52 protein-coding genes are annotated in these 43,139 nt (G+C 28.6%); 27 read left to right on the top strand and 25 right to left on the bottom strand.

Annotation, left to right across the window (positions count from 1 at the left end; genetic code table 11):
- A partial coding sequence (locus tag ACTF45_RS07040; RefSeq protein WP_438949651.1) for a PhnD/SsuA/transferrin family substrate-binding protein occupies positions 1-406 on the bottom strand: 406 nt, incomplete at its 3' end.
- 195 nt (positions 407-601) lie between these two features.
- Between ACTF45_RS07040 and ACTF45_RS07045 the strand changes: the two genes are divergently transcribed.
- Complete coding sequence (locus tag ACTF45_RS07045) at positions 602-1,138, top strand: helix-turn-helix domain-containing protein (RefSeq protein ID WP_438949652.1); 537 nt, start codon at positions 602-604, stop codon at positions 1,136-1,138.
- A gap of 7 nt (positions 1,139-1,145) precedes the next feature.
- On the opposite strand, the gene ACTF45_RS07050 is transcribed toward ACTF45_RS07045, so the two are convergent.
- Complete coding sequence (locus ACTF45_RS07050) at positions 1,146-1,346, bottom strand: hypothetical protein (protein ID WP_438949653.1); 201 nt, start codon at positions 1,344-1,346, stop codon at positions 1,146-1,148.
- Between the two features lie 162 nt (positions 1,347-1,508).
- Entirely contained in the window at positions 1,509-1,763 is a 255-nt protein-coding gene (locus tag ACTF45_RS07055) for a poly-A polymerase (protein ID WP_288347837.1), read from the bottom strand.
- Between the two features lie 374 nt (positions 1,764-2,137).
- On the opposite strand from ACTF45_RS07055, the gene ACTF45_RS07060 reads away from it, so the two are divergent.
- Positions 2,138-2,476, top strand: coding sequence for a hypothetical protein (locus ACTF45_RS07060; protein ID WP_288347835.1), 339 nt, complete (start codon positions 2,138-2,140; stop codon positions 2,474-2,476).
- Between the two features lie 17 nt (positions 2,477-2,493).
- On the opposite strand, the gene ACTF45_RS07065 is transcribed toward ACTF45_RS07060, so the two are convergent.
- Entirely contained in the window at positions 2,494-2,727 is a 234-nt protein-coding gene (locus ACTF45_RS07065) for a hypothetical protein (RefSeq protein WP_288347833.1), read from the bottom strand.
- 275 nt (positions 2,728-3,002) lie between these two features.
- Between ACTF45_RS07065 and pstC the strand changes: the two genes are divergently transcribed.
- The 4 genes from pstC (at position 3,003) to ACTF45_RS07085 (ending at position 6,202) form a co-directional block, all read left to right on the top strand.
- Complete coding sequence (pstC, locus tag ACTF45_RS07070; protein WP_288347832.1) at positions 3,003-3,950, top strand: phosphate ABC transporter permease subunit PstC; 948 nt, start codon at positions 3,003-3,005, stop codon at positions 3,948-3,950.
- 6 nt (positions 3,951-3,956) lie between these two features.
- Entirely contained in the window at positions 3,957-4,850 is an 894-nt protein-coding gene (gene pstA, locus ACTF45_RS07075) for a phosphate ABC transporter permease PstA (RefSeq protein WP_288347830.1), read from the top strand.
- Position 4,851: 1 nt separating this feature from the next.
- Positions 4,852-5,661 (top strand): phosphate ABC transporter ATP-binding protein PstB, encoded by an 810-nt coding sequence (gene pstB / locus ACTF45_RS07080; RefSeq protein WP_288347829.1) that lies wholly within the window; start codon positions 4,852-4,854, stop codon positions 5,659-5,661.
- A gap of 391 nt (positions 5,662-6,052) precedes the next feature.
- Positions 6,053-6,202: a hypothetical protein gene (locus tag ACTF45_RS07085; protein ID WP_011820175.1), complete on the top strand. Its 150-nt coding sequence runs from the start codon at positions 6,053-6,055 to the stop codon at positions 6,200-6,202.
- Positions 6,203-6,389: 187 nt separating this feature from the next.
- On the opposite strand, the gene ACTF45_RS07090 is transcribed toward ACTF45_RS07085, so the two are convergent.
- From ACTF45_RS07090 to ACTF45_RS07130, 9 genes are all read right to left on the bottom strand, one after another.
- On the bottom strand, positions 6,390-6,698 hold the full coding sequence (locus ACTF45_RS07090; RefSeq protein WP_288347820.1) for a hypothetical protein: 309 nt from the start codon (positions 6,696-6,698) through the stop codon (positions 6,390-6,392).
- A gap of 216 nt (positions 6,699-6,914) precedes the next feature.
- Positions 6,915-7,559: a ligase-associated DNA damage response endonuclease PdeM gene (gene pdeM, locus ACTF45_RS07095; RefSeq protein ID WP_438949654.1), complete on the bottom strand. Its 645-nt coding sequence runs from the start codon at positions 7,557-7,559 to the stop codon at positions 6,915-6,917.
- Positions 7,560-10,037 carry a ligase-associated DNA damage response DEXH box helicase gene (locus tag ACTF45_RS07100; protein WP_438949655.1) on the bottom strand — a complete coding sequence of 826 codons (2,478 nt, stop codon included), beginning with the start codon at positions 10,035-10,037 and terminating at the stop codon, positions 7,560-7,562.
- Positions 10,037-11,674 carry an ATP-dependent DNA ligase gene (locus ACTF45_RS07105; RefSeq protein WP_438949656.1) on the bottom strand — a complete coding sequence of 546 codons (1,638 nt, stop codon included), beginning with the start codon at positions 11,672-11,674 and terminating at the stop codon, positions 10,037-10,039. The genes ACTF45_RS07100 and ACTF45_RS07105 overlap by 1 nt, the downstream gene beginning before the upstream one ends.
- The gene (locus tag ACTF45_RS07110; RefSeq protein ID WP_288347814.1) at positions 11,671-12,663 is read right to left on the bottom strand and encodes a ligase-associated DNA damage response exonuclease; all 993 of its coding nucleotides are present in this window, start codon (positions 12,661-12,663) and stop codon (positions 11,671-11,673) included. The genes ACTF45_RS07105 and ACTF45_RS07110 overlap by 4 nt, the downstream gene beginning before the upstream one ends.
- A 36-nt stretch (positions 12,664-12,699) precedes the next feature.
- A complete protein-coding gene (locus tag ACTF45_RS07115) occupies positions 12,700-13,113 on the bottom strand; it encodes a competence protein ComC (protein ID WP_288347813.1) in 414 nt (137 codons plus the stop codon).
- Positions 13,114-13,197: 84 nt separating this feature from the next.
- The gene (locus ACTF45_RS07120) at positions 13,198-13,485 is read right to left on the bottom strand and encodes a translation initiation factor IF-2 N-terminal domain-containing protein (RefSeq protein ID WP_438949694.1); all 288 of its coding nucleotides are present in this window, start codon (positions 13,483-13,485) and stop codon (positions 13,198-13,200) included.
- A 95-nt stretch (positions 13,486-13,580) separates the two neighbouring features.
- Positions 13,581-14,897: a DUF2130 domain-containing protein gene (locus tag ACTF45_RS07125; RefSeq protein ID WP_438949657.1), complete on the bottom strand. Its 1,317-nt coding sequence runs from the start codon at positions 14,895-14,897 to the stop codon at positions 13,581-13,583.
- Between the two features lie 143 nt (positions 14,898-15,040).
- On the bottom strand, positions 15,041-15,406 hold the full coding sequence (locus tag ACTF45_RS07130) for a CopG family transcriptional regulator (RefSeq protein ID WP_288347810.1): 366 nt from the start codon (positions 15,404-15,406) through the stop codon (positions 15,041-15,043).
- A 236-nt stretch (positions 15,407-15,642) separates the two neighbouring features.
- On the opposite strand from ACTF45_RS07130, the gene ACTF45_RS07135 reads away from it, so the two are divergent.
- On the top strand, positions 15,643-15,846 hold the full coding sequence (locus ACTF45_RS07135) for a hypothetical protein (RefSeq protein WP_438949658.1): 204 nt from the start codon (positions 15,643-15,645) through the stop codon (positions 15,844-15,846).
- A 64-nt stretch (positions 15,847-15,910) separates the two neighbouring features.
- Here ACTF45_RS07135 and ACTF45_RS07140 read toward each other — a convergent pair whose 3' ends face one another.
- Entirely contained in the window at positions 15,911-16,087 is a 177-nt protein-coding gene (locus ACTF45_RS07140) for a hypothetical protein (RefSeq protein WP_288347808.1), read from the bottom strand.
- Positions 16,088-16,223: 136 nt separating this feature from the next.
- On the opposite strand from ACTF45_RS07140, the gene ACTF45_RS07145 reads away from it, so the two are divergent.
- Complete coding sequence (locus ACTF45_RS07145) at positions 16,224-16,430, top strand: hypothetical protein (RefSeq protein ID WP_036930795.1); 207 nt, start codon at positions 16,224-16,226, stop codon at positions 16,428-16,430.
- Between the two features lie 29 nt (positions 16,431-16,459).
- Here the strand turns inward: ACTF45_RS07145 and ACTF45_RS07150 are convergent, their stop codons facing one another.
- Positions 16,460-16,645 (bottom strand): hypothetical protein, encoded by a 186-nt coding sequence (locus tag ACTF45_RS07150; RefSeq protein ID WP_438949659.1) that lies wholly within the window; start codon positions 16,643-16,645, stop codon positions 16,460-16,462.
- Positions 16,646-16,786: 141 nt separating this feature from the next.
- On the opposite strand from ACTF45_RS07150, the gene ACTF45_RS07155 reads away from it, so the two are divergent.
- Positions 16,787-16,972 (top strand): hypothetical protein, encoded by a 186-nt coding sequence (locus ACTF45_RS07155; protein WP_438949660.1) that lies wholly within the window; start codon positions 16,787-16,789, stop codon positions 16,970-16,972.
- Positions 16,973-17,298: 326 nt separating this feature from the next.
- Here ACTF45_RS07155 and ACTF45_RS07160 read toward each other — a convergent pair whose 3' ends face one another.
- The 3 genes from ACTF45_RS07160 to ACTF45_RS07170 form a co-directional block, all read right to left on the bottom strand.
- On the bottom strand, positions 17,299-17,649 hold the full coding sequence (locus tag ACTF45_RS07160; RefSeq protein ID WP_288346818.1) for an alpha-2-macroglobulin: 351 nt from the start codon (positions 17,647-17,649) through the stop codon (positions 17,299-17,301).
- A gap of 48 nt (positions 17,650-17,697) precedes the next feature.
- Positions 17,698-17,874 carry a hypothetical protein gene (locus ACTF45_RS07165; protein WP_288346816.1) on the bottom strand — a complete coding sequence of 59 codons (177 nt, stop codon included), beginning with the start codon at positions 17,872-17,874 and terminating at the stop codon, positions 17,698-17,700.
- Positions 17,875-17,962: 88 nt separating this feature from the next.
- Positions 17,963-18,400, bottom strand: a complete 438-nt coding sequence (locus ACTF45_RS07170) for a hypothetical protein (RefSeq protein WP_288346814.1) — start codon at positions 18,398-18,400, stop codon at positions 17,963-17,965.
- Positions 18,401-18,535: 135 nt separating this feature from the next.
- Between ACTF45_RS07170 and ACTF45_RS07175 the strand changes: the two genes are divergently transcribed.
- A complete protein-coding gene (locus ACTF45_RS07175) occupies positions 18,536-18,805 on the top strand; it encodes a hypothetical protein (protein WP_288346812.1) in 270 nt (89 codons plus the stop codon).
- 258 nt (positions 18,806-19,063) lie between these two features.
- Here ACTF45_RS07175 and ACTF45_RS07180 read toward each other — a convergent pair whose 3' ends face one another.
- Complete coding sequence (locus ACTF45_RS07180; protein WP_011132373.1) at positions 19,064-19,342, bottom strand: DUF2103 domain-containing protein; 279 nt, start codon at positions 19,340-19,342, stop codon at positions 19,064-19,066.
- A 133-nt stretch (positions 19,343-19,475) separates the two neighbouring features.
- Between ACTF45_RS07180 and petN the strand changes: the two genes are divergently transcribed.
- Positions 19,476-19,577, top strand: coding sequence for a cytochrome b6-f complex subunit PetN (petN, locus tag ACTF45_RS07185; protein WP_011376303.1), 102 nt, complete (start codon positions 19,476-19,478; stop codon positions 19,575-19,577).
- Between the two features lie 154 nt (positions 19,578-19,731).
- Here petN and psb29 read toward each other — a convergent pair whose 3' ends face one another.
- The gene (gene psb29 / locus ACTF45_RS07190) at positions 19,732-20,385 is read right to left on the bottom strand and encodes a photosystem II biogenesis protein Psp29 (RefSeq protein ID WP_438949661.1); all 654 of its coding nucleotides are present in this window, start codon (positions 20,383-20,385) and stop codon (positions 19,732-19,734) included.
- A gap of 32 nt (positions 20,386-20,417) precedes the next feature.
- Here psb29 and clpP point away from each other — a divergent pair, with 32 nt between their 5' ends.
- Positions 20,418-21,011, top strand: a complete 594-nt coding sequence (gene clpP / locus ACTF45_RS07195) for an ATP-dependent Clp endopeptidase proteolytic subunit ClpP (protein ID WP_288346827.1) — start codon at positions 20,418-20,420, stop codon at positions 21,009-21,011.
- Here clpP and ftsH read toward each other — a convergent pair.
- Positions 21,008-22,921, bottom strand: a complete 1,914-nt coding sequence (gene ftsH / locus ACTF45_RS07200) for an ATP-dependent zinc metalloprotease FtsH (RefSeq protein ID WP_288346809.1) — start codon at positions 22,919-22,921, stop codon at positions 21,008-21,010. The genes clpP and ftsH overlap by 4 nt on opposite strands.
- 110 nt (positions 22,922-23,031) lie before the next feature.
- Here ftsH and ACTF45_RS07205 point away from each other — a divergent pair, with 110 nt between their 5' ends.
- Entirely contained in the window at positions 23,032-23,247 is a 216-nt protein-coding gene (locus ACTF45_RS07205) for an NAD(P)H dehydrogenase assembly family protein (protein ID WP_288346807.1), read from the top strand.
- Here the strand turns inward: ACTF45_RS07205 and ACTF45_RS07210 are convergent.
- A complete protein-coding gene (locus ACTF45_RS07210) occupies positions 23,244-24,473 on the bottom strand; it encodes a M16 family metallopeptidase (protein WP_288346806.1) in 1,230 nt (409 codons plus the stop codon). The two genes, ACTF45_RS07205 and ACTF45_RS07210, sit on opposite strands and share 4 nt — an antisense overlap.
- Positions 24,473-25,720: a M16 family metallopeptidase gene (locus ACTF45_RS07215; protein ID WP_438949662.1), complete on the bottom strand. Its 1,248-nt coding sequence runs from the start codon at positions 25,718-25,720 to the stop codon at positions 24,473-24,475. The genes ACTF45_RS07210 and ACTF45_RS07215 overlap by 1 nt, the downstream gene beginning before the upstream one ends.
- A 40-nt stretch (positions 25,721-25,760) precedes the next feature.
- On the opposite strand from ACTF45_RS07215, the gene ACTF45_RS07220 reads away from it, so the two are divergent.
- The 11 genes from ACTF45_RS07220 to ACTF45_RS07270 all read left to right on the top strand — a co-directional run bounded on the left by ACTF45_RS07220 (position 25,761) and on the right by ACTF45_RS07270 (position 36,322).
- Positions 25,761-26,486, top strand: a complete 726-nt coding sequence (locus ACTF45_RS07220; RefSeq protein WP_288346803.1) for a phycocyanobilin:ferredoxin oxidoreductase — start codon at positions 25,761-25,763, stop codon at positions 26,484-26,486.
- A complete protein-coding gene (locus ACTF45_RS07225; RefSeq protein ID WP_288346825.1) occupies positions 26,486-27,400 on the top strand; it encodes an efflux RND transporter periplasmic adaptor subunit in 915 nt (304 codons plus the stop codon). The genes ACTF45_RS07220 and ACTF45_RS07225 overlap by 1 nt, the downstream gene beginning before the upstream one ends.
- Positions 27,400-28,572, top strand: coding sequence for an ABC transporter permease DevC (gene devC / locus ACTF45_RS07230; RefSeq protein ID WP_288346824.1), 1,173 nt, complete (start codon positions 27,400-27,402; stop codon positions 28,570-28,572). Before ACTF45_RS07225 ends, devC begins: the two co-directional genes overlap by 1 nt.
- A 14-nt stretch (positions 28,573-28,586) precedes the next feature.
- Positions 28,587-29,309 (top strand): DevA family ABC transporter ATP-binding protein, encoded by a 723-nt coding sequence (locus tag ACTF45_RS07235; protein WP_288346801.1) that lies wholly within the window; start codon positions 28,587-28,589, stop codon positions 29,307-29,309.
- 22 nt (positions 29,310-29,331) lie between these two features.
- Entirely contained in the window at positions 29,332-29,481 is a 150-nt protein-coding gene (locus tag ACTF45_RS07240) for a hypothetical protein (protein WP_011132385.1), read from the top strand.
- A gap of 62 nt (positions 29,482-29,543) precedes the next feature.
- The gene (locus ACTF45_RS07245; RefSeq protein WP_288346799.1) at positions 29,544-30,455 is read left to right on the top strand and encodes a glycosyltransferase family 2 protein; all 912 of its coding nucleotides are present in this window, start codon (positions 29,544-29,546) and stop codon (positions 30,453-30,455) included.
- Positions 30,456-30,606: 151 nt separating this feature from the next.
- Positions 30,607-31,311 carry a 30S ribosomal protein S2 gene (rpsB, locus tag ACTF45_RS07250; RefSeq protein ID WP_288346798.1) on the top strand — a complete coding sequence of 235 codons (705 nt, stop codon included), beginning with the start codon at positions 30,607-30,609 and terminating at the stop codon, positions 31,309-31,311.
- A gap of 44 nt (positions 31,312-31,355) precedes the next feature.
- Positions 31,356-32,012: a translation elongation factor Ts gene (gene tsf, locus ACTF45_RS07255; protein WP_288346796.1), complete on the top strand. Its 657-nt coding sequence runs from the start codon at positions 31,356-31,358 to the stop codon at positions 32,010-32,012.
- A 5-nt stretch (positions 32,013-32,017) separates the two neighbouring features.
- Positions 32,018-33,091 (top strand): adenylate cyclase, encoded by a 1,074-nt coding sequence (locus tag ACTF45_RS07260; RefSeq protein WP_288346794.1) that lies wholly within the window; start codon positions 32,018-32,020, stop codon positions 33,089-33,091.
- Between the two features lie 29 nt (positions 33,092-33,120).
- A complete protein-coding gene (gene recG / locus ACTF45_RS07265) occupies positions 33,121-35,577 on the top strand; it encodes an ATP-dependent DNA helicase RecG (RefSeq protein ID WP_438949663.1) in 2,457 nt (818 codons plus the stop codon).
- Positions 35,578-35,635: 58 nt separating this feature from the next.
- The gene (locus tag ACTF45_RS07270) at positions 35,636-36,322 is read left to right on the top strand and encodes a M15 family metallopeptidase (protein ID WP_288346791.1); all 687 of its coding nucleotides are present in this window, start codon (positions 35,636-35,638) and stop codon (positions 36,320-36,322) included.
- A 3-nt stretch (positions 36,323-36,325) separates the two neighbouring features.
- On the opposite strand, the gene ACTF45_RS07275 is transcribed toward ACTF45_RS07270, so the two are convergent.
- A complete protein-coding gene (locus tag ACTF45_RS07275; protein WP_438949664.1) occupies positions 36,326-38,116 on the bottom strand; it encodes an NADPH-dependent assimilatory sulfite reductase hemoprotein subunit in 1,791 nt (596 codons plus the stop codon).
- Positions 38,117-38,203: 87 nt separating this feature from the next.
- Between ACTF45_RS07275 and glyS the strand changes: the two genes are divergently transcribed.
- Complete coding sequence (gene glyS, locus ACTF45_RS07280) at positions 38,204-40,366, top strand: glycine--tRNA ligase subunit beta (RefSeq protein ID WP_438949665.1); 2,163 nt, start codon at positions 38,204-38,206, stop codon at positions 40,364-40,366.
- On the opposite strand, the gene chlP is transcribed toward glyS, so the two are convergent.
- Positions 40,356-41,687 (bottom strand): geranylgeranyl reductase, encoded by a 1,332-nt coding sequence (gene chlP, locus ACTF45_RS07285; protein ID WP_288346787.1) that lies wholly within the window; start codon positions 41,685-41,687, stop codon positions 40,356-40,358. The two genes, glyS and chlP, sit on opposite strands and share 11 nt — an antisense overlap.
- Positions 41,688-41,797: 110 nt before the next feature.
- On the opposite strand from chlP, the gene ACTF45_RS07290 reads away from it, so the two are divergent.
- Complete coding sequence (locus ACTF45_RS07290) at positions 41,798-42,529, top strand: M15 family metallopeptidase (protein ID WP_438949666.1); 732 nt, start codon at positions 41,798-41,800, stop codon at positions 42,527-42,529.
- 113 nt (positions 42,530-42,642) lie between these two features.
- The coding region (locus ACTF45_RS07295) for a GTP-binding protein (protein WP_438949667.1) at positions 42,643-43,139 on the top strand (497 nt) is incomplete at its 3' end.

Below are 43,139 nucleotides of genomic sequence, written 5' to 3' on the forward strand. Positions count from 1 at the left end.
CTACAGTATTACTTCCAGTATTAATTCCTGCTACGTGAAGACGTCCAGACCTCATAGCTTCAACCTGAGCAGCATAAGATTGAACTGGTAAGAAAGTAACTTTTTTACCAGTTACCTTTGACATATGGTTTACAAAATCTTCCCAAACTTTTGCATAAACCGATGGATCTTCAACTGGAGTATATGAGAACACAATGGTTTCTGGATCTATCCACTCATCTTCGGAAAGGGGTAGATCTGCTAGATAATCGCCATCTCTATCGCAATATTTTTTATCAACAGTATTATTTGGATTACAATCAGATAAATCTAAATCTGCAATGTATTCATTTGATTTATTTCCGCAGCTTGAAATACTTGCACTGATGATTGATAATCCTAAAACTATCTTTAAAACATTCTTCATTGAAATAATTTATGTTTTCAATATTCACCATGTTTGATAAAGATTAATTTAAAAACAAAAGTAGTTTAAGGTCTGTTTATTAATTATTTAACTTTTAGATTCTCAAGTTTTAATCAAATATGCCTAGCTCATTAAATATTCTTTAATTTATTTTTAACTTTAGAAATTTATGGTAAATATTTACTTTAAAAAAATATGATAATTCCTGAAAAACAAAATATTGATCTTGAAGAAAATACTATTCTGGCAGTTAAATCAGGAATATTAATTCTGGAAGCTAAAATTAGAAAAAAGAAATTTATAGTTGGGATAATAAAAGAAGAGTGTGTAATAAATTTGGCATTTAGTAATTTTAAAAATATTAAATTAATTGCTTTAACAAATTGCGAAATTAATACTATTGAAAAAGGGGTATATTTTTCATCTAAAGATTTATTAATAAAAAGCTTAGAAAGAATTGATCAATTGGAAAAACTTTTGACAATAAGAGAAATTAACAAATCAGAAGAAAAGCTCAAAGAATTTCTTTTATATTTATCTTCAATAATTGGCTTAAAAAAAGATAATCATATTTATCTAAATTTAAAAAAATATAATTTTACTCAGAAACTCATAGGCTATTCAATTTCTACAACAAGAGTAACTATTACAAGAGGTTTAAAAAATCTAGAAAAAAATGGTTGGCTTAAATTAGAAAAAAAAGGGATTTTAATTCCTTTTAAAGATAATTAACCAAATCTTAATTAAACAGACTTATTTCTAACTTCTCCGCCTTCCTCAGTATTTGATTCTTCAAAAAAACAAGCGCGTCTAATTTTTCTTCTTTTTCTTCTTTTTCTTCAATATTTACAAATTTCATTTCTGCAATTTCATTAATTGCTTTATTAAAAATTTTAAGCTGTTTCTTAATAATTCTTTTTGGGATTTTAATAGATTCCATTGGAATTAATAATTTCTTTATATTCCCTTTTTTTCTTAAAATGCAAGTCCATCACTCCAAAAAAATCTTTTAATTATTTAATTTATATTTTTTTTATTGAATCTTGCGGTTCTTTATTAGGAAAATAATTAAATATTTTCCGTTTTTTGTCAGTATTTAATCTTAAATAGAAATTTTATCTAATGGCAAAATTTCTTGAGCTTTAATCGATTCTGAATGAATGTCATTCTCTAATGTTTTATATAGTCTTCTTGATTGAGGTGATTTGAGCGCATTATTATAATTTTCAATAAATTCCGAGTCATTCAAAAAAGATTTTTGTTCACTTTTAAAATTTTCTTTATAAGAAAAATTAACAGATTTGGTCTTTATTTCTTGATTATCACTATATGGGGAAGATGAATTTTTAAAAATCATTTTTTATTTGTACAGCTACTGTTTTCAATATTTAAGGCGTCAAAATAAATATCACATGATTATTTTATTTTCCTTAGATTAAGAAGTAATTAAGCAAAAAATAAATTTGTTTAAAAATATTTTTTAAATTTCTAAATGGAATATTTTTTTATCGGTAATAGCTTATTTAATCAAAATTTAATTAAGGGTTAACAATAGAGACCTATAAAATAAAAATGAGTAAAAACAACTTATTGACTTTATTACTTTTTTACTTCTTGAAAGTAAAAAATTTGAAGATAGATTGTACAGAAAAGAAATTCAGAGTTATCTTACCCAACTTAATAAAAGACACTTAAAAGCAATTACAAGAGGATTTATCCTCTAAAAAAACTATGAAAAAGCTATTAATTCTTACTATCCTTTTAATTTCTTCTTGTAGTACTAAAGAGGAACTATCCATTACTGATGAAAATACATTATTTTCTGTAACTAAAGAAACTGCAGTTCTTGTTTGTGGAGGTAAATCAAGATTAATTGAAAGTAAGAATGAAGAAATAATCAAAGTAGAAATCAAGGATTATTCGAGTACTGAAAAAGAAAAATTTGTTCAATTTACTCTCGTTGAAACTGATAGAAAAGGGGGCAAATATAGAATTGTTAATTGTTATCCAAATAAAGATCCAAAAAAATCGATAGTTAAAACAATCAAGACTAATTACAAGTTAAATTAGTTTTAAGCGATATAACGCTAACCACCAGTACAGAAACGAACCGCATCAGCTGTTGGCGAACCAGTCTCTTTCATTTCTTCAACACATTCATTAAAGAATTTTGATTCTTTTTTTAATGGGCAAAAGCTAATTGCAATAGCTACTAAGGCAACAGCTGATACAACTGCTGATCCTAGTTGTATCACACCGTAAGCAAGCATATCTTTATTATTTTTAAAATCTTGTTTTGTATCTTTCTTTTTATCAGACATTTTTTTTAAATTCTAAGCTTATTATATTCTACTAATTAACTAGACTCCACATACAGAAAAGGAAAGTTATGAACTTAAATGATAAATGTATATTGTTATCCCCTCAGTTTCCATTTTTGAGATTATATTCATGCATGGTTAAGTAAAATTATTGAAAATTTTCTTTAAAAAATAAATATAAAGATGTTTTCTTTTCATAACTTTTATATACCTTTAACCCTTCTTAAAGTCTTTTGCAAAATTTAATAGTAAGTTTGTAAAAATACCGTTATTTAATGGAAGAGAAATTAATTCTTTTCAAGAATCGTAAAAGATACGGGATTGAAAAAAATATAGATATCATATTTAAAAATACAACCCTAGCCATGTCTAGTCTTGTATCAATAGTACTATTTGGAATTATTTTAGTAGTCTTTATTCAGTCATTTGAATCATTCTCAAGGTATGGCCTGAATTTTCTTGTAACTTCTGAATGGAATCCAGTAAGAGATGAATATGGAGCTTTTACTGCAATATATGGGACATTAGTTACTTCTCTTCTTTCATTATTGATTACTATCCCTTTAGGCATTGGAACTGCGATATTTATTACAGAGGATTTTGTTCCGAAATTTGTCAGAGAAATAGTAGGTTCATTTGTTGAATTACTAGCAGCTATACCATCTGTTGTCTTGGGATTATGGGCAATATTTGTTATGGAACCTTTCCTTAGAGACTTTTTTGCCTTTTTACATAATTTCTTTGGTTGGATTCCTTTATTCAGTTCGGAGCCTGCAGGTCGGAATTCACTTCTAGCGATAATAATTTTAGTGGTAATGCTTTTGCCAATAGTGACATCTATTGCAAGAGATTCTCTTAATCAAGTTCCCAAAAAGCTTAGGAATGCAGCCTATGGAATTGGTGCAAGTAGATGGAAAACTATATTTTCGGTAATTTTGCCTGCTGCATTATCAGGAATTATGGCAGGTATTCTTTTGGCTTTAGGCAGAGCTATGGGAGAAACTATGGCTGTCACAATGATTATTGGAAATTCCAATTCATTTAGTTGGTCACTATTATCACCTGGATATACCATCTCCTCTATGCTTGCAAATCAATTTGGAGAAGCAGATGGAAGTCAGGTCTCATCACTTTTTTATGCAGCTTTTGTACTTATGATACTTTCTTTAGTGGTCAATATTTTTGCTCAATGGTTAGTTAAGAAGTTTAGTCTTAAATATTAGATAATTATGAATTCTCTTTATTACGAAAAAAAACTATCAAGAAATGTAGGAGATAAATTCTTCACTTCTTTATCAGTTTTTTGCGCACTCATTGCAATACTTCCTTTGATTTTTGTAGTTACTTATATTTTTATTAAAGGGGGAGCTCAGATAAATTTTGATCTATTTACTTTAGAACCAAATCCTCCTGGAGATGATTTAGATGCAGGGGGAATTAATCCTGCATTAATTGGGACACTAATAATTACAACTATTGCTTCAATTATCGCCATACCAGTAGGGGTAGGCGGAGGTATTTATCTAGCTGAATATTCAAAAGGGGGGGCTTTTTCAAAATTTATTCGATTCGGAGTTAATGTTTTAGCTGGTGTTCCTTCAATAATTGCAGGTGTATTTATTTATGCCTTAATCGTTTCAACAAAAATTTTATTTGGCAGTATGTACAGTGGTTTAGCAGGTGGTATGGCTCTTTCAATATTGATGTTGCCTACAGTTATAAAAACTACTGATGAAGGTTTAAAGTTAGTACCAAATGAATTAAGGTATGCTTCTCTAGGCATAGGAGCAAGTATGTATACAACAATATTAAAAATAACTTTACCTTCAGCATTTAGATCTATTGCTACTGGTGTTGTGCTTGGAATCGCAAGAGCAGCAGGCGAAACGGCACCATTAATTTTTACTGCTTTATTCTCTTATTACTACATAACGGGATTTGGAGATTTGTTCTATGAAATGGGCTCTTTAGCGGTGCTGATATACAATTTTGCCCTTGAACCTTATGATGCGCAGAATAAACTAGCTTGGGCAGCTTCTTTTATTCTTGTTATAACAATACTGTCAGTGAATATATTCTCACGGATATTGGCCGCTTTTACTGAGAAAACCAAGAGGGTATGAAATGATTAAAAATACTAAAAAGTCGCAAAAGAATAAAATTTTATCTCTTGAGGATGTTTCTATTAGTTATGGTACTTTTGAAGCCGTAAGAAATGTTTTTTGCAATTTTAAAAGTGGAGATATAACTTCACTCATCGGCCCTTCTGGTTGCGGAAAATCAACAGTTCTTAGAGCTTTAAATAGAATGAATGATTTAATTCCTAATTGTTCATTGAGAGGGACGGTCCTCTTCGATGGAACTAATATTTATGACAAAAGAGTAGATCCAGTTGAAGTTAGAAGAAGAATCGGAATGGTTTTTCAACAACCTAATCCTTTTCCTAAATCTATCTACGAAAATATTGCATTTGGAGCAAGAATTAATGGATTTGTAGGTGATATGGATGAACTAGTTGAAAGTTCACTAAGAAAAGCTGCTGTATGGAGTGAATGTAAGGATAAATTAAATGATAGTGGTTACTCCTTATCTGGAGGACAACAACAAAGACTATGTATAGCAAGAACCATTGCAATTGAACCAGAAATAATACTTATGGATGAACCTTGTTCAGCATTAGATCCTATTTCAACTTTAAAAATAGAGGAGACTATGCATGAACTTAAGAAGAATTATACAATAATAATTGTGACTCACAATATGCAGCAGGCTCTAAGAGTTAGTGATATGACTGCATTCTTTAATGCAGTTGAATACGAAGAAGGAGATGGAGGAAAGGTTGGATATCTAGCGGAATTCGATTCTACAAAGAAGATTTTTAGTTCTCCTAAGGAAAAAACTACTCAAGAATATATCTCAGGGAAATTCGGATAACTTTTATTTCTTACCTATAAAAGACGAATTTAAACTATTTAAGGGAATTAGGACTAGACAAATAGTATAAATACCTATATAGTTATTTCGAATTACCAAAGTAAATTTGAAAAACTTTCCTTATCTTCCTTTTTTAATCTTTGCAGGTGCATTAATAACAACAGCTACTATAGGCCTACCAGTATTCACATCATAAATTTCGAACTCTTTTTTAATCTCTAATCTTATTGTGATTATGATAAAAGAAGATTTAACTGCAAGTCCTCATATAACATCAATAGATAGAGATTTATTTGACTTTATAAAAAACAGAGTGAAGATAGGTTTATGTGTGAGTGAAAATTTGTTTTAAAACCATCATTTCAAGTGATGTATTTCTAACTAATTAACTATGAATAAAACTCAAGAACAATTGGAAAAACTAAGAGAGGTCGCTGAGGCTTCTCTAACAAAGACAGAAGAACTGCATAAAGTTTTAGCTCAAATAGAAGCTCTTATGTCTAGAGAAGAAATGCAAAAAGTATCTAAAAAAAATAAATAGGGGATTAATAAATAATTTTAAATTGTACTTTTTATTACATCTGTACAATATAAAATTCGTTATCAATTAATTAACAGAACCCGTTCCAAAGTTTCTGTCAGGTCTCGAGGTCTTACCTTCTTTAAGTAAAAGACCTCTTTTTATTTGAAATTACTTAAGAATAAACTTTTACTAAATATTTAAGGAATTAATTTATAACCTTACTTACTTCTTTCTTGCAAACATTTACATCGAAAGATTCAGTCCCAACAATTTCTAAGCCTGTTTTCTCAGTGACTTTTACAGTAGCATTGCATTCATCTTGTTTAAGAGCCATATAGCTAGGCTTTTTATTATTTAGTTCTAGTTCAGTTTCTGGTTCAAGATTAATATCTTTTTCATATTGTTCCATTACTAATGTAAGGGCTTCAATCTCTACAGAAAAGTTTTCATTAGCATTCACACCGAATGGCACCAACAGAACCTGAAATATAAGAATAGTTATTAATTTTTTCATTATTAAAAGTTAAGTTTATTTTTTTATAACGTAATTATCAACTTAAGGAAAGGGTAAATAAATTAATATTCTTTTCTTGAGAGCTTATTTTTATCATTAACAATTTTAATTTTTAAATTTAATCTATTAAATGAGAAATAATAATGAGATTTATATGTATAAATTAGTACGCTCAAAGGATGAATTTGATTATTATTTTTAATAATTTTGTAGATTCTATAGTGCAATAATTTCTTTTTCAGAAATAATTGCCCATTTTCTAAATGCATCCTTACAAGGATATCCTCCCGTGAGATCTCCAAATGCAGGAAGGTATAATGTATTATTTTTTTCATCCATTGCAAAACATTTAAAGGATAATTTATCTTTTGAATTTTTTAAAGATATTTTTGGATGATAGTGTCCGCAAATATTTAAAATGTTATTTTCAAATTTTCCTATTGGTTCGTGACTAAATATAAAATTACTAGATCTTTTATATTCAAGTAAGCTTATATTTTTGACTTTGCAACCGATATCATGATTGCCAACTATTAGTTCAATTTTAATATTTAATGACTCTGAAAGATTTTCAACTTTACTTTTTAAAGATTCACTTATTGAATATTTACTATGAAATAAATCTCCTAAAATGATTAATCTGTAAGGTTTATAGTTTTCTACAATTTTTTTTATGTTTAATAAATTTTGTTCATCTGAATTATTTGTAAGAGGAATCCCATTCTGCTGAAAATATTCTGCTTTACCGAGATGAACGTCACATATTAATAGTTCATTTGTTTGAGGCAAAAGTAATGCTTTTGAAGGGAGCATTTCTAATGACGAATTCCCCCAACTTATTGAAAAAGACTTTTTTTGCATTTAACTATTATATTTTTTTATAAGTTTTTCTACTCTTTTTTCTATAGATTCATTGCTTAATGTATTTTTAAGTCTTTCAACTAGTAAAGGAAAGGCAAATGGACTTGGAGTTTTAGTCTCATTTAATATTATTTCTAAATTAGATAACCTCTCTAGAGAGTTAGTAATTCGTTTATTTTCTAACTGGTACTCTTTTACTTCTTCATGTGCCTGTTTTATAAGTAGATGGTCTTCTTCATATCTAGTAAAAACATCATAAAAAAGACTGGAACTTATTTGTAGTTGAGATGAACTTTTTGTTTTGGTGGGATTATTTTGGTTAACTAATCCACTAATTTGAGCAATGTTTTTAAATCTTCTTTTTGTTAATTCTGAAAAATTTATAGCATTTTCTAAATCTTCTTCCAAATTTTTATTTTCTATAAAATATGAAAAATTTTTTTCAATAATTGAAAAGTCATAATTTTCTGTAGTAGTTAAGCTAAATCCAAAATCATTTGCAGAAATATTAAATGTAGATTGCTTTTTATTGGCAAATCTTAATGCCCAAAGAAAGGCAATTCCTTCATTAACAAATTTTCCATCAAGCGTAAAAACAAAAAGACTTGTTAATTCTTTAGCTTTATAGATTTCAATAAGGAGTTGATTCCTTTGTGGAATATCTGAAAGATCTTTCTGTTTATTTAAAATTGGAAGTAGTGAATTTAATTCATTATTAATATATTGATCATCATTTTCTAATTTATTGCAAATATCTATTTCACTTCTTAATTTATCACTTAAAAGATCAGAGATAGCCATTTGTCCTCCCACCCATGCTGGAATTAAGGAACTTTTTTTGGAAGATTTTTTTACGTACAAAGTCATATCTCTAATTTTTATAAACTGGAGCATTTTGCCAGCGAAGTAAAAAATATCACCTGATTTTAATTTACTGGCAAAGTTTTCTTCTAAATTGCCTAATGATTTTCCTTTTAAATATTTTACATTTATAAATTTATCGCTTGTTATTGTTCCAATATTAAACTTATGCATCCTTATTAAAGATTTATCTTTTACAAAATATTTGAAGTTATGTTCATCCCCTTTTAATTTTTCTCTTTCTATCTTTTTATACTTTGGATAAGCTTTCAAACATTTTCCTCCATACTCCAAAAAATCAATACACCAATTCCAATCTTTATCATTTAAATTTCTATAACTCCAGCAATCTTTAATTCTTTCTTTTTCAGTAATGGGATTAAAACCTGGTCCACAAGCCAAACTAACCAGATGTTGAAGAAGTACATCAAAAGATAATTCAGGAAGTTTAATTTTTTCAGATATTCCACTTTTTATTATTCTTCTCATGGCACTAATTTCGAGTAATTCTAATGAGTTAGTGGGCATAAAAATTATTTTTGACTTCCCTCCTGGTCTATGAGCACTTCTCCCTGCCCTTTGAATAAGTCGAGCTAAGTTCTTAGCACTTCCAATTTGTACAATTTGATCAACAGGTTGAAAGTCAATCCCTAAATCTAATGAGCTTGTACAAACAACCCATTTTATAGATCCGTTTTTAACCCCATCCTCAACTATCTTTCTCTCATCTTTATCCAATGACCCATGATGTAAAGAAATCTTATCTTCCATTTCTGGTAAACAGAATCTTAAGCATTGATACCATCTCTCAGACTGATTCCTAGTGTTAGTGAATAGTAGTGTACTTTTGTTTTTATCTAATACTTTGAGAAGTAAAGAATAACTCCTAATGCCTAAATGTCCACTCCATGGAAAAGTTGTTTCTTCTTCAGGTAAAACACTAAGTATTTCAATTTCTTTTTGAATATTAGTACTTATTACTGTTGGTAGTTCCCCTTTTATTCCAACAATAGCTCTTGCCGCTTCTGTAATATTACCGATAGTGGCAGACATTCCCCAAATTTGTAAATCTTTTTTATTGCCTCTCAGCCAACTTAGTGATAATTCACATTGATTACCTCTTTTACTACCCATTAACTCGTGCCACTCATCAATAATTATTGAAAATGTATTACTAAATATTTTTTTAGATTCTTTATTAGATAAGAGGAGAGAAAGTGATTCTGGAGTCGTTATTAAAATATTTGGAGGTTTAAGTATTTGCTTCTTCTTTTCATATGGGCTTGTATCACCATTTCGGATTCCAACTGTTATTTCTTGATTAAAAAATTGAGCGGCTAAATATACTGCATTTTTTAAATCTCTACTTAATGCTTTTAATGGAGTTATTAGTAAAATACTTAATCCAGTTGGTTTTGTGGAATCTTTTAATTTCGAAAGAGGTCCCATTAAAGCTGCATAAGTTTTACCGCATCCTGTAGGAACCTGAATGATTCCATTTTCTCCATTCAAATATGCTTTCCATGATTCAATTTGATATGGCAGAGGTTTCCAACCATTTTTATAAAAAAATTTTTCTATATTCTTAATTTCATTTTTATTTATAATGCTTTCCATTATTTATTTAACATTAATTTCTTAGCGTTTTCTAAAGTATCAGCATCTTTAATCAGCTTATCTTTCCTCCATTTAGTTATTCTTGGAAATCTAACAGCAATTCCTGATTTATGACGTTTTGAAATTTGTATATTTTCAAAGGAAATTTCGAAGACCATTTCTGGTCTTACTGATCTAACAGGACCAAATCTATCAATAGTATTTTGTCTGATCCATCTATCTAACTCTTTAATTTCAGTGTTGTTTAATCCAGAATAAGCACTAGCAAACTTGATTAATTCTCCATCTTTCCAAAGAGCAAAACTATAGTCAGTATATAAACCTGCTCTTATCCCACTCCCGCCTTTGGCATAAATCAGGACTGCATCAAGTTGCATTGGATCAACTTTATATTTCCACCAAAGTCCTTTCTTTCTTCCTGGGGTGTAGATTGATTTTTTATTTTTAATAACTAATCCCTCTGTTCTATTATCTCTAGAATTGTTTTTAAAAGTTTCTACCTGTTCCCAATTTTTTGGATATATTAAATCACTTATTTTAAAAATATTAGATAATTCTTCTTTACTTTCATTAAACCAATTATATAAATGTTTTTCTAAACTTTTTCTTCTAATTTCTAAATTTGAGTCTCTTTGATCTTCTCCATTTATTTCTAAAATATCATAGGCAATAAATATAATAGGTAAACTTTTTTGAATTGATCTTGATGGCGCCTTTCTATTAATTCTTTTTTGAAGCAAAGAGAAATTAAGAGGAAGACTTTGCTTAAAATCCCAGACTAATAATTCACCATCTATTACAAAGTCATCTTTGATAGATGAGATTTTTTCTACTAATTCAGGGAAAGATTTATTTACTAAATCCTGACCTCTTGTCCATATTGAAACTTTTCCTGACCTTTTTATTAATTGAATTCTGATTCCATCCCATTTCCATTCAAACTGAAAATCGTTAGTTGATTTATCTATAATTTTCTTTTCAAAAGTATTAGCTAGAAGAAAGGGGTAAGGTTTGTAATTTAACTCTGAAGGATTTATTTTTTTATCTATTAATAATTTATATGATTCTTCAGAGGGAATAAAATCCCCCATTAATCTATGAGAAATTATTGCTTCATCTATATTTATTAGCTTGGCTATTGATTTTGTTATCAATCCTATAGAGACTCCAACTCTAAAAGTACCAGTTAAGATTTTATTTATAACTAGAAGATTTTCTTTTGGAATAGTTTCCCAAATTTCTTTTACTCTTAACTTCTTATCATCTTCTTTAAGAATGGATAACTCTGGAAAAGATTTATTTAATAATTCATGCAAAGAACCATCTTGATATTTTGTATTTTTTTCTTTGATCGCATTCCTTAATAATAGGGATATAACTTCTGCCGAATCTCCAACTTTTAAATAACAAGAATCAATTAACCATAAAGGGTATTCATAAATTTCTGAAAATAAAGTTTTAAGGGATCGTCCACTTATAAATCGCTTATTGTTTTTTCCTGTAAGTAAATATATTGTCCATGAGTTTTCTAAAGCCTCATTTGAAGAAAAATAGTTTTGTAAAATTCCAATCTTTTTATTTGTGCTATTACAAGAGTCTAAATTTATAAATAATTCTGAAAACTTTTTTAGGCTCATTTTTTAAATTCAAATTCAAGAACATTTATCGAATTTTTTTCTTTTAAATATTTATTTAAAGCTTCACTATCTCCATGATGAAAAAAAACATTTTTAGCTTTAGATTCTTTTATTGTATTTAAAATAGCTATCCAATCAGCATGGTCTGAGATAGAAAAACCTTTATCATAACCAGACCTCCTTCTGAGTGCTCTAATTGACATCCAGCCACTTGCAAATCCAGTTTGAATGTCTTTAAAATTTTTTAAATAAGAACTTTTATTTAAAGCGGGTGGAAGTATTATTAGACTTCCTTTAAGATCATAATTATTTTTAGTTTGTTCTAATTTCTTTGTTTCAATAATATCAATTCCTAATTTTTTATAACAATTATTCATCCTATAAATACTGCTGTGTGTATAAATATTATTTATAAAATTTGTTTTACTAATTTCATTCAATATTCTTTGTGCTTTTCCAAGCGAATAACAAAATAAGATAGATGTTTTTTCTTGGGATGAGTTCACCCATTTTGTAATATCAGATGCCGTCTTTTGAGGTTCATCCCACTTAAAAATTGGCAAGCCAAAAGTTGATTCACTTATCAAATAATCAGTTTTTACTATTTCATATTCTTTGCAAGTTTCATCTTTTTGACGTTTAAAATCACCAGTGATTAACCATATCTCTTCAGCGAGACTAAATTTGATTTGACTTGAACCGAGAATATGACCTGATGGATGAAAAGAAATTTTGATACCGTTAATTTTAAATTCTTTTTCATAATCGTAAGTTTTAATATTGATTTCTTTTCCTATTCTTTCTTTTATAATTGCAGCAGTTTCATAGGTTGAAATATATTCATCGCATCCAAAAGTGAAATGATCCATATGGGCATGAGTAATTAGTGCTCTTTTTACTGGTTTAATTGGATCTATCCAGGTATCTGCTAGTTCACAATAAAGTCCACTACTTGTGTATTTAATTAAATAAGAACTATCCTCTTTCAAGAATTTAAATTATTTTAATGATGTTAATTTAGCTAATTATGCCCACGCTTGTTTAGTTAATGCTATTGCTGAAATAGCTAAAAGAGAAATAAAAACAAATTTATTACTCCATTTCATCATGAAAACCCCTAAATCAAATGATATTGTTGTTTCAGGTTGTGGAATTTGTTTTTGAACTATTTCTTTTTTTGATGAATCAACTTTATTAAAGCTGTAATTTTTAATTTTATTTATTAGTTTTGACTCTATATTTGATAAATCTTCTATTTCACTTAATAGAACTTTGTCGTCTGGATTAATAAAATTAGTTAGTGTTTCAATTTCTTGTTGTTTAGAAGAGCAAAAGTCATTTACTATTTTTTCAGAATTTTCACCATTCTTTATTTTTGATAGGATCTCTTCTCTTGACCAAGAATTTTCAAGAGATTTTAAGGCCTCAGTGATTTTCATTTTAAGTATTTTTACTTATAATAATTTATTAGATATTTATTCTGTGGTTTTAAATAATTAAAATAAGGAAAAAATTTGTTTTATTTAAGATTTCGCAATAAGTCTATTTGGGAAATAACTTATTTTTGTTTCTCTTTTACTTTGTTTTGTTTTGCTTTTAATTGAAGTTTTCTTTTGATTAATTTCAACTATTTCTTCAGAAACATTTTTACCTGTTTCAAAGTAATTTTTTACTTTTTCTAATTCTTCTTTATTTAATCGTTTTGTTGCTCCTTTCGCATTAATACCTATTGATTTGCAAGCCAATAAAATTCTATTACTATCAATATTAAGGTCCTTTGCAATACTATAAATAGGAGTATTCGAAGCCATTATTTTTTCATAAATATATATAAGCATTATATCTTTATTAATTCAGAAATTATTAAATATGAAATTTTTATGAACTTTCTGTAGTTGAATTGAATTTATTTTAAGTCTTCGTCATTTCTTAAATCATTAAATTTCCTCTTCATTGTGGGATTATTTTTAGTTAACTTTTTAACTGTTAAATCTTGCGATTTACTATCAGCAGATAAAAGATGTTTTTTAGATACCAGTAATGCATCTTTCGTTTTTTGTAAATGACTTATTGATTTATCAATTTCAGAAATTGCGTCATTAAATCTATCCTGCGCTAATGAAACATTTTTTCCTACCGCATTTTTAAATTGATCAAGAGTACTTTCAAAATTTGTTATATCATAATTCTCTCTTTTCATTAAATCTATTTCAGTTTTATACTTTAAAGTTTCAAAAGAAGCATTTCTAAGTAGAGAAATAATAGGCAGAAAGAATTGTGGCCTTATTACAAACATCTTTGGATATTTATAAGATACATCTACAATTCCGGAATTATATAGTTCACTTTCTGGTTCCAACAATGAAACCAATACTGCATATTCGCATGATTTCTGAGTTCTATCTTTATCTAATTCTTTAAAGAAATCTTCATTTTTTCGTTTATTAAAACCATCAGCACTTTGGTTTTTCATCTCAAACATGATAGAGACGATTTCAATTTTATTATCATCAAACTCTCTGAAAATATAGTCACCTTTGCTTCCTGAACTTGCATCATTATCTTTTTCAAAATATGAGTTTTTAAAAGCAGTAGCTCGATTTAGATTGAATTGAGTCTCACAATGTATTTCTAATGTTTCTCCAACCATTTTTGTTGAAAGTTTAGATTTCATATCTCTTAGTTCTTGAATCGTTAAATCACGCTCAGTAATTTTGTTCTTAAATTTTTCTTCAATTTCTCTCTCATTTATAGATTGTTCTAATTTCATTTTTTCAATAGAGTTTATTAATATAGTTTTTTCTTTTTCTAAATTATTTACAGCTTCAATTACTTTATTCTTTGACGATAAATCACTAATAACGGATTGCCTTTCAATATCCTCCTTTAATTTAATTACTTCATTATTGAGTAAATTGATTTTGTTGGTAGCTTTATTTTTTAGTTCATTTAATTCATTTAATTTCTTTTCTTCAGCGATATTTAACTTAGACTCAAGGTCTTGAATTTTCGTATCTTTTTTTTGCCTGTCTTCCATTAATTTTATTTTTAATTCTTGTTTAGCAATTTCTATCCCTTTATTCTTATCTTCTTCAGCGAGTTTAAGTCTTTCCTCTATTTGCTTGTTAAATTCCTCGTCTTTAATTTGAAGAAGTATTTCTTGAAAGCTGCTTGGATCTATTCTGAATGTTTTTCCACATGATGGACATTTTATATCTTTCATTTTTTACTAATAAAATAATTTTTTTTTAGAAAATGACATGATACTTTATTTATCTATAAGGAATTTAATTATGGATATAGAATAATCATAGATTGAATATTATGCATCAATTAATTATAAGAAATAAAATAATTCGTCTCCTTCTAAATTAAACCTGATTCTTTTAAGATATTGATTTTATTTGCTAGTTCAATATCTGCTGTTGAGATAGATCTATCTGAAGTTTTTTGGGAGGAGATTGTATATCCGCTATCATCAACAAACTCATCCTCTGAATCGGATATATTTTTAATGGGTTGATTATTAGTATAAGTTTCAGAATTAAATGATTTAGTTTTACTCAAATTGCTATATCCAAAATTTGCTATACCTCTAGTATCCAATGCTTCTTCTACAAGTATTCCAACAACTTTTGACCTGCTTATAGATTCACTTTTAGATATTTGATCTATAATTTCCAGAACTCTTTTCCTGGGTAAATAACCTATCCTTTTAACTGGATTTTCCATACGAATAAAGTATTTGACGTAATTGTAACACTTTTGTCAAATATTTCCAGGCGATAAAAATATTAAATATTTATAACCTAGTAACTGTTTATTATGGAATCTATAACATTATCGTCCTGGATTATAATGAAATAGTTCATTTCTTAGATTTTTTTTTGATTACTTTATTATTATTATTTTTAAACAATTTTTTTAAGTAATTATTTCAAGGACCTTTAATTTTTAAACCACTTTTTATGAAAGATAAAACCTATAATAATGCAGACAGTTTTGCTATATCTTTTGATGAGGAGTGGGAAAAAGTTGATTGTAATGATACGGCTCAAAAAATTGATAAAGTTATTGATATTTTATCTGAACACCCATTTGTTATTTCAAATCTTGATAATGCAAGAAATATAGCAGAATTTAGAATTTATTCTCTTAAAAAATTTCAATAATTAAAAAATTTTCTAATTTTTAAATTGTAAATTATTTTTTTAATAGTTAACTAATAGTTTTTAATTAAATGTTTGGAGAATTAAAAAATCCTTTAGTAAACAAAAATATTATAATTCCAATTATTGGACCAATGCCAAATATAAATAAAATTAATTTGGCTGAATTTTTTGTCTGTCCTAATTCATTATTAGCCTCTTTTCTTAATTTTTTAGGATTCTTTTTTGATGATTTTTTTTTCATGAAAACTATTTTACAACAAACTAATAACGAATTAATAAATAATTTAAGTTTTAATTAATTTCTATTTGTTTGAGATAACTCATTAAAATATAAAAAAAATACAATATTGTATAATATTTATTAATGTTTGGTAGATATGAGTGCATCTAAAAGAGAGGAAGTTAGTTCCCACCTTAGATATATAAGGTTAGAACTTAGAGAGATGCATCAAATGCTTATAAGGGATGATTTATTACCTGATCTAAGCGAAGCAAAAGAAGTACATGCTCAACTAGATGCACTTTATGAACTGTTGTCTGACAAAAGAAAAAAGAAAGTCAAGAATGAATTTGAAAATTTCTAATTCTCAAATATTAAATTTTATCTGAACGATTAAGAGCTGAATTCTATTTTTTTTCTTTTGTCGTGCAACAACTCTAATTTATTATAAATTTCTTTTATTTGTATTTGTAAGATATCCGTTGAGTTGATGTTACTTAAGGATTCCATCGCTAGTAATAGACTTTCTTTAGCCTCAATTAAATGTCTACATTCTTTACTACCAGCTTCGTATGACATAATTGTGAAAATTATATTATTATAAATATACTAAGAATAGTTCAGTATTGTTTGATACTTTTATTGATTGAATGCTTATTATTGTCATATTTAATACAAAAATGTAGTTATAACTTATTAAGCTAAAATAAAATTTATTCTATGAAAGAAGAAGATTCTAGAGATATTAAATATTGCATAAATTTAGCAATTGATAATGCTGAGAAAAGAATTAAATTATTAGAAAAAAGGGATCAAAAATGTATTTTTGAAGAATATAATGAGTGGTTAAAAGAGAGTATTGATTATCAATCAATCTTATTACTAAGAGAGGACCCAATTATTTAAAGATTAAATTTTGAATAAAAATCAATTTAATCTTTTGCTTGAGAAGTTATTTTAAATAAAAAATATAGACTGAGAACAAAAACACTTATAAGTATTATGGTTAAACTTGAAAAGTTATACATTTACTTATATCTCTTTAAAATTATTAATAATACTATTGTAACAAATTTTTGATTTGTAATTATTTAGTATCATTTGTCATTTATTAGCAAATTAATAAATTTAATAAATTCTTTCTTTTCTAAATTAATATTTTTGGAGTTTTTTTTTAATTTGTTAAATATGACTTCTAACAAATATTCTTTCTTATTCAGCATAATTTTTAACTATTTTTCTAATAAATAAACTTTTTCTTCACCTATTTTATCCGGAATTGTTATTTTACAACCTTTGTCTTTTTCCATATCGCAATCTTTAGTCGCAGGAAATGATTTCCAGGTACATATTTTTTCTTCTGTATATTCTTTAGAAATAATCCATCCATCATTAAGGAAATCAGAAATGCCCTCTTCTCCACAGGAATATCTTACTTCCATTTTGCTTTTTGATAACTTTGTTTGCTGACTCTCCTGTTCTTCAGAATCTATTATCAACTCCTGTTTATTAGCTGTTGATTTGCAAGAAGTTAAAAAAATTAAAAGTAAGAATAATTGAGTAATCTTTATAGAATTTTTCATCCAATTTCAATTTTTTGGAAAGTATGTATTTATTTTCTGAATTATAGTTTATTTTGTTTCGATTACTTTCAACAATTGATCCATTTTATACATTAGGGTTTTTACTTCATCTGGTTGTGGTAATAATAACTCTTCAGTAACGGTAAGGTGTATTCTTTTTAATTCTTTTCTAAGATCCTTTAAATGCATCTTCACATCTTCTTTTTTTTGTCTAACATTAGTCATGAAATTAATAATTAATAATTGAAATTGAAATTAAATTTATAAAATTACATAAGTTGTTAGTAATTTTATATTGAAATAAATCATTAGATCAATCTTCCAGGTTTTTGATTTCATATATTTCATCGCCCCCATTACAAAAATTAGTTGATAACATTCTTAATTCGTTTCTTTTTATATTAATTAGATTTTTATTTTTTACAATATAATTTTGGGCATTATTCTCGCAATCTAATCTATTTTTAGAGTATTTAACTAGTGGATAAATATAAGTTAAACCGGCTAAAAAGAACAAAAATATAATTATTAACTTTTTCTCATTTTTAAGAATCTCGGTATATTTTTTCTTTGACTTTAATACTTTAATAAGCCATTTATCTGGTAATCCAATTTGAACAAATAATAATTCGACCCACCAAGGGAGAGATTTATCTTTTTTATTATTTGAATTTGTTGAAGCTTTTAATTTTTTATTTTCAAAGGTTGGATCTTTTATACCTGGTACCTTTCTTGATTCTTTTTTCTCCATATCATCAAATGTCTTATATGGAATATAGTGGTTTTATTTTGATTTGAAAACTATATTTTTATTTTTTAAGTTTTAAATTGATTTATACATGATTTTGATTATTGTAAATTTGTAATTTAAATATATAAATTCATAATGCCTAAAAAAAGAAGAAAGTTAAATAAAGATTTCGAAAAAAAAATATATACTTCAAAAAAAAATGTGGAATTAGTTTTGGCTAAAATTTATGATATTGACGATGAGGATATCCAAAAAGAATATATGAGCGCCTTTAACGATGTTGTTTATTCTTATGATCAATTAAAAAATGACTATGAATTAACTGGATTCAATGATAATTCTGACAAATTGATTGCTGACTACAAAAAAGCTTTTTCTCTTTTTGAGTCAGAGTTTGAAATATAAAATAGATTTATTTATTGAAAGGTATTACAGGAATTTCAATTTTATTCCCTTGTAATAAATTTAATTTTTTTAATTTTAGTTTTTTTATACAAGTAGATCTTTTTGACTTATTTTGACATATTTCTTTTATTTGATAATTAGAAAGTGAATAAGCACTATTCCCAAATAAAAATAAAATAAAAAAAAAGAAAAGGGTATTGAAAAATAACTTCATCAATTTTTTTTTATTTTTAAGAAAGTTTAAATCTTATTTTAAGATTAACCATAATTACAAAAATCTAAAAGCTTTTTTAATTCATCTTTACTTAAGTCTGTAGAAATAAAAACTTCTTGAGCTGTTTTACCCCTTCTTGCAATTGCTTTATAACCGTTAATTGTCTTTACAGATACTCTTATAACTAAATTAGTAGATCTCCCTCTTACTCTTGATATTATTGCTGGGGTTATAGTTTTAATTCTTATATTTAAGGCAAGTTTTTTAAGAACTGGAATCAAACCCTCTATGTGTGTACTATGGTTTAAAACAACTCTTCCCAAGGTGGTTACTCTCTTTTTATACATTGTATTTAATAGAATTCATTTCTGAGAAATAAATTTTTGTTTGAAAAGGATTGGATTAAAATATTTTTTTTGGAAGTTCTGTTATATTGGATTTATTAATTAAATTATGATGATTTTTCAGATAGGTTGGGCTGCTTTAGCAGCAATTTTTACTTTTTCAATTGCTATGGTTGTTTGGGGCAGAAATGGTGACGGTTCTATTGATATATGATTTTTCATCATTTAACTTTGAGGATTATTTAAGCAAAATTCTTATTTTTGCATCTTTTGCTCTACTAAGTCTAATTACTATAGCAGTAATTTATATTTCTTATATTTCTTGGAAAGATAAAAGAAGAATAGAGAAATAATTTTTAATTTTAAAACTATTTGTTCTTTTCTTTCTTGTTTTTTATTTTTGCTTCTTGAAGTAGTTCCTTAGCCTGTTCCATTTTTATAATACTGCTTTTATAAATTCCAATATCCTTTTCTGCTTTATTAAATGATAGATTTAATTTATTAATGATATCTGAAATGATTTTATTTTTTTCAGGATCCTTAATATCCTTAAAATCAGTGGCATTAGCTATAATTAAGTAAATACCTAAATTCAATATCCTTGAAGAGTATAGATTAGTATCTGATTTTTGTTTTAATAAAATAGAGATTTCTTTTAAGGACTTATCTTTGTAGCCTTCAAGAGTTTTCTTGGAGGCTTCTTTTATTTTTTTAGGTTCAAAATTTGAGGAATTACATAATGATTCAAAAAGTACCCTTAAATGTTCCTCGGGCTTATAACCTTTCGTTAATTCTTTGAATGTTTCTGTAAGACCAACACAAAATAAATCATCTTGTATAAATTCATTTTGGTGATTTAAAAGATTTAGTTCAACAAGCATTTCATCAACTATCCTTTTATATAAACCTGGAATTACGTAAGGGAATTGTTCATGAAATAACTTTTTGCTATCCGAGACAGTCAATTTTTCTTTCAATTGTTTATATGTAAACCTTAATAACCATAGCGTATGTTGAGTCAATATCGTTAAGATCTAATAAACAGATAAATATTATTATGATCCCTTTAGTTTTAGAAGAATCTGGCGGAAGTGAAAGAGTATTTGATATTTACTCAAGACTTTTAAGAGAGAGGATTATATTCTTAGGAGAACAAGTAACTAGTGATACTGCTAATAGAATTGTTGCTCAATTACTTTTCCTAGAAGCGGAAGATCCTGAGAAAGATATCTACATGTATATTAATTCTCCTGGAGGTTCAGTTTATGATGGTTTAGGTATTTTCGATACTATGCAACATGTAAAGCCTGACATACATACTGTTTGTGTTGGGCTCGCTGCTAGTATGGGTGCCTTTTTACTTGCGGCGGGAACTAAAGGTAAAAGAAGTAGCCTGAGACATTCAAGAATTATGATTCATCAACCTCTTGGTGGTGCAAGAGGTCAAGCCAGTGATATAAGAATTCAAGCTGATGAGATTTTATATTTAAAAGAACGTTTAAATACTGAGCTATCTGAAAGAACAGGTAAAGAACTTGAAACCATTAAGGAAGATACTGATAGAGATTTTTATATGTCTCCAAAGGAGGCAGTAGAGTATGGTCTAATAGATTTGGTTTTAGATAAAAAACCAATTAAAAATACTTAATTAAGTATTTGTGGAGTTCTTTCTTTTTCAGGAATTTGTGTGAATTCAGAAAGGATTTTTACAAACTCTTCACCATCCAATGTTTCTTTTTCTATTAAAAGATCTACAATTTTATCCATTGCTTCCCTGTTTTTACTTATTATTGAATAGGTTTGTTTATAACAGTCTTTTACCATAACTCTTACACTTTCATCAATTTGTTTAGAAATAGAGTCAGAAACCTCGCTTCTTGTCATTAAATCTCTTCCAACAAAAACTTCTTGATTACCACCTTCAAGAGCAATTGGACCAAGTTCACTCATTCCAAATCTTGTAACCATTTGTCTAGCCATTGAAGCTACTTGTTGAAAATCTCCTCCAGCTCCAGTTGTTATTTCCCCTTTACCAAAAACAACATCCTCAGCCGCTCTTCCTCCAAGAGCACCCATTATTCTTGCCTTCAAATTTGCCCTACTTATAAGAGATTGATCATCATCAGGAGTAAACCAAGTAAGACCTTTTGCTTGCCCTCTTGGAATTACAGTTACTTTCTGAACAGGATCATGGGCTTTTACTAAAGTTCCTATTATGGCATGTCCAACTTCATGATAAGCAATTAATCTTTTGCTTCTTCCATCTGTTAGTGGAGAACCTTCCATTCCGGCAACTATTCTATCAACTGAATCGTCAATTTCTAAAATTCCTATTGACTCTTTTCTTCTTCTTGCTGTTAAAATTGCCGCTTCATTTAAGAGATTTGCTAAATCCGCTCCAGTAAAACCAGGAGTCCTTCTTGCAATACTTTCTAAAGTTAAGTCTTCCTGAAGAGTTTTATTTTTTGAGTGAACTTCAAGAATCGATAATCTCCCTTTAATATCAGGAGCATCAACTGTAACTTGTCTGTCGAATCTTCCTGGCCTCATTAAAGCGGAATCCAAAACATCTGGACGGTTAGTTGCAGCAATAATAATAATCCCACTATTACCTTCAAATCCATCCATTTCAGTTAAAAGTTGATTTAGAGTTTGTTCCCTTTCGTCATTTCCACCACCGATGCCAGCTCCTCTTTGCCTTCCTACTGCATCAATTTCATCAATGAATATTAAGCATGGACTATTCTCTTTGGCTTTTTTGAAAAGATCCCTAACTCTACTAGCACCTACTCCAACAAACATTTCTACAAATTCTGAGCCTGCAAGCGAGAAGAATGGAACTCCTGCTTCTCCTGCAATTGCTTTTGCTAAAAGTGTTTTACCAGTTCCTGGAGGACCTACAAGTAAAACTCCTTTGGGTATACGAGCACCAACAGAAGTAAATTTTTCAGGTTTTTTTAAAAATGTAACTACCTCTTCTAAATCCTCTTTTGCCTCATTTACTCCTGCAACATCGTCAAATACAACTCCAGTATCAGCATCCATAGCAAATCTAGCTTTTGATTTCCCGAATTGCATAGCTTGACCTGGCCCTCCAGGCATACCATTTGATCTCCTAGCTAAAAGAATTAAACCTCCTATCAGAATTGCAGGGAAAAGAAGATTACCGAGAATACCTAATGCTGGTGGTGTAGTTTTAACAGGGTGAACATCAAAACTTATTCCTTCATTTTTTAGATTAGTTATTAATTCAGGTGTAAGACCAGGCAAGTCTACTCTTAATCTTTGTACTTTATTATCCAGATCTGAGTCTATAGTTTCGATAACAGCATTTCTACCTCCATCAAAAATATCAACTGATGTAACTCGACCTGAATTTATATAATCTAAAAATCTTCCATAACTAACTCTTGCTACAGCTGAATTTTTGGGAGCTATTGTAGTGCCATTAGATTTTAATGAGTCAATATTGCTTGTTGAAAGGAATTGATATGAAAGAGCTATGACTAGAATAATTGGAAGCGCCCATAAAATTATTGTTTTAAATTTTTGATTCATTAATTTATTTCATATAAATTTGTACAATTCTAGAATGAAACGATGCATTTCGTTGATATTTTTCTTAACTTGATTTGTATAGTAGATTTAGTTTATTTTAAATAATTTTAATGGATTTTAATATTAAGGATAAAGTTAAACTGAAAAATCCTTTGTCTTATCTTAAAACCTCCGACAATATGCCTATGCTTAGGCCACCTGACTTAGTAGCTATTGACGAAGTTGGAGAAATAATAGCTATAAAATCTCCCGATACTGTTGAAATAAAATTTAGAAGAGGATCTTTCTTAATTGATACTGACAAGATAGAAAAAACACAAATTTAAAAATTTCTTATCCAAAGTTTGTTAATTTCATTACATATTTTTTCGTCTCCAGAAATACTTAAAAAGGGTTTTTTAAAATATTTTTTAGTTACTTTCAAAATATCTGCAGAGTTTACATGATTAATTTTATTTATAAAGTCATAATTTTGGCCTAATGAATATCCCATGTATTGAATCTTTCTATATAAAATTTCGTTTAAAGTTTGGTTAGATATTAGAAATGAACTTTTCAATTTAATCTTTGCTAAATAAATATCCTTTTCGATAATTGAAGAAGATAATAATTTTCTCCATAATTCTGATAGGATTTCAAATGCAAGAAGCGCATTTTTATTTGAGACAGAAAAGTAAATTAAAAAAGGAGAATTTTCTTTTCTACAAGGGTTATAGACCCCAACTTCATAAGTTAAACCATTCCTTTCTCTGAACAATTTGGATAATACAGAGCTCATTCCATATGATAGATGTGATTCTAAAATTTTTAACGGTAAGTATTCATGGCTTGATATCGGACATGTTTGATTACCTAACATTAAAATTATTTGATTCGACTTCTGATATGTGCTTACAAACCTATTCAAAGGATTAGGATTATTGTTGTAATTTTTGCTTTCTAAGTTAACAGTAATTTTATTTTGGTCAATATTTTGGTTTAATAAATCAAAACTTTTATTTTTGATTTTTAAATTATTAGAAATTAGATACTTATTTCTATTTTTAAAATTCTCATATTCAGATAAAATATCATTATGAGTAATTTTTAAAATATCTTCTTCATATCCAGAAGAGTTATAAGCGTAGGAATGTTTTAAATAAACAATTTTTCTCCATTTTTCAAAGGTAATATTAAATGGATTTTCCCTATCTTTTTTTAAGGTATTAATAGTTGATTTCTTTACATTTTGAAATTGGTTATATGAGAGTATTGGTTCATTTATAATTAAATTTACTAAAGGTAAAAGTTTATTAAAATGTTCATTTAATGATTTAAGGCTTATTATCATACCGTCCTCTAATGTCTCTAGATTTAGTTCCGCTCCGTGTGAATCGACATACTCTGAAAAAGCTAAATTTTCAAAACCTTTACATCCTCTGGTTAATAATGAGCAAAGAATTTGATTGATCCCTTTTTTCTCTTCAATATCCATATTGCTTCCACCATTTATCCAAACCATCGCAATTGAAAAATTCCGAATAATTTTTGATTCATAATATGCTTTTGTCATTATCCTGTTGATGCAATCAAAGTAAATTTATTTCTTGATAAATAATTTATGATTTCCTTAAAGTTATTTGTATTATTCCAGTAATCTAAATGATTATTTAAATCATTTAGAGTATTTTTCCTACCCCATAAAAGCTCATTTCCAAAAAATGAAGTTAATTGTGTTGACGTTTCTAGATTAAAAATATAGTTGCTTTTAACAATATTAATTGCTTTTCTAATCTCATTTAAAGTTAAATTTTTACAACTTACAACCTCTTGAATTGTTTCATTAATTCCTTCCTCTACGTTTTTTAAATTTATTTCATCGCAGCAAGCTTCAATTACTAATAAACTGCCAAATTCTCCACCATTTACATCTACATATATTGATTCAACTAGGTTCCTTTCTTCCTTTAAAACTTTTACTAATCTGCTATTTCTCCCTACACAAAGTATTGATGCTAATATTTCAAAGCCGATATTCATTTTTTGATTCTTTAGGCTTGGTATACTCCATGCCATGAATATTCTAGACAATTCAATATTCTTAAAATTAATCTCTTCTCTTCCAGTGCTTGCGACTAAATTTGAATTGTTATTATTTTTTATTTGAGAAGTTTCATTAGGATCTAGATAAGAAAAGTTATTTTCGTGATATATTTCAAAAGTTTTCTCAGATAGATTTCCAGCAATTGCAATACAAAAATTATTCTTTTTGTAAAAGCTTTTGTGAAATTTTTCTAAATCAGCTTTTTTTAATGATTGTAGATTTTCTTCTGTGCCTAATATTGTTTTGCCATATTTATTATCCTTCCATACTCTGCTTAAAAAATAATTAAAAAGTTTTTCATCAGGCTGGTCATTTTGTTGTTTTATTTCATCAATGACAACACTTTTCTCTTTTTCAAATTCATGAATATTAATACTTGGAGATAAAACAATGTTTGTCAAAAGAGCCAGTGATTCTTTAAAGTTGTTTTCAGGTATTAATACATAGTAATGTGCATCATCATATCCAGTTGAAGCGTTGCTCATCCCCCCAAGAGATTCGATCTTATAATCAAATTCTCCTGGCATTAATTTATTAGTACCCTTAAAAATCATATGTTCCAAAAAATGAGCTGTTCCGTCTCTATCTGATTCCTCAAATGCAGATCCTGCTTTAAACCAAAAATCTATGCATACAAGAGGTAATTCTTTATTTTCCACAAAAACGCATTTAGGTTTGCTTGGATGGTTAAAGTATTTAACTTCTCCTGGGTTCATTGAAATCCTTTCCTTATTTTAATTTTGATACTTTTTAAACTTGTTGTCTAAATCTTTAACCAAAACTAAATTAATTGACCCACTTATTTTGACTTTATTGCAAAATATAAAGGTTCAAAGGTCTAAGCTTAATGACCTCAATTGCATAGAGGTAGATCCTAAACTTTCAAACATAATTTCCAATGTAGAAGGTAAGGAGCTATATATAGAAAATGAATTTTATAAAGCAAAAGGATTTAGAAAGTTACATATTGAAGTGGCTGAATTTTCAAAAAGTCTAAAGATTCTACATTGCGTATTTTTTCCAGACCCAAAGTATGATATTCCAATATTTGGAATGGATTTAGTTAAAGTTAATGAACTAGTTTCAGCAGCTATTGTTGATTTATCTCCTTCATCGAAGAACCAAAATTTAAAATATGATCATTTATTGTCTCATATTGATAAAAGTGTTTTTAAATCTAAAAGGGAAATTCCAATCTGGGGAAATATTTTTTCTAAAAATGTTTTTTTTGCTTCCTTAAAAAATGAAAGTGAAAAAAATGCTTTTTGTAAAATAGTTGATAATTATCTTTCTGTTTTAATTCAATTAAGTCAAAGCACTAGTCCTGATTCTGATTATGAAATAATTGAAGAAAGAATTAATTATCAAAAAAATTATTGTGTTCAGCAAATGAAAAACGAAAAAACAAGTTTAGTTTTGCTTAAATATTTTGATAAAGTATGGGTAGATGAATATATCAAAAAAGTATTATTTGATTTTTGATGTTTATAAATAATTTAAAAAATATAATCTTTTGTTTTTTGATATTTTTACCATTATCGATAGGAATAAGTTCATGTTCTCAAAATAAAAAATCAAATTCTAATTCTAATATAGAAATAACTTCTGATTTTATTCCTGTAATAGAAGCAGTCGCAGCATTAGGTCAACTTTCTCCAGCTGGGGATATTAGGCAATTAGCAGCACCAATCTCTCAATTTGGATCATCTCCTCGTTTGTCTGAACTACTTGTGAAGGAAGGTGATTTTGTCAAGGAAGGTTCAATTCTAGCCGTTTTTGAAAATAGAGAGAAATTAGTTGCAGATCTTGAAAAAAAGAAAAACCTTATCAAAACTAATATTTTAGAGATTTCATTAAAAGAAGATCAAATTAAAAGATATGAATTAGCCGTTGAAAACTCAGCATACTCATTGGTACAACTTTCTCAGAGAAAAGATGAATTGTTAAAATTACAAAAACAAAAAATAATTAACGTTGCCGATAAAAAAAACATTGAGATAGATCTTTTTAACTCTCAACTTAGAAGTCCAATTGATGGCTATATACTTGACATTAATACAAGAGTTGGAGAAAGATCTAAAAACGAAGGGATCCTTGATATTGGCTCAAGTCAGAATATGGAGGCTCTTATAGAAGTCTATGAATCTGATATAAATAGAGTATTTATCTCGCAAAATGTTGAATTAAGTAGTGAAAATGGAGGCTTTAAAAAAATTCTAAAAGGGGAAGTAATAAGAATTAGCCCACAAGTAAAACAAAGAAAGGTCTTATCCACAGACCCTACAGGTGATGCGGATGCTCGTATTATTGAAGTTCTTGTAAAGCTAAATCCGGAATCCATAAAATTAGTTAAAAATTATACTGGTATGAAAGTTATTGCAAAATTCCTACCTTGATAAATTTTTCTTTCATAAAATTTAGGAAAATTCCTTTAGCTTGGTTGTTACTTACAAGACAGCCACTCAGATTAATAGTTGCTATTGCAGGAATTAGCTTCGCGGGGATTTTAATGTTTATGCAATTAGGCTTTCGAGATGGATTATTTGATACAAGTGTAACCATTCATAAACTTTTGGATGCTGATCTTGTGTTGATAAGTCCAAGATCAAAAAGTTCCATAAGTATGAGTGGATTTCCAAAAAGAAGACTAATTCAAACTTTAGCTTTAGAAGACGTAGAAAAAACTGCCCCTGTTAACTTAACTTATCTTCTCTGGAGGAACCCAGAGAATCTAAAAACAAGATCTATTTTAACCTTAGGATTTAATCCTTCAGATTCTCTTTTATTAGATGATGGATTTTCAAGAAAGGCTGATAAACTTAAAAATCCAGGAAGAGTTCTTTTTGATAAACTTTCAAGACCAGAATTTGGGCCTATAGAAGATTGGTTTCTTTCGGAGAAGAAAGTAGAAACCGAAGTTGCTGGTATAAGAGTACTAGTTGAAGGTCTTGTTGAGTTAGGTCCTTCCTTTGGAGCAGATGGAAACCTTATAACAAGTAGAGAAACATATCTAAGGCTTTTCCCTGCAAATCCAAAAGGAAGTATTGAAATAGGTTTAGTGAAACTGCGAAGTGGTTCAAATCCTATTCTGGTATCTGAAATATTAAATAAGTCTTTACCGAATGATGTTCGTGTTTTAACAAAAGATCAATTTATAGAATTTGAAAAAAATTATTGGAAAAACAGTACCGCCATTGGCTTTATATTTAGTTTAGGAGCTTTGATGGGCTTTGTAGTTGGTTGCGTTGTTGTGTACCAAATACTTTATAGCGATGTTACTGATCATCTTCCTGAATATGCAACCTTGTTAGCTATGGGGTATAGACTAAAGACTTTGTTTTTTGTTGTAGCTAGAGAAGGCTTTTTATTAGCATTATTTGGCTATTTGCCTGCTTATTTTTCTGGGCAAATACTTTATTCAATTGTCCGAAATTCTACGAAATTACCCATAGTAATGGATGCCAATAAAACAATTTTAATTTTTATTTTGATCTTGGTTATGTGTATGGGTTCTGCTGGAATTGCTATGCGTAAATTAGTCGATGCAGATCCTGCTGAAATATTTTAACTAGAATTATTTATATGCCTAAAGCTATCAATAAAAAAGATAAAAATTCAAAAACTGTTTCTATAAATAATTTGAGTCATTATTATGGAATTGATGAAAATAAGAAACAAGTACTTAATAATGTAAATTTCTTTATTGAAAAAGGAGAGTTAGTTCTTTTAAAAGGACCATCTGGATGTGGTAAGACAACTCTTCTAACTTTAATTGGTGCATTGAGAACATGCCAAAGTGGAGATTTGACAGTTTTAAATAATCAACTAAATGGGGCTTCAAGAAAAACTAGACAAAAACTTCGAAGAAATATAGGGATGATTTTTCAGGGACATAATTTGCTTAGATGTTTAACAGCAGAACAAAATGTTCAGATGGGAGCAGATTTAATTACAAATTTAACGTACTTACAAAGAAGAGAAGTAGCAAGAAAGTGGTTATCTGCGGTTGGTTTAGAGGACCATCATAAAAAACTACCAAATGGATTGTCAGGAGGACAGAAACAGAGGGTTGCAATTGCAAGAGCATTATCCGCGAATCCCAAACTTTTACTTGCGGATGAACCTACTTCAGCTTTAGACAGTGTCACTGGAAGAGAAATAGTTTCACTTTTACGGAAATTAGCAAAAGAGCAGAATTGTTCTGTCCTTATGGTTACTCATGATCCAAGGATTTCAGATATGGCGGACAGGATATTAAACATGGAAGATGGTAAAATATTTAATGCACTTAGTGAGCTAAGATAGTTAAAAGTAAAAAAGAATTTTTATGTCAAAGAGAAGAAATTTAAAAAAAGAAAAGCAAGACCGTAATCGTGCATATGCTAGAAAATTTAAAAAAAGAAAGCTTAGATCTGATGGTAGACCAGAAGGAAATAACGTAGCTGGAACAGCTAATAATGGCGGAGCAGCTGATTAGTAAAAATTTGGATCTTTTATATTTTAAAATTCTGTATATTAAAAAATAAATAATATATGGTTATGAACGTAAGCATCGTTATCCCAACTTATAATAGAAAACCAATATTGGAAAAATGTCTAAAAGCACTTGAGAAGCAGAACTTAAATGAGAATATCAGTAATTATGAAGTAATAGTTGTTGATGATGGCTCTACGGATGGCACAACCTATTGGATAAAAGATAATTATGAAGTTCTCCCTCATGTGGTCTTATATGAACAAGAACATGGCGGACCTGCTTTAGGAAGAAACTTAGGTGTAATGAAATCTAAATATGAAATTATCATTTTCATCGATAGTGATCTCATTGTTTTAGATGACTTTATAGCCTGTCATGTGAATAAACTATTATTCTCTTGGAATAAAAATAATAAAAAATGCTTTACTTATGGTTCAGTTATTAATACTTCTAATTTCTCTAATCCAGAAAGTGAAAGATATAAATTAACTGATTTTTCCTTTGCATACTTTGCTACTGGAAATGTTGCTATTTCAAAAGAATTACTTTTAAGTGTTGGATTATTTGATAACTCTTTTAGCCTTTATGGGTGGGAAGATCTAGAGCTGGGTGAGAGATTAAAAAAATTAGGGACGAAATTAATTAAATGTCCAGAAGCTGTCGGATTTCATTGGCACCCCCCTTTTGATTGTGGGCAAATTGAATCATTAGTATCCCAAGAAAAAGAGAGAGCAAGGATGGCTTTAATATTTTATAAAAAACACTCAAATTTGAGAGTTAGATTTATGATTCAACTAACTCCGCTTCATATTCTGCTTTGGCAAATAATTTGTCTGGGGGGATTGATAAGTATTAAAAGATTATTTCCGTTATTAAGATTTCTAATTGATTCAGGGAGAAATAGAATTGCATTAGAGATTGTTAGAATTCCGCTTAACTTAATTTATGTAAAAGAACTTAGAAGATTAATTTAAATTTTAAAAATTAATATTAAAAGATATTCTTTTAGGATTTCTGATTATTTGCTACAATATTAAAAACTAAAACCACACATCTGACTGTTTCGGGTGATTTAAATACTTAAATTTCCCGTCGGATGGAGGCTAACCCGAAACTTATTTAAACATGGCTGTTGTATCACTATCTGAAATGATGGAAGCTGGTGCCCATTTTGGGCATCAAACTAGACGTTGGAATCCCAAAATGTCTAAATATATATATTGTGCGAGAAATGGGGTTCATATTATTGATCTTGTTAAGACTGCTCTATGCATGAATAATGCTTATAAGTGGACAAGGAATGCAGCAAAAAGTGGAAAAAGATTTCTTTTTGTAGGTACGAAGAAGCAAGCATCAGATGTTGTTGCTCAAGAAGCTGTTAGATGTGGTGCTGCTTATGTGAATCAGAGATGGTTAGGAGGAATGCTTACTAACTGGACTACTATGAAAGCAAGAATAGAAAGATTGAAAGATCTTGAGAGAATGGAAAGTAGTGGGGCTATCGCTATGCGACCAAAAAAGGAAGCGGCTGTTTTGAGAAGAGAATTAGAACGCTTACAGAAGTATTTAGGCGGTCTTAAAGGTATGAGAAGATTACCTGATATAGTTGTTCTTGTAGATCAAAGAAGAGAATCTAATGCTGTTCTTGAAGCTAGAAAATTAGACATTTCTTTAGTTTCAATGTTAGATACTAATTGTGATCCTGATTTGTGTGAAGTCCCTATTCCATGCAATGATGATGCAGTGAGATCAGTTCAACTTATTTTAGGGCGACTTGCAGATGCAATTAATGAGGGAAGAAAAGGTTCTAACGATCAAAGAAAAAATTAATTTATTTTTAAACTTTAATAAAAACAAAAACATTATCTTTTTAAATGGGAAACATTACAGCAAAACTTGTTAAGGATCTTAGAGATAAGACTGGAGCAGGAATGATGGATTGCAAAAAGGCTTTAAACGAGACAGATGGAAATGTTGAAAAAGCCTTAGAATGGTTAAGGAAGAAAGGTATAGCAAGTGCAGAGAAGAAATCAGGAAGAGTTGCTGCTGAAGGTTCTATTGGCAGTTATATACATACGGGTTCAAGGGTGGGTGTTCTTTTAGAACTAAATTGTGAAACTGATTTTGTTGCTAGAGGAGATATATTTCAATCTCTTTTAAAAGACGTATCTATGCAAGTTGCTGCATGTCCAAATGTAGAGTATGTTTCTATTGATCAGATACCAAAAGATATAGTCGAAAAAGAGAAACAAATAGAAATGGGTAGAGATGATTTGTCTGGTAAACCAGAAAATATTAAAGAAAAAATTGTTGAGGGAAGAATAGCTAAAAGACTAAACGAGTTGGTCTTGCTTTCTCAACCTTACATAAAAGATAGTGCATTTACAGTTGAGGATCTTGTGAAACAAGCAGCAGCTAAAATTGGTGAAAATATCAAAGTTAGACGTTTTACTAGATATACATTAGGAGAGGGTATTGAAAAAAATGAGATGGACTTTGCTGATGAAGTCGCATCTTTAAAGTCAAACTAAAAAACTTGAGCAATAGTATCAAAGGTAGAAATTCAAAAGAAGTTACAATTCAGCTCAAGAGGGCTGAAACCCAAAAAAATATATTAATAAAAAATATTTATAAAGAATATGAGGCCTATTTTGATATCGTTAGAAAATCTATTCTTAGCTCTGCTAAAAAAGGTATAGCTGGAATTTATTCAAATTTTTCTATTAGTGATAAAGCATTACATTCAAAAGAATTAAATATATTTTTAAACAAAAATATTAGCCTGCTTATCAATTCAAAACTTCCATTTATAACTATTGAACAACTTAAGTTAGATGATATTAGTGATCCTACAAAACAGTTAGTAAATGCAAGTGTCATAAAAGAATTGGTAAAGCGAAAAGAATATCAAACAGTAAATATTGATTATGAGAATGAAAAAACTGCTAACGAATCCATTGAATTTCATTGCGATAACAATTTAAAAACATATGAATATTATGAAACTTTAAGTGAAGATGAAATTTCCTCTGTAAATTTAGATGAAAGTAGTTATTTAAATTCTTTTTCTAAAGAAATCAGTATTGAAAAGATTGAAGATGGGAAAGGGTTAGTTAATGCTTTCCTTGAATTAATAGAAGAAACAACTGATAATAAATTAATTGATTATGAAAAAATAAATGATCAGCCCCCTGATGTTTTTATCTCAAGTGATAATTTAAATATTTTTGAAATTATTGATAAATCATTTAGCAATTTTTTATTGAATCTTTCATATAAGATTAATTTAGAATTATTTAAAATAAAGTTAATAAAAAAAATTATAACTGAAGAAACTTTCAAATGTTTATCAATTAATAATTCTATAATTAAACATCCATATCCTTTTGTTATTAGATATGATTTGTATTCAGATAAGTTTCCTCCAATTAATAATAAGTCTTCTGATGTTTATTTGTTTAATATAACTAATGTTGAATTAGAATTTTATAACTTAGATCTTTCAATCTGTAGAAATAATATAAATGATTTAAAAAATAGGTTTAAATTATTAAATAAAAAGCAAAGATATTGGAAAAATAAGGAACTTGCCTCAAATAGTTCAAAGTAATTAAAATTTAAATTTATCTTGTTGATAAAGTGACTAATAATGAAGAATATATATATTTAATTAAGGATTGGATTAGACCCCTTCAAAAAGCTCTTACACTTGAATCAGAAAATAGATTTACTAATTTATTAGGTAAAAAACAACAATTTAATGATTATTTAAATAAGTCATTAAGTAATTTAGATAATTTGAAATTAACTAATGAATTTATTAAATTATTTGGTGAATTCTCAATTAAATATTCTGAATATAATGATTTAGACGTCAATCAAAGAAAAAGACTGGTAATTGATACTAGGAAAGCTCTACTGAAATTTGGTAAATCTATTGATTTAAATTACTCTAATAAAAATACAGACAGTTATTATTCAAAAGTCATAGATTCTAAACTGTCCTTAAACTCAGATATTGCATTAATAAAAAGTATAGGCAAGATTAATAAAAATAAGCTAAATGAATTAGGAATATATAATATAAAAGATATAATTAATTATTTTCCACGAACTTATTTAGATTATACGAATAGAGTTAAAATAATTAATTTAAAACCTGATAATTTATATACCTGTATTGCAACTATAAAAAAGTTTTACATTTATAAGAGTCCAAATAATAGTAATTTATCAATAATGAATATAGTGATATTTGATGAAACCTCCTCAATAAAAGTTACGAAATTTTTTTTAGGCAAAAGATTTAGATCTTATTCTTTTTTTTCTTCTCAGAAATCCCTATATATGCCAGGTACTAAATTAGCGATATCTGGTAAGGTCAAAGTATCTGAGTATGGGAAAAATTTTGTAGACCCGCAGATAGAAATTTTAAATACAAATGAAGAATCTTTCAATTTCTCTGGAAAGATTATGCCTTTATATTCACTATCAGAATCATTCTCTAATTTAAGTTTTATAAAATTAATTAAAAAAGTAATTATTTATTCAAAACAATATCCAGATCTACTTAATCAAAAACAACTTAACTCATTATCTTTAGTTTCAAAAAGTGATTCTTTAATAAATATTCATTTACCTATAAATCAGAATGCTTTGATTGAGTCAAAAAAACGATTGGTGTTCGATGAACTATTTTTATTGCAAATGAAGTTTTTATTAAGAAAAAGGAAGAATAATAAAAAATTAACTATTCAGAAATCTATTAAAAAGAATTTTTTACTTAAAGATTTTTTAAATAAAGTTCCTTTTCAATTAACAAAATCTCAGGAAAAAGTACTTGATGAAATTAAATCTGATTTATCAGGTTTAACACCTATGTCGAGACTACTACAAGGAGATGTTGGCAGTGGTAAAACTATTATTGCAATCGCATCTCTTTTAATTGAACTTGAAAAAGATCAACAAGGTGCATTAATGGTTCCTACTGAAGTACTTGCCTCACAGCACTATAAAAATTTAATACAATTCTTGAACCCACTTTTAGTTTCTGTAGAACTTCTTACAGGTAATACCCCACAGAAAAAAAGAAAAGAAATACTTACAAATTTAAAAATTGGAATGGTGGATATTCTCGTAGGTACACATGCATTATTTGAAGATAAAGTTGTTTTTAATTCATTAGGGATGGTAGTCATAGATGAACAGCATAGGTTTGGTGTTACACAAAGAAATCGATTACTTAACAAAGGAGATAATACTAATTTGTTATCCATGACTGCTACTCCCATACCTAGGACTCTCGCTTTGTCACTATATGGTGATTTAGATATTAGTCAGATTACAGAACTTCCCCCAGGAAGAGTCCCAATAACAACAAAAATTATTTCAGAAGAAGAGTTAAATATACTTTTTAAACGTGTTGAGAATGAGATAGATAACGGGAAGCAAGCTTATGTAATTTTGCCATTAATTGAAGATTCTGAAAAAATGAATTTAAGTTCTGCAAAAAAGATTTTTAAATATTTATCAGAGGAAATTTTTTTAAAAAATAAGGTTGGACTTTTACATGGAAAATTAAATTCTGAAGAAAAGAATAATGTCATTAATTCTTTTGTTAATAATGAAGTAAATATATTGGTTTCTACCACAGTTATTGAGGTAGGAATTGATGTACCTAATGCTTCAATTATGATTATTTATAATTCAGAAAGATTTGGTTTGTCTCAATTACACCAGTTACGAGGGAGAGTTGGGAGAGGATCCCATAAATCATTTTGTTACTTAGTAACTTCTGAAAACAATGGATTAGAAAATAAAAGGCTAAGTGTTTTAGAAAAATCTAATGATGGTTTTTATATCGCGGAAAAAGATTTGGAACTTAGAGGTCCCGGCCAACTCTTGGGATATAAGCAGTCGGGATTGCCCGATTTTGTTTTGGATAACTTACCAAATAATAAAGTTTTAATTGAAAAGGCTAGAGAAGAGGCTCAGAGGGTAATAAATGAAGATCCTGACTTAAAAAAAAATATTTTATTAAAAGATTTGCTAATCGACAATTCTGACAATAAATTTATTCATGATTTCTTAAATTAAAACGTTTAATTGTCAATTTTTAAATATATGCAAATATAAAATTAATAGACAAAGTTCATTGAAAATTTGGAATGAGATCCCAATTAAGGAGAATAAAGATAAATTAATTTCAATACCAAGTTGTTTTAAATTTATTAGTCCACATCCTTACTATGATCTAGGTGCTCCTTATAAGGAAAAAAAGTCCATTTGGAAATTAAGAGAAGAAGTTGTAAAGAGATTAATAAAAGTAAATGACTTTTTAAAATTAAAAAATAATAGTTTATCCCTTTTGATTTATGACAGTTGGCGACCTATCGAAGTTCAAAAATTTATGTTCAATAGAGCTTTTATTTTGGAATGTGAAAGGCTAGATATTGATGCTTCTGAAAAAGATATGGAACGATATCCCATAGTTAAAAAAAATGTTGAGAAATTTTGGGCTTATCCTTCGTTCGATGACAGATATCCACCACCACATTCAACTGGGGGTGCTTTAGATATCACTTTGGCCGATAAGTATGGAAATATTATAAATATGGGAAGTAATATTGATCAGATGGATGATAAATCAAAACCAGATTTTTACAATAATATTGATAATGTAGATGCAATAATCTGGAATGATAGAAGAAAGTTACTAAAAGAAATTATGATTAAATTTGAATTTGTTCAGCATCCAAATGAATGGTGGCATTTTAGTTATGGAGATCAACTATGGGCTTGGAAGAATAAAAAGACTTATGCTTTGTATGGGAAAATATGATTTTTAATTTATCTCGCTTAGTAACTTTGTAATGAAAGATTCCTTTTGATTGTTAATAAAATCTCCAAAATCTTTTTCGGCGCTGCTTTTTTTCCAAAATTTTAATAAAGGTTGAATGGTTTTTTCTAAATCATCAAGTTCCATTCTTTGCAAATATGGTTTAGCTAATCTTTGAAGGTTTTTACTTCCCCCCAGCCATAGTTGATATTTATTCTGCCCACTCCCAACAAGAGCTAATTCTGCCATATAAGGTCTTGTACATCCATTAGGACATCCTGTCATTCTAAATAATATTGTCTTTTCTATATTCATATCAGTTAATAGGTTTTCTATTCTAGTTAGAACTTCAGGTAAAATTCTTTCAGCTTCGGTCATGGCTAGACCACAAAGAGGGAGTGCTGGACAAGCTAGAGCATGTCTTTGAATTTCATTGATATCATTAAGATTGTCATATCCGATCTTTTTTAAGGCCTTTTTAATTTTGCTTTTGTTTTTATTAGGAATATTACAAAGCAAAATATCTTGATTAGGAGTAAGTCTTAAATTAAGGTCATTTTCTTCAACAAGATCTCTTATTAATGATTTTTTCTTTCCAGATAGCCTTCCTGATAATAAAGGGAGTCCAACAAAAAAATAATCTTCATTTTGTTTATGCCAACCTAGATAATCAATTAATTTATTCTCGGATTCTTTTCTTAAAGGCTTAATTTCTTTTCTAAAGTATTTATCTAAAAGTATTTTTTTAAACCATTTAATACCTTTTCTATGCAAAAGGTATTTCATTCTGGAATTTTTCCTTGATTTCCTATCTCCATAATCTCTTTGAATGGCAACGATACTTTGAATTAGTTCATATGTGTCTTCTTTTTCAACATAACCAAGTGGATCTGCAATTCTTGCAAAAGTCTCTTCATTATTATGAGTTCGCCCCATTCCTCCACCGATATAAAAATTACATCCTTCGAAGTCACCTTCTTTTGAGGTAAATGCAACTATTCCAATATCATTAGTGAGGAGATCAACTGAATTATCGCCTGGAACGGTAACTGCACACTTAAACTTTCTCGGAAGGTATGTAGATCCATATAGAGGTTCTTGTTTTGTCCCGCTAAAAACATTCTCTTTAAATTGTAATTTCCTATTCTCTTCAATTTCTTTATCTGGTTTTATTGTATATTCCAAATCGCCGTCAGCCCATAGTTCCAAAAAGGTTCCTTGTCCGGCTACTGGGGTTAAAAGATCGGCAACTTTTACTGCTAAAGTTCTTGCGTTTATGTATTCTGATGTTTCAAAAGGTGCAGCCGGAGCCATTACATTTCTATTTATGTCCCCACACGCAGCTAAAGTTGATCCCATTGAATTTACAATAGATTTGATCACTTCCTTTAAGTTATCTTTTCTTATCCCATGCATTTGGAAAGCTTGTCTAGTAGTTACCCTCAGTGTGCCGTTCCCAAGTTTGTCAGATAATTCATCTAAAGATAAAAATAACTTACCTGGTATTTCTCCTCCTGGACTTCTTAACCTAAGCATCATCTGCCAATCTTTACTTTTTCCAGGTTTCCTGTTCTCTCTATTATCTTGTTGGTAACTCCCATGGAATTTCAATAACTGAACAGCATCATTAGTAAAATGATCGCTTTCATTTTTTAATTCGCTTGCAAGTGGTTCCTTTAGAAAATCACTACCTTTCTTGAAATTTTCAAATTTAGATACTTCGAGACCATTTGCTAAACAAACTGTCTCTTGATTAACAAGTTCTTTTTTCTTTTTTACTTTTTCGACCTTGATCAAGGGACCAAAACATATCTCTTTTTATACATTAGCGAAAAGCTTATTTAACTGGTAGTAAATTATAGTTGTAATAGCTATAAATTATTCTTGTCTAAATATTTACTTGAGATAGGAACAGAAGAGTTACCAGCAAAATTTTCTCATTCTGTAATAAAACAAATTAACTCTCTTATAGAATTTGAATTTGATAAGAAACTTATCAAATTCAATAATATTATTTGCACCTCCACACCAAGAAGAATAGTTTTATTTCTAGATGGATTAGTTGATCAGGCAGACGATAAGACCGTAATAAGAAAAGGTCCAAAAGCTACTTCTGCATTTCTTAATGGCGTACCAACTAATGCTGCTATAGGTTTTGCAAATAGTTTAGGGATTAATATAGATGACTTAGAAATAAGAGAAACAGAAAAGGGTGAGTTTGTATTTGGAACAAAAATTGAGAAAGGAGAATCTACAAGATCTTCTTTATCTTCAATAATTCCTAAAGTAATAAAAAATTTGCAAGGCCCCCGATTTATGAAATGGGGATATGGAAGCTTTAAATTTTCAAGACCCATTAGATGGATAGTCTCACTTTACAACGACGAAATTCTTGATTTTGTTTTTGATGAATGTGATCCTAAGATTTCAATAGGCAACAAATCAAAAAGTCATAGATTAATTAATAAAGTTATTGAAATTCATTCTCCAGATAGTTATTTTGAATTAATTGCTAAGAGTGGAGTTTTTGTAAAAAGAGAAGAAAGAAAAGAAAAAATTGTTAATCTCATAAATCATGAATCTCAATTGGTAAATTTAGAGCCTGATCTATCTGATGATTTACTTAACGAATTAACTGATTTAGTTGAATCTCCTAATTTAATAACTAGTAACTTTGATAAGCAATTTCTTAATTTGCCTGTTGAAGTTCTTTCAACTGTAATGAAAAATCACCAAAGATATATTCCTCTTCTAAAAAAAGGTAGAACATTTTCTAAATTAGATTTGAGTTCTGAAAAAGTTATAAGTACAAATTTCTTTGTCTTATCTAATGGTCTAAGAGAATCTAATAATATTATTTCTAAGGGAAATGAAAAAGTATTAAGGGCTAGATTCTCTGATGCGAAGTTTTTTGTAGAAAGTGATAAAAAAGTTTCTTCTAAAGAAAGGAATGAAAAACTTAAAACGGTTTCTTATTTGAAAGGGATGGGTAATGTTTCTCAGAGAGTAAAACGAATTGAGGATACATCAGAAAAGATACTTAATTATTTAAATGATCAATCTTTAGACAGTGAAAAAACCAAGGAAGCTGCAAAATACTGTAAAAACGATTTGTGTAGTGATATCGTTTACGAATTTCCTGAATTGCAAGGGATAATGGGGGGGAAATACTTACGAAATGAAGGTTTTAGCAAAGAAATTTGTATAGCTGTAGCTGAACATTATTTGCCAGGTTTTTATAAAGATGATTTACCTTCTACAAAATATGGAGCTATTATTTCTATCTCTGACAAAATAGAAACTTTAATAAGTATATTTATATCTGGAAAAAGACCAAGTGGTTCCTCTGATCCTTATGCACTTAGAAGAAGTTTAAATGGGGTTATTCTAATTATTTGGCAATTCGAATTTTATTTAGATCTTGATAATATTTTTGAGGAACTTCTTGAATATTGGAAAATTTCATTACCAAAATTGAAATTCGAGAAAGAAAAAGTTTTAAATGACTTAATTGAATTTACTAATCAAAGAATTGTTAGCCATCTTGATGAACTATCAATAAGTAAAGATCTAATTAAAGCTACTTGTTTTATTGATTCATCATCTGAAAAAAAGATAATGAATATTTTGGATTTAAAAAATAGAATTAATACTATTAACAAACTTAAAGGGAAACCAGATTTTTCTAAAATTCAAAAAGTTATCTCAAGAGTTAGTAAATTAGCTGAAAGTGGAAATCTTAAAACAACCATTTTTTTATGCAAAAATTATGTAAATTCAGATTTATTTGAAAAAGAATGTGAACATAAGGTATTTGAATTTATCAAAGAATTAGAAGAAATTATTAAATTACCTAATTGGAATTATTCTCAACTATTTAAACTATTTGAGATTAATTCTAAAAATCTTGATGAACTTTTTGATAATGAGAGGGGTGTTCTGATAATGGCAGAAAACCCTGAAATTAGAAATAATCGTCTCAATTTATTAGGTTTGGTAAGGAACTACTCTTTAAAAATTGCTGATTTTACCCTTTTTAACTCTTAACTTTAATTCCACCTTTAATTGAATAGTTCTTTAACATTTTTTCTACTTCTTTTTCTTCTCTTACAGCACTTTTAACTGGTTTGTACTTTAATGGTGCTAGAGCTTTTCCTCTTAAAATTGATCCAAGAGTAAGCATGGTAAGTTTAATTTGCTGGAGAGGTTTCATCGCAACCACTCGTTTGTACAGGTAACTATCAAAAGTTAATCTTTGAACGTCCATATCATCACACATTTCTACAAAAGCTTCTCTAGCAGAATCATTCCTATAAAAAATATTTTGAAGAATTTCTAGTACCTTATAGGTTGTTCCATATTTTTTGTCCCATTTTTTTAAATAATTTTTTAAATCTTTTTCTGATGGAATTTCTTGCCCATTTTTTGAAGCTTCAACAATTTCTTCAGCACACATTCTCCCACTTTTCGCAGCAAAATAAATACCTTCTCCAGAGCTCTTTGTGACATATCCAGCTGCATCACCTACCAAAGCCATTCTTCCTACAACTCTTCGAGGTCTTGGATGCTCAGGAATAGGATGTGCTTCAACTTTTATAACTTCACCATTCACAAGCCTTTTTTTTGCTCTATTCCTTACTCCTTCTTGAAGTCCTTTTATTAGGGATTGGTTTTTTTGCATTGTGCCTGTCCCTACTGCGACATGATCATATTTAGGAAATACCCAACCATAAAAATCAGGAGAAACATCTGTTCCTACATACATCTCAGCGAGATCTTCGTAGTAACTCATTTCTTCTTTAGGCAATTTAATTCTTTCTTGGAATGCAATTGCTACTTTGTAATCGCCAGCATCCATAGCTTTAGCAACTCTGCTGTTTGCGCCGTCAGCTCCAATTAGGAGATCTACAGTTAAATCTTTAAGTTCTCCTTTCTTGTCTCCAGAAGAAAAATCTGAATATGAAAGTTTGTATGGACCTTGATTATCGTTCCCAGTATCAATTGAAGTAACTAATCCATTAATTAATGTTGCCCCAAGTTCAGAAGCTCTGTTTCTCATAAATGCATCCATTACCTCTCTTCTGCACATTCCTATATATTCATTATCACTTTTGCCATAGACATTATCTAAGCTAATATCAACTTCTCTATTAGAGGGAGATATCATTTTCATATGTCTTACTTTTCTATCTATAATAGTTTCTGGCAAGTCAAATTCCTCAACCATACAGAGAGGAATGGCTCCTCCACAAGGTTTTGCATTATCTAATTTTCTTTCAAAAAGCCAAGTTTTTATACCAGATTTAGCAAGTATTTCAGCAGCACATGAACCACTTGGCCCTCCACCGATAACAGCAACTCTCAACATATCAAAAAAAAATTGTATCCTATTAAAAAACTACATCAATTTTCTTATAAAAGTGCATTTCGTAAATTAATAGTTAATATCGAAATATCTTTGGAATTAATAATTTTATATTGAAAAAAAAGAATCCTATAAATGAAGATATTGAGATACAAGTAGCTGAAAGAATAAACTTAAATGAAAATAATTTTAAATTCAAGAAATATTATTTATTTATAGCTTTTTTTCTAATATTTTTATTACCTTTTATTGGCTTGGAAATTATTAGTAATTTTAAATTAAATCTCTCTTGGGTTAATAACGCTAAAAAATTTGTAAATAATGATCTTAGTATTTTGGGCCATTTACCCTACAAGGAAATTTCAAAAGAAAAATTGGTTTCTATTGAACCTAATATTGAAGTCCATATTGATATGAGTGAATCTCTTCTTAAAATGAGGGAGGATGCTATAAAAGATGGAATATATTTGGTATTCCTTAGTGGTTATAGATCAATAAATTTGCAAAAAGAAATTTTTTATTCATTAAAATCCATCAGAAATCAGATTGCTGCTGAGAGGGCTAAGGTCTCAGCACCTCCTGGATATTCTGAGCACAGTACTGGCTTTGCTATTGATATTGGAGATGCTGATAAAAGAGAAACAGACTTTGAAGTTCAATTTGAGAACACGGATGCTTTTAGATGGCTTAAAAAAAATGCAGCTAAGTACCACTTCAAATTATCTTTCACACAACATAATAAGAATGTTGATTATGAGCCTTGGCACTGGAGATATGAGGGATCGATTGAAGCACTTAAAGTTTTTGAAGCATCAAATAGGAATTTGAAAAAGCTACAAAATTGAAACACTAATAACAATTTTTTATATGATTTTCAAAGTCTTATGGGCAAATCTTTCAGAATAAGCATTCTTTGAGTTAGCCTTAATATATTAATTATTGGTTTGCAAGTTTTTAGATGTCAGCTTCTATTAAAGAAATAAGAAATGTAGCAATTATAGCCCATGTAGATCATGGAAAAACAACCCTAGTCGATGCATTATTATCTCAATCTGGAATATTTAGAGATAACGAAGTAGTTCCAACTTGTGTAATGGATTCTAATGATCTCGAGAGAGAAAGAGGTATAACAATACTTTCAAAAAATACGGCTGTTAATTATAAAAACACGAGAATCAATATTATCGATACACCTGGACATGCTGACTTCGGAGGAGAGGTTGAGAGGGTTTTGGGCATGGTTGATGGTTGTTTATTAATCGTTGATGCTAACGAGGGTCCAATGCCACAAACAAGGTTTGTATTAAAAAAAGCTTTAGAAAAAGGTCTTAGGCCTATAGTTTTTGTAAATAAAATTGATAGGCCTAGAGTAGTCCCAGAAATTGCGGTGGATAAAGTTCTTGATTTATTCCTTGAGTTAGGTGCAGATGATGATCAATGTGATTTTCCTTATTT

It is taken from the genome of Prochlorococcus sp. (assembly GCF_965655815.1).
GTDB classification, from domain to species: Bacteria; Cyanobacteriota; Cyanobacteriia; order PCC-6307; family Cyanobiaceae; genus Prochlorococcus_A; species Prochlorococcus_A pastoris.

Bases quoted from the DNA above. Each gene is read 5' to 3' on its own strand.
- chlP (WP_288346787.1), bottom strand. From the start codon at position 41,687: ATGTTGAGAGTTGCTGTTATCGGTGGAGGGCCAAGTGGTTCATGTGCT.
- tsf (WP_288346796.1), top strand. From the start codon at position 31,356: ATGGGAAACATTACAGCAAAACTTGTTAAGGATCTTAGAGATAAGACT.
- pstC (WP_288347832.1), top strand. From the start codon at position 3,003: ATGGAAGAGAAATTAATTCTTTTCAAGAATCGTAAAAGATACGGGATT.
- ACTF45_RS07120 (WP_438949694.1), bottom strand. From the start codon at position 13,485: ATGGCTTCGAATACTCCTATTTATAGTATTGCAAAGGACCTTAATATT.
- ACTF45_RS07055 (WP_288347837.1), bottom strand. From the start codon at position 1,763: ATGATTTTTAAAAATTCATCTTCCCCATATAGTGATAATCAAGAAATA.
- ACTF45_RS07170 (WP_288346814.1), bottom strand. From the start codon at position 18,400: ATGGAGAAAAAAGAATCAAGAAAGGTACCAGGTATAAAAGATCCAACC.
- ACTF45_RS07115 (WP_288347813.1), bottom strand. From the start codon at position 13,113: ATGAAAATCACTGAGGCCTTAAAATCTCTTGAAAATTCTTGGTCAAGA.
- ACTF45_RS07160 (WP_288346818.1), bottom strand. From the start codon at position 17,649: ATGAAAAATTCTATAAAGATTACTCAATTATTCTTACTTTTAATTTTT.
- ftsH (WP_288346809.1), bottom strand. From the start codon at position 22,921: ATGAATCAAAAATTTAAAACAATAATTTTATGGGCGCTTCCAATTATT.
- pdeM (WP_438949654.1), bottom strand. From the start codon at position 7,559: ATGCAAAAAAAGTCTTTTTCAATAAGTTGGGGGAATTCGTCATTAGAA.
- ACTF45_RS07240 (WP_011132385.1), top strand. From the start codon at position 29,332: ATGTCAAAGAGAAGAAATTTAAAAAAAGAAAAGCAAGACCGTAATCGT.
- ACTF45_RS07090 (WP_288347820.1), bottom strand. From the start codon at position 6,698: ATGAAAAAATTAATAACTATTCTTATATTTCAGGTTCTGTTGGTGCCA.
- ACTF45_RS07155 (WP_438949660.1), top strand. From the start codon at position 16,787: ATGAAAGAAGAAGATTCTAGAGATATTAAATATTGCATAAATTTAGCA.
- ACTF45_RS07205 (WP_288346807.1), top strand. From the start codon at position 23,032: ATGGATTTTAATATTAAGGATAAAGTTAAACTGAAAAATCCTTTGTCT.
- ACTF45_RS07145 (WP_036930795.1), top strand. From the start codon at position 16,224: ATGAGTGCATCTAAAAGAGAGGAAGTTAGTTCCCACCTTAGATATATA.
- ACTF45_RS07235 (WP_288346801.1), top strand. From the start codon at position 28,587: ATGCCTAAAGCTATCAATAAAAAAGATAAAAATTCAAAAACTGTTTCT.
- ACTF45_RS07150 (WP_438949659.1), bottom strand. From the start codon at position 16,645: ATGTCATACGAAGCTGGTAGTAAAGAATGTAGACATTTAATTGAGGCT.
- ACTF45_RS07175 (WP_288346812.1), top strand. From the start codon at position 18,536: ATGCCTAAAAAAAGAAGAAAGTTAAATAAAGATTTCGAAAAAAAAATA.
- ACTF45_RS07130 (WP_288347810.1), bottom strand. From the start codon at position 15,406: ATGGAAAATCCAGTTAAAAGGATAGGTTATTTACCCAGGAAAAGAGTT.
- pstA (WP_288347830.1), top strand. From the start codon at position 3,957: ATGAATTCTCTTTATTACGAAAAAAAACTATCAAGAAATGTAGGAGAT.
- ACTF45_RS07085 (WP_011820175.1), top strand. From the start codon at position 6,053: ATGAATAAAACTCAAGAACAATTGGAAAAACTAAGAGAGGTCGCTGAG.
- ACTF45_RS07165 (WP_288346816.1), bottom strand. From the start codon at position 17,874: ATGACTAATGTTAGACAAAAAAAAGAAGATGTGAAGATGCATTTAAAG.
- ACTF45_RS07245 (WP_288346799.1), top strand. From the start codon at position 29,544: ATGAACGTAAGCATCGTTATCCCAACTTATAATAGAAAACCAATATTG.
- ACTF45_RS07125 (WP_438949657.1), bottom strand. From the start codon at position 14,897: ATGAAAGATATAAAATGTCCATCATGTGGAAAAACATTCAGAATAGAT.
- ACTF45_RS07060 (WP_288347835.1), top strand. From the start codon at position 2,138: ATGAAAAAGCTATTAATTCTTACTATCCTTTTAATTTCTTCTTGTAGT.
- ACTF45_RS07225 (WP_288346825.1), top strand. From the start codon at position 26,486: ATGTTTATAAATAATTTAAAAAATATAATCTTTTGTTTTTTGATATTT.
- ACTF45_RS07045 (WP_438949652.1), top strand. From the start codon at position 602: ATGATAATTCCTGAAAAACAAAATATTGATCTTGAAGAAAATACTATT.
- ACTF45_RS07140 (WP_288347808.1), bottom strand. From the start codon at position 16,087: ATGAAAAAAAAATCATCAAAAAAGAATCCTAAAAAATTAAGAAAAGAG.
- ACTF45_RS07050 (WP_438949653.1), bottom strand. From the start codon at position 1,346: ATGGAATCTATTAAAATCCCAAAAAGAATTATTAAGAAACAGCTTAAA.
- pstB (WP_288347829.1), top strand. From the start codon at position 4,852: ATGATTAAAAATACTAAAAAGTCGCAAAAGAATAAAATTTTATCTCTT.
- ACTF45_RS07210 (WP_288346806.1), bottom strand. From the start codon at position 24,473: ATGACAAAAGCATATTATGAATCAAAAATTATTCGGAATTTTTCAATT.
- petN (WP_011376303.1), top strand. From the start codon at position 19,476: ATGATTTTTCAGATAGGTTGGGCTGCTTTAGCAGCAATTTTTACTTTT.
- ACTF45_RS07065 (WP_288347833.1), bottom strand. From the start codon at position 2,727: ATGTCTGATAAAAAGAAAGATACAAAACAAGATTTTAAAAATAATAAA.
- ACTF45_RS07100 (WP_438949655.1), bottom strand. From the start codon at position 10,037: ATGGAAAGCATTATAAATAAAAATGAAATTAAGAATATAGAAAAATTT.
- rpsB (WP_288346798.1), top strand. From the start codon at position 30,607: ATGGCTGTTGTATCACTATCTGAAATGATGGAAGCTGGTGCCCATTTT.
- ACTF45_RS07215 (WP_438949662.1), bottom strand. From the start codon at position 25,720: ATGAACCCAGGAGAAGTTAAATACTTTAACCATCCAAGCAAACCTAAA.
- ACTF45_RS07135 (WP_438949658.1), top strand. From the start codon at position 15,643: ATGAAAGATAAAACCTATAATAATGCAGACAGTTTTGCTATATCTTTT.
- ACTF45_RS07105 (WP_438949656.1), bottom strand. From the start codon at position 11,674: ATGAGCCTAAAAAAGTTTTCAGAATTATTTATAAATTTAGACTCTTGT.